Source organism: Nocardia sp. NPDC051756 (assembly GCF_040681495.1).
Lineage (GTDB): Bacteria > Actinomycetota > Actinomycetes > Mycobacteriales > Mycobacteriaceae > Nocardia.
This window is the reverse complement of sequence record NZ_JBFAYV010000021.1, coordinates 1-54,748: the sequence shown is the minus strand read 5'-3', so window position 1 is coordinate 54,748 and position 54,748 is coordinate 1. Positions and strand designations below refer to the sequence as shown.

The 54,748-nt window shown below is 66.4% G+C and carries 61 protein-coding genes; 37 read left to right on the top strand and 24 right to left on the bottom strand.

The genetic code is table 11. From position 1 onward, the window contains the following. The first annotated feature begins 348 nt into the window (after positions 1-348). The 4 genes from AB0M22_RS44680 (at position 349) to AB0M22_RS44665 (ending at position 3,116) form a co-directional block, all read left to right on the top strand. Positions 349-927 carry a TetR/AcrR family transcriptional regulator gene (locus AB0M22_RS44680; RefSeq protein WP_364739837.1) on the top strand — a complete coding sequence of 193 codons (579 nt, stop codon included), beginning with the start codon at positions 349-351 and terminating at the stop codon, positions 925-927. A gap of 135 nt (positions 928-1,062) precedes the next feature. Beyond that, positions 1,063-1,896, top strand: a complete 834-nt coding sequence (locus AB0M22_RS44675; RefSeq protein ID WP_364739835.1) for an alpha/beta fold hydrolase — start codon at positions 1,063-1,065, stop codon at positions 1,894-1,896. Positions 1,897-2,209: 313 nt separating this feature from the next. Then, positions 2,210-2,512 carry a muconolactone Delta-isomerase family protein gene (locus tag AB0M22_RS44670; RefSeq protein ID WP_364739833.1) on the top strand — a complete coding sequence of 101 codons (303 nt, stop codon included), beginning with the start codon at positions 2,210-2,212 and terminating at the stop codon, positions 2,510-2,512. Between the two features lie 13 nt (positions 2,513-2,525). Further along, complete coding sequence (locus AB0M22_RS44665; protein ID WP_364739832.1) at positions 2,526-3,116, top strand: DUF1877 family protein; 591 nt, start codon at positions 2,526-2,528, stop codon at positions 3,114-3,116. A gap of 300 nt (positions 3,117-3,416) precedes the next feature. Here the strand turns inward: AB0M22_RS44665 and AB0M22_RS44660 are convergent, their stop codons facing one another. Further along, a complete protein-coding gene (locus AB0M22_RS44660; protein ID WP_364739829.1) occupies positions 3,417-4,001 on the bottom strand; it encodes a CGNR zinc finger domain-containing protein in 585 nt (194 codons plus the stop codon). An 80-nt stretch (positions 4,002-4,081) separates the two neighbouring features. Here AB0M22_RS44660 and AB0M22_RS44655 point away from each other — a divergent pair, with 80 nt between their 5' ends. Together AB0M22_RS44655 and AB0M22_RS44650 are read left to right on the top strand one after the other, a co-directional pair. After that, positions 4,082-5,500 carry an MFS transporter gene (locus AB0M22_RS44655; protein ID WP_364739826.1) on the top strand — a complete coding sequence of 473 codons (1,419 nt, stop codon included), beginning with the start codon at positions 4,082-4,084 and terminating at the stop codon, positions 5,498-5,500. Positions 5,501-5,574: 74 nt separating this feature from the next. Then, positions 5,575-6,696, top strand: coding sequence for an epoxide hydrolase (locus AB0M22_RS44650; protein ID WP_364739839.1), 1,122 nt, complete (start codon positions 5,575-5,577; stop codon positions 6,694-6,696). A gap of 49 nt (positions 6,697-6,745) precedes the next feature. Here the strand turns inward: AB0M22_RS44650 and AB0M22_RS44645 are convergent, their stop codons facing one another. Next, complete coding sequence (locus AB0M22_RS44645; RefSeq protein ID WP_364739823.1) at positions 6,746-7,648, bottom strand: LysR family transcriptional regulator; 903 nt, start codon at positions 7,646-7,648, stop codon at positions 6,746-6,748. A 152-nt stretch (positions 7,649-7,800) separates the two neighbouring features. Between AB0M22_RS44645 and AB0M22_RS44640 the strand changes: the two genes are divergently transcribed. From AB0M22_RS44640 to AB0M22_RS44625, 4 genes are all read left to right on the top strand, one after another. Further along, on the top strand, positions 7,801-8,112 hold the full coding sequence (locus tag AB0M22_RS44640; RefSeq protein WP_364739820.1) for an EthD family reductase: 312 nt from the start codon (positions 7,801-7,803) through the stop codon (positions 8,110-8,112). A gap of 218 nt (positions 8,113-8,330) precedes the next feature. Beyond that, the gene (locus AB0M22_RS44635; protein ID WP_364739818.1) at positions 8,331-8,612 is read left to right on the top strand and encodes a hypothetical protein; all 282 of its coding nucleotides are present in this window, start codon (positions 8,331-8,333) and stop codon (positions 8,610-8,612) included. Continuing rightward, positions 8,609-10,369, top strand: a complete 1,761-nt coding sequence (locus AB0M22_RS44630) for an alpha/beta hydrolase (protein WP_364739815.1) — start codon at positions 8,609-8,611, stop codon at positions 10,367-10,369. Before AB0M22_RS44635 ends, AB0M22_RS44630 begins: the two co-directional genes overlap by 4 nt. Next, positions 10,366-10,731: a hypothetical protein gene (locus AB0M22_RS44625; protein WP_364739812.1), complete on the top strand. Its 366-nt coding sequence runs from the start codon at positions 10,366-10,368 to the stop codon at positions 10,729-10,731. Before AB0M22_RS44630 ends, AB0M22_RS44625 begins: the two co-directional genes overlap by 4 nt. Before the next feature lie 75 nt (positions 10,732-10,806). Here AB0M22_RS44625 and AB0M22_RS44620 read toward each other — a convergent pair whose 3' ends face one another. Continuing rightward, positions 10,807-11,469: a helix-turn-helix domain-containing protein gene (locus AB0M22_RS44620; RefSeq protein ID WP_364739809.1), complete on the bottom strand. Its 663-nt coding sequence runs from the start codon at positions 11,467-11,469 to the stop codon at positions 10,807-10,809. 117 nt (positions 11,470-11,586) lie between these two features. Here AB0M22_RS44620 and AB0M22_RS44615 point away from each other — a divergent pair, with 117 nt between their 5' ends. The 3 genes from AB0M22_RS44615 to AB0M22_RS44605 all read left to right on the top strand — a co-directional run bounded on the left by AB0M22_RS44615 (position 11,587) and on the right by AB0M22_RS44605 (position 14,892). Next, on the top strand, positions 11,587-12,528 hold the full coding sequence (locus tag AB0M22_RS44615) for a cysteine synthase family protein (protein WP_364739807.1): 942 nt from the start codon (positions 11,587-11,589) through the stop codon (positions 12,526-12,528). A gap of 197 nt (positions 12,529-12,725) precedes the next feature. Then, positions 12,726-14,174 (top strand): FAD-binding oxidoreductase, encoded by a 1,449-nt coding sequence (locus AB0M22_RS44610; RefSeq protein ID WP_364739804.1) that lies wholly within the window; start codon positions 12,726-12,728, stop codon positions 14,172-14,174. A gap of 124 nt (positions 14,175-14,298) precedes the next feature. Then, positions 14,299-14,892, top strand: a complete 594-nt coding sequence (locus AB0M22_RS44605; RefSeq protein WP_364739801.1) for a hypothetical protein — start codon at positions 14,299-14,301, stop codon at positions 14,890-14,892. A 196-nt stretch (positions 14,893-15,088) separates the two neighbouring features. On the opposite strand, the gene AB0M22_RS44600 is transcribed toward AB0M22_RS44605, so the two are convergent. Next, a complete protein-coding gene (locus AB0M22_RS44600; protein WP_364739798.1) occupies positions 15,089-15,748 on the bottom strand; it encodes a TetR/AcrR family transcriptional regulator in 660 nt (219 codons plus the stop codon). Between the two features lie 273 nt (positions 15,749-16,021). On the opposite strand from AB0M22_RS44600, the gene AB0M22_RS44595 reads away from it, so the two are divergent. Beyond that, complete coding sequence (locus tag AB0M22_RS44595) at positions 16,022-16,957, top strand: LysR family transcriptional regulator (RefSeq protein ID WP_364739796.1); 936 nt, start codon at positions 16,022-16,024, stop codon at positions 16,955-16,957. A 406-nt stretch (positions 16,958-17,363) separates the two neighbouring features. On the opposite strand, the gene AB0M22_RS44590 is transcribed toward AB0M22_RS44595, so the two are convergent. From AB0M22_RS44590 to AB0M22_RS44555, 8 genes are all read right to left on the bottom strand, one after another. Further along, positions 17,364-17,975: a LemA family protein gene (locus AB0M22_RS44590; protein WP_364739793.1), complete on the bottom strand. Its 612-nt coding sequence runs from the start codon at positions 17,973-17,975 to the stop codon at positions 17,364-17,366. After that, positions 17,972-18,721 carry a DUF3137 domain-containing protein gene (locus AB0M22_RS44585; protein WP_364739791.1) on the bottom strand — a complete coding sequence of 250 codons (750 nt, stop codon included), beginning with the start codon at positions 18,719-18,721 and terminating at the stop codon, positions 17,972-17,974. The genes AB0M22_RS44590 and AB0M22_RS44585 overlap by 4 nt, the downstream gene beginning before the upstream one ends. A 182-nt stretch (positions 18,722-18,903) precedes the next feature. Next, the gene (locus tag AB0M22_RS44580) at positions 18,904-20,250 is read right to left on the bottom strand and encodes a carotenoid oxygenase family protein (protein WP_364739789.1); all 1,347 of its coding nucleotides are present in this window, start codon (positions 20,248-20,250) and stop codon (positions 18,904-18,906) included. A 42-nt stretch (positions 20,251-20,292) separates the two neighbouring features. Further along, positions 20,293-21,675: an MFS transporter gene (locus AB0M22_RS44575; RefSeq protein WP_364739788.1), complete on the bottom strand. Its 1,383-nt coding sequence runs from the start codon at positions 21,673-21,675 to the stop codon at positions 20,293-20,295. After that, positions 21,672-22,184 (bottom strand): SRPBCC family protein, encoded by a 513-nt coding sequence (locus tag AB0M22_RS44570; RefSeq protein WP_364739785.1) that lies wholly within the window; start codon positions 22,182-22,184, stop codon positions 21,672-21,674. Before AB0M22_RS44570 ends, AB0M22_RS44575 begins: the two co-directional genes overlap by 4 nt. A 36-nt stretch (positions 22,185-22,220) precedes the next feature. Beyond that, a complete protein-coding gene (locus AB0M22_RS44565; RefSeq protein WP_364739782.1) occupies positions 22,221-23,144 on the bottom strand; it encodes a VOC family protein in 924 nt (307 codons plus the stop codon). Between the two features lie 26 nt (positions 23,145-23,170). Beyond that, entirely contained in the window at positions 23,171-24,016 is an 846-nt protein-coding gene (locus AB0M22_RS44560) for a fumarylacetoacetate hydrolase family protein (protein WP_364739778.1), read from the bottom strand. Between the two features lie 28 nt (positions 24,017-24,044). Beyond that, positions 24,045-25,493, bottom strand: coding sequence for an amidohydrolase family protein (locus AB0M22_RS44555; RefSeq protein WP_364739775.1), 1,449 nt, complete (start codon positions 25,491-25,493; stop codon positions 24,045-24,047). A gap of 130 nt (positions 25,494-25,623) precedes the next feature. Here AB0M22_RS44555 and AB0M22_RS44550 point away from each other — a divergent pair, with 130 nt between their 5' ends. Next, positions 25,624-26,313 (top strand): FCD domain-containing protein, encoded by a 690-nt coding sequence (locus AB0M22_RS44550; RefSeq protein WP_364739772.1) that lies wholly within the window; start codon positions 25,624-25,626, stop codon positions 26,311-26,313. A 343-nt stretch (positions 26,314-26,656) separates the two neighbouring features. On the opposite strand, the gene AB0M22_RS44545 is transcribed toward AB0M22_RS44550, so the two are convergent. After that, positions 26,657-27,562, bottom strand: coding sequence for a LysR family transcriptional regulator (locus AB0M22_RS44545; RefSeq protein WP_364739770.1), 906 nt, complete (start codon positions 27,560-27,562; stop codon positions 26,657-26,659). Positions 27,563-27,651: 89 nt separating this feature from the next. Here AB0M22_RS44545 and AB0M22_RS44540 point away from each other — a divergent pair, with 89 nt between their 5' ends. Then, positions 27,652-28,386, top strand: a complete 735-nt coding sequence (locus AB0M22_RS44540; protein ID WP_364739767.1) for an SDR family oxidoreductase — start codon at positions 27,652-27,654, stop codon at positions 28,384-28,386. Positions 28,387-28,483: 97 nt separating this feature from the next. Here AB0M22_RS44540 and AB0M22_RS44535 read toward each other — a convergent pair whose 3' ends face one another. Beyond that, positions 28,484-28,936 carry a MarR family transcriptional regulator gene (locus AB0M22_RS44535; RefSeq protein ID WP_364739766.1) on the bottom strand — a complete coding sequence of 151 codons (453 nt, stop codon included), beginning with the start codon at positions 28,934-28,936 and terminating at the stop codon, positions 28,484-28,486. Positions 28,937-29,093: 157 nt separating this feature from the next. Between AB0M22_RS44535 and AB0M22_RS44530 the strand changes: the two genes are divergently transcribed. Next, complete coding sequence (locus AB0M22_RS44530; protein ID WP_364739764.1) at positions 29,094-29,663, top strand: NADPH-dependent FMN reductase; 570 nt, start codon at positions 29,094-29,096, stop codon at positions 29,661-29,663. 32 nt (positions 29,664-29,695) lie between these two features. After that, a complete protein-coding gene (locus AB0M22_RS44525) occupies positions 29,696-30,574 on the top strand; it encodes an NAD(P)-dependent oxidoreductase (protein WP_364739762.1) in 879 nt (292 codons plus the stop codon). 318 nt (positions 30,575-30,892) lie between these two features. On the opposite strand, the gene AB0M22_RS44520 is transcribed toward AB0M22_RS44525, so the two are convergent. Continuing rightward, positions 30,893-31,483 carry a hypothetical protein gene (locus AB0M22_RS44520; protein ID WP_364739760.1) on the bottom strand — a complete coding sequence of 197 codons (591 nt, stop codon included), beginning with the start codon at positions 31,481-31,483 and terminating at the stop codon, positions 30,893-30,895. Positions 31,484-31,735: 252 nt separating this feature from the next. Between AB0M22_RS44520 and AB0M22_RS44515 the strand changes: the two genes are divergently transcribed. Further along, positions 31,736-32,560 (top strand): DUF1206 domain-containing protein, encoded by an 825-nt coding sequence (locus AB0M22_RS44515; protein ID WP_364739757.1) that lies wholly within the window; start codon positions 31,736-31,738, stop codon positions 32,558-32,560. 113 nt (positions 32,561-32,673) lie between these two features. Here AB0M22_RS44515 and AB0M22_RS44510 read toward each other — a convergent pair whose 3' ends face one another. Further along, positions 32,674-33,627: an NAD(P)-dependent alcohol dehydrogenase gene (locus tag AB0M22_RS44510; protein WP_364739754.1), complete on the bottom strand. Its 954-nt coding sequence runs from the start codon at positions 33,625-33,627 to the stop codon at positions 32,674-32,676. Between the two features lie 291 nt (positions 33,628-33,918). Between AB0M22_RS44510 and AB0M22_RS44505 the strand changes: the two genes are divergently transcribed. Beyond that, positions 33,919-34,764 (top strand): class I SAM-dependent methyltransferase, encoded by an 846-nt coding sequence (locus tag AB0M22_RS44505; protein ID WP_364739752.1) that lies wholly within the window; start codon positions 33,919-33,921, stop codon positions 34,762-34,764. Positions 34,765-34,845: 81 nt separating this feature from the next. Here AB0M22_RS44505 and AB0M22_RS44500 read toward each other — a convergent pair whose 3' ends face one another. From AB0M22_RS44500 to AB0M22_RS44485, 4 genes are all read right to left on the bottom strand, one after another. After that, positions 34,846-35,082 (bottom strand): hypothetical protein, encoded by a 237-nt coding sequence (locus AB0M22_RS44500; protein WP_364739749.1) that lies wholly within the window; start codon positions 35,080-35,082, stop codon positions 34,846-34,848. 280 nt (positions 35,083-35,362) lie between these two features. Continuing rightward, entirely contained in the window at positions 35,363-35,929 is a 567-nt protein-coding gene (locus tag AB0M22_RS44495) for a TetR family transcriptional regulator (protein WP_364739746.1), read from the bottom strand. A 168-nt stretch (positions 35,930-36,097) separates the two neighbouring features. Continuing rightward, complete coding sequence (locus AB0M22_RS44490; RefSeq protein ID WP_364739743.1) at positions 36,098-36,631, bottom strand: GNAT family N-acetyltransferase; 534 nt, start codon at positions 36,629-36,631, stop codon at positions 36,098-36,100. Between the two features lie 40 nt (positions 36,632-36,671). Beyond that, positions 36,672-37,208, bottom strand: a complete 537-nt coding sequence (locus tag AB0M22_RS44485) for a GNAT family N-acetyltransferase (protein WP_364739740.1) — start codon at positions 37,206-37,208, stop codon at positions 36,672-36,674. A 387-nt stretch (positions 37,209-37,595) separates the two neighbouring features. Between AB0M22_RS44485 and AB0M22_RS44480 the strand changes: the two genes are divergently transcribed. From AB0M22_RS44480 to AB0M22_RS44440, 9 genes are all read left to right on the top strand, one after another. After that, complete coding sequence (locus AB0M22_RS44480; protein WP_364739738.1) at positions 37,596-38,732, top strand: LLM class flavin-dependent oxidoreductase; 1,137 nt, start codon at positions 37,596-37,598, stop codon at positions 38,730-38,732. Between the two features lie 181 nt (positions 38,733-38,913). Beyond that, on the top strand, positions 38,914-39,798 hold the full coding sequence (locus AB0M22_RS44475) for a 2-dehydropantoate 2-reductase N-terminal domain-containing protein (RefSeq protein ID WP_364739735.1): 885 nt from the start codon (positions 38,914-38,916) through the stop codon (positions 39,796-39,798). Positions 39,799-39,900: 102 nt separating this feature from the next. Then, the gene (locus AB0M22_RS44470) at positions 39,901-40,728 is read left to right on the top strand and encodes a hypothetical protein (RefSeq protein ID WP_364739732.1); all 828 of its coding nucleotides are present in this window, start codon (positions 39,901-39,903) and stop codon (positions 40,726-40,728) included. A 154-nt stretch (positions 40,729-40,882) separates the two neighbouring features. Beyond that, the gene (locus AB0M22_RS44465) at positions 40,883-41,047 is read left to right on the top strand and encodes a hypothetical protein (RefSeq protein WP_364739730.1); all 165 of its coding nucleotides are present in this window, start codon (positions 40,883-40,885) and stop codon (positions 41,045-41,047) included. A 171-nt stretch (positions 41,048-41,218) separates the two neighbouring features. Then, positions 41,219-42,418, top strand: coding sequence for an MFS transporter (locus AB0M22_RS44460; protein ID WP_364739727.1), 1,200 nt, complete (start codon positions 41,219-41,221; stop codon positions 42,416-42,418). Positions 42,419-42,449: 31 nt separating this feature from the next. Continuing rightward, positions 42,450-42,878, top strand: coding sequence for a Dabb family protein (locus AB0M22_RS44455; protein WP_364739725.1), 429 nt, complete (start codon positions 42,450-42,452; stop codon positions 42,876-42,878). 706 nt (positions 42,879-43,584) lie between these two features. After that, complete coding sequence (locus tag AB0M22_RS44450; RefSeq protein ID WP_364739722.1) at positions 43,585-44,031, top strand: hypothetical protein; 447 nt, start codon at positions 43,585-43,587, stop codon at positions 44,029-44,031. Between the two features lie 290 nt (positions 44,032-44,321). Further along, the gene (locus AB0M22_RS44445; protein ID WP_364739720.1) at positions 44,322-44,609 is read left to right on the top strand and encodes a hypothetical protein; all 288 of its coding nucleotides are present in this window, start codon (positions 44,322-44,324) and stop codon (positions 44,607-44,609) included. Continuing rightward, positions 44,606-46,006: a hypothetical protein gene (locus AB0M22_RS44440; RefSeq protein WP_364739717.1), complete on the top strand. Its 1,401-nt coding sequence runs from the start codon at positions 44,606-44,608 to the stop codon at positions 46,004-46,006. Before AB0M22_RS44445 ends, AB0M22_RS44440 begins: the two co-directional genes overlap by 4 nt. A 129-nt stretch (positions 46,007-46,135) precedes the next feature. On the opposite strand, the gene AB0M22_RS44435 is transcribed toward AB0M22_RS44440, so the two are convergent. Beyond that, entirely contained in the window at positions 46,136-47,245 is a 1,110-nt protein-coding gene (locus AB0M22_RS44435) for an FAD-dependent monooxygenase (protein ID WP_364739715.1), read from the bottom strand. A gap of 69 nt (positions 47,246-47,314) precedes the next feature. Here AB0M22_RS44435 and AB0M22_RS44430 point away from each other — a divergent pair, with 69 nt between their 5' ends. From AB0M22_RS44430 to AB0M22_RS44400, 7 genes are all read left to right on the top strand, one after another. Further along, positions 47,315-47,995 (top strand): TetR/AcrR family transcriptional regulator C-terminal domain-containing protein, encoded by a 681-nt coding sequence (locus tag AB0M22_RS44430; RefSeq protein WP_364739712.1) that lies wholly within the window; start codon positions 47,315-47,317, stop codon positions 47,993-47,995. A 77-nt stretch (positions 47,996-48,072) separates the two neighbouring features. Further along, positions 48,073-48,516, top strand: coding sequence for a VOC family protein (locus tag AB0M22_RS44425; RefSeq protein WP_364739709.1), 444 nt, complete (start codon positions 48,073-48,075; stop codon positions 48,514-48,516). An 8-nt stretch (positions 48,517-48,524) separates the two neighbouring features. After that, complete coding sequence (locus AB0M22_RS44420) at positions 48,525-48,863, top strand: hypothetical protein (protein ID WP_364739707.1); 339 nt, start codon at positions 48,525-48,527, stop codon at positions 48,861-48,863. Between the two features lie 282 nt (positions 48,864-49,145). Continuing rightward, complete coding sequence (locus tag AB0M22_RS44415; protein ID WP_364739704.1) at positions 49,146-49,592, top strand: hypothetical protein; 447 nt, start codon at positions 49,146-49,148, stop codon at positions 49,590-49,592. A gap of 28 nt (positions 49,593-49,620) precedes the next feature. Next, positions 49,621-50,052, top strand: a complete 432-nt coding sequence (locus tag AB0M22_RS44410) for a hypothetical protein (RefSeq protein WP_364739701.1) — start codon at positions 49,621-49,623, stop codon at positions 50,050-50,052. 157 nt (positions 50,053-50,209) lie between these two features. Continuing rightward, positions 50,210-50,800 (top strand): DinB family protein, encoded by a 591-nt coding sequence (locus AB0M22_RS44405; RefSeq protein ID WP_364739698.1) that lies wholly within the window; start codon positions 50,210-50,212, stop codon positions 50,798-50,800. A gap of 222 nt (positions 50,801-51,022) precedes the next feature. Further along, positions 51,023-51,355, top strand: coding sequence for a hypothetical protein (locus AB0M22_RS44400; protein WP_364739696.1), 333 nt, complete (start codon positions 51,023-51,025; stop codon positions 51,353-51,355). A gap of 73 nt (positions 51,356-51,428) precedes the next feature. Here the strand turns inward: AB0M22_RS44400 and AB0M22_RS44395 are convergent, their stop codons facing one another. Both AB0M22_RS44395 and AB0M22_RS44390 read right to left on the bottom strand, forming a co-directional pair. Next, positions 51,429-52,352, bottom strand: coding sequence for an alpha/beta fold hydrolase (locus AB0M22_RS44395; protein ID WP_364739693.1), 924 nt, complete (start codon positions 52,350-52,352; stop codon positions 51,429-51,431). A gap of 109 nt (positions 52,353-52,461) precedes the next feature. Further along, positions 52,462-52,974, bottom strand: a complete 513-nt coding sequence (locus AB0M22_RS44390; protein ID WP_364739690.1) for a nitroreductase/quinone reductase family protein — start codon at positions 52,972-52,974, stop codon at positions 52,462-52,464. A gap of 444 nt (positions 52,975-53,418) precedes the next feature. Here AB0M22_RS44390 and AB0M22_RS44385 point away from each other — a divergent pair, with 444 nt between their 5' ends. Then, on the top strand, positions 53,419-53,973 hold the full coding sequence (locus tag AB0M22_RS44385) for a hypothetical protein (RefSeq protein WP_364739687.1): 555 nt from the start codon (positions 53,419-53,421) through the stop codon (positions 53,971-53,973). A 25-nt stretch (positions 53,974-53,998) separates the two neighbouring features. Here the strand turns inward: AB0M22_RS44385 and AB0M22_RS44380 are convergent, their stop codons facing one another. Then, entirely contained in the window at positions 53,999-54,505 is a 507-nt protein-coding gene (locus tag AB0M22_RS44380) for a DinB family protein (protein WP_364739685.1), read from the bottom strand. Between the last annotated feature and the right edge of the window lie 243 nt (positions 54,506-54,748).

The window sequence follows — 54,748 nt, the reverse complement described above, 5'->3', positions numbered from 1 at the left end:
GAGCGTGGATCCGTCCGAGATCGAGCACATGGCCCTGGCCGAAGCGCTGTTCCTGCTGAACTACGCCGACCAAGCCGGCTAGCGGACCGAGCCGGAAGACCTAGAACTCGCGCTGGTCTTCCGGCTCCACCACGGTGAATTCCGTACCCGCCGGACCCATTTCGGCCAGCCGGCCGAAGTAGATGTCTTGCGCCGCACAGGCGGCAACCACAGCGAGGCGCCGGGATGTACCAGTTGGGCTGGATCGTCGGAGGTGCCGAGCCGGCAACGGCACCTAGCCCGGCAGGCGACGAAGTCGGGCCGTAGCCCTTTCTTGAGCGAACGATCCAGATAAGCTACGGTTGCTCCATGGCGAGGACCCGGGAGTTCGACACCGAGGCGGCGGTGGGCCGCGCGATGGAGCTGTTCTGGTCGCGTGGCTATGAGGCGACCTCGGTGCGTGACCTGACCGAACACTTGGGGATCGGGCAGGGGTCGTTGTATGCCGCGTTCGGCGACAAGGACGGTCTGTACCGGGCGGCGCTGGAGCACTACCGCAGCACCCTCGCGGCGGCCGCGCTGCGCAGCCTCGAGCAGGGGGCGGATGCCCGTTCGGCGATCCGCACGATGCTGATCGAGCGAATCCGCATCGCCGTCGAACACGACGGCCGGGGCTGCCTGGTGGTCAATGCCGCCTGCGAGCGCCTGCCCGCGGATCCGTCGATCCGGCGCATGGTGCGCGACGTGCAGGAGGCCAGCCGAGATGCGCTCGCAGAGGTGCTGCGGGTCGCGATAGCACGGGGTGAGATTGCGGCGCAGCATGATCCACACACCCTCGCCGCCTTCCTCGTCACTTTTCTCAACGGACTGCTGGTCTCCTCGAAGATCACGCCGGACACCCACGCCCTCGAACCCCTCGTGGAGGTCGCCCTGGTCGCCCTCGGCTGACTTTTCCATGCCCGCAATCTGTATCAGATGATCCAGAAAAGGCGTCGGAGCTCAGGCCGACGCGATGTCACCAGGAAGTTGGAAAACATGATGTTCGACCATGCCGGAACGCCCGTCCGCACAGGCCGAGCCACCGTGAACGGAACGAGTCTGCACTACCGCACAGCCGGTTCCGGCCCCGCGGTGGTACTCCTGCACGGCGTGCCCAAGACCGGCTACCACTGGCGCCACCTCGTCCCGAAGCTGACGCCCCACTACACCGTCGTCGTGCCGGACCTGCGCGGTCTCGGCGACTCCGCCCGCCCGCCGGACGGCTACGATTCCGCGACGATGAGCGACGACATCGCCGAACTGATGGCCTACCTCGGACACGAGACCTACGCCGTCGCGGGCGAGGATTGGGGAGCGGTGATCGGCTACCAGCTCGCCGCCCGCCACCGCGACCACGTCACCGCCCTCGTATTCGCCGAGGCGCTGTTCCCCGGATTCGGCTTCGAGGACCACACCGCCCTCACCCCCGAAAACGTCTCCAGCGGAATGCATCTGTGGCATCTCGGCTTCTACTTCCAGCCCGACGTACCCGAAATGCTGATCGCCGGACACGAGCGCGAGCTGATCACCTACATGATCAAGTTCGAGCGCAGCCACCCCGATACCGCCACCACCGACGCGGTCGAGGAATACGTGCGCTGCTACTCCATGCCCGGCGGCATCCGCGCGATGCTCTCGATCTACCGGGCGATGCTCGTCGACGCCGAACAGAACCGGCAAGCCGCACAGAAGAAACTGGATATCCCGGTCCTGGCGCTCGGCGGATCCGCGTTCATCGGCGACCGCAACGAATCCCAGATGCGGCTCATGGCCCACGACGTCACCGGCCACGTTTTCGACGCAGGACACGACCTCGCCGAGGAAGTGCCCGCCCAGATGGCCGACGTCGTCCTGCCGTTCCTGGCCGCGCACCGGTAACCGACGCCCAGCCCGTCGAGATCGTCGATCCGAAACGGCCGTGGGCAAGCCGAGGAACCTCGTGGCTGCGTAGAACGGTCCAGTTCCGCGCCGCCATGAGGTCTGCCGGTGAACGAACAGATCAGGCTGTGCACATTGCCGCCTACCAGCATCGCCTCGTTTACCGACGCGGTCTTCGCTGCCGGACTTCCGTTATCGGATTCGTAGTAGGGTTCGAGGGGAATTCGAGGACCGCTGACCAGCGCGCACATAAACATTCGGCAGGCCTAATTCTCTCACCCAGATATCTCGCCCAGATATTAGGAGGAAGCACATGGCTTTGTTTGCCGTTTTGACGACGCAGAACCCGACTGGGATCAGCGCGGACGAGTTCCGCAGGCGGCTGCCCCAGGGCTTCGCATACTTCAAGGCTTTGGTGGACAAGGGCGTCATCAAGCACAGCTGGGCCCGGGTCGGCGCGCAAGGCGGCCTGAATATTTTTCAGGTGGACTCGCATGAAGAGTTGGCTGTCGCGCTGTACGACAATCCGATCAGCCCGCACCTGACATTCGAGGTTTTCCCGCTGGCCGAGGTAAGCAGCATCGACCCGGTGGCGTTCGAGCAGGACGCCGGGTAACTACGATCCCGGGATGGCCATCGACGCCCGGTACCAGGCAATGCCTTACGAACCGCTGCTGGAGCGCGCTATGCGGGATCGCGAGGCCGCCGAGGACGCTATCCAGTTCTTCGACAGCTTGGCCACTGACGACGTCGCGAACTCGCGGTACCGGGATGACCCGATCTGGCTCGAGCTGGCGCCGGTCGCTCGTCGGATCGTCGGGGAGCGCCCCGGCCTTCTCGGGCGGACCTTCAGCACGCGGGCGTGGGACGCCGTGTACTGGTTGCTTGCGCCCAACCGCCGGAATCAAGAGGGAAGAAATCCCCACGGGCTAGCCGAGATCGCTGTGTTCGGAGAGGAGCCCTTGGCTTCAGGCGCGACTGCGACACAAGGGATTCCGCTCCGGTTCGTCAGACCGGATACTGCGCGGGCGGTAGCGGCGTTCGTTGCGAGCAATCGAGAAATCGCGGCACGGCAGCTCGACACCGAAGCGATGGAAGCCGCCGGTGTGTACAAAGGCCCGCGAGATCGCGATTACTTACTCGATCTGCTGGGCCAGTATGCGGACCTGTACCGGACCGCGGCCGACCTGGACGAATGCGTACTGGTGAAGCTCGACTGAAACAGTGGCCCACCTGATTCATGCTCGCAACTGGTCGAACCGGCCAACGCTGTTCCCCGGCGAACCGTTCCCGGTCGCCAAGCGCTGGCCGAACACCGCTACCACTACCTGATCAGCTGGAACGAGATGGAGTACGGCGGGCACTTCGCGGGTTGGGAGCAACCCGACGTGCTGGTCAGCGAGCTGCGAAACGCGTTCCGCCAGGCCCGCATTCGCTAGACGGGTCAGCGATCGCCTGCGCAGCAGCCGTGAGTGCCGCGATGGTTGCCGACGGCGTCGCGGCCGATCCGGCGCCGATGCTCAACGCGGGCTGCGCCGGCTCCGGTAGGCCGCGACGCTGGCCCGGTGTGCGCAGGTTCGGGTGCAGAACTGCTTCGAGCCGTTGCGCGAGAGGTCCACGAAGGTGCCTCGGCAGTTCTGTCCGGCACAGACGCCGAGCCGGGTCGGGCCGAGCGTGGCGATCACGGAGGCCAGCGCGCTGAGCGTGGTCGCGGCCAGGTGTGCCGCGCAGCGGTCGGTGTCGGCGGTGACCTCGGTCCACCAGCGGTCGTGGTCGTGGCGCAGCGCCGGGGTGGCGTGGCTGCGACGCAGGCCGTCGTTGATCAGCACCGCGATTCCCGCCGCGTCGGTGTTCGCTCGTTCGAGCACGGCACGCACCGTCTCGCGCAACGCGCGGACCTCTGCCAAGTCGGCGCGGGTGAGCCGCAGTGGACCGCTCCCCTGGTCCGCGGCCGAACTCGCAGGTCCGGCCGATCGATGGTGGTCGAGGAAGTCCCGGAGTTGCTCCACCGTCGCGAGCGCGTCCTCACCCTTGACCGGCTTCAAGGTGTTGGCGAGGTCGACGGCCGTCTGGACCGCCGACTCGGTGTAACACGCATCTAGCATTTGACGTGTCTCCTTCGCATTCCCTATGGTGACATTCATAGTAGCTGTCACGTGTCACCACGGGCAGGGAGGAGACGACGATGGCGCAGACGATCCCCTCGGGTGCAGCCCTCAGCACCGGATCGGACCATGCCCCGGACGGACGCCGGCTGGGGCTGGCGCTCGGAATGCTGGTGCTGCCGCAGTATGTGGCGCTGGGCGCACCGTCGGTGGCGCTGCCTGCCGTCGGGCGCGCGCTCGCGGTGCCGTTCGGGGCCACGGCCTGGATTCTCACCGCGTGGTCGCTGACCTCCGCGCTCGCGATGCCGGTCGCGGGCAGGCTGATGACCCGGTGGAGCCCCTTCCGGGTGCTCGTCGGCGGGGTCGTGGCACTTGCCGCGGGCTCGGCGCTCGCGGGCGCCGGCCCCACGCTGCCGGTCGTGATCATCGGCCGATTGATCGGTGGGGCCGGGGCGGGTGCCACCGTGATCGCCGTCTTCGCCGCGGTCACCGCCCTTCCCGGGCGGGAACGGATCCGCGCGCTGGGAATCATCGCGGCCGCCAGCGCGACGGCGTCGGCGTGCGGAACCCTGTTGGGCGGGGCGCTGACCGCATGGTTGGGGTGGCGTGCCGTGCTCGCGTTCCCGGTCGTCGCGCTGCCCATCCTGCTCGCGGTATTGGCGGGTGGGCGCTCGTTCACGCGGATCGGTGGCGGTGCGGGGGACGGCTCGCCCGAGCAGCTCGACATCGTCGGCGCGGTCGTGCTGTCGGTACTCGCCGGCTCGTTGATCACGTTGTTGCAGGCGCACTCGATCGGCCTGTCCACTCCGGTCACACTCGTCGTGGCCGCCGCCGGGGTGCTTGCCGCCGTGGGACTGTGGTGGCGCGTGCGGCGCACGCCCGACGGGTTCGTGCCCCGGCGGGTGGTCGCGGCCCGCGGGTTCCTGGCGGCCGGACTCGTCGGCGCGACGATCTTCGCCGGCTACTACGGGGTGCTGTTCCTCGCTCCGTCCCTGATCGAGCAGGCCACGGGCGGCGGCGCCCTCGTGGCCGGTGCACTCTTGGTCCCGGCCGCCGCCTGCTCGGTGCTGGCCGGGCGGGTGGTCAGCACCACAACCGACCGGTTCACCGGTTGGCAGGTGTCGGCCGGGCTCGCGGCGCTCACGGTCGTCGGCGTACTCGTGGTCGCGGTCTTCCACGGGCCGATTCCGGTTGTCGTCGGCGCGGCGCTGACGGTGTGTGGCTTCACCGGCGCACAGGCCGTATTGGTAAGCCTCGCACCGGAATTGGTCGCCGCGCGCGACCGCGATACCGCACAGGGCCTGCTCAACTTCATGATATTCCTGGGTGGCGGGATCGGTCCGGCTGCGGTCGCGGGCCTGTCCGGAATCGTGTCGGTACCGGTTGCCCTCGCCGTGCTCGCCGCACTCCCGCTGGCCGGACTCGTCGTCAGCCTGACCCGGCGTCCTGGCGCGGGCCGTCGACCCGAACCTGACCACACGCGTGGGAACCGACGATGACGGGCCATACCTGCGAGCCGGTCGACGGCTGCACCCACATCTGTTCCGACAACTACCGAGGAAGCGAGTCCGCCATGTCCGCCGAGCCGTTCGAAGTCAGCATCACCGAAGCCGAGATCGCGGACCTGCGCGCACGATTGAGTCGCACGCGGTGGCCCGAGCCCGAGCCGGTGGACGACTGGTCGCAGGGCTTGCCGCTGGCCTATGCGCAGGAGCTCTGCCGCAGTTGGGTCGAGGACTACGACTTCGGGTTCGCCGCGCGGCTGAACGCCTTCCCGCAGTACCGCGACACCGTCGACGGGTTGGGCATCCACTTCCTGCACGTCCGCTCGCCGGAGCCGGACGCGTTTCCGCTGGTGCTCACGCACGGTTGGCCGGGTTCGGTGCTCGAGTTCCTGGAGGTGCTCGGCCCGCTGACCGACCCGCGCGCGCACGGCGGGGACCCGGCGGACGCGTTCCACGTGGTCGCGCCGTCGTTGCCCGGGTACGGCTGGAGCGACAAGCCGTCGACGACCGGATGGGGCGTCACGCGCATCGCGCGCGCCTGGGACGCGTTGATGGTTTCGCTGGGTTACCCGCGATACGGCGCGCAGGGCGGCGACTGGGGTTCGGCGGTGTCCGGCGCGCTGGGCGAGGTGGCACCCGAGCGGGTCGCCGGCGTGCACCTGAACATGGGGTCCGTGGCGCTGGGCACGTTCGACGACCCGACGCCTGCGGAGTTGGCGAGCATCGAGGTCGCGAAGGAGTTCCAGCGGACCGGCCGAGGGTACTCGGCGCAGCAGTCGACCCGGCCGCAGACGCTCGGTTACGGCCTCACCGACTCCCCGGCGGGCCAGGCCGCCTGGATCGCCGAGAAGTTCTGGGCCTGGACGGACCACAACGGCGACCTCGAGGACGCGGTGTCGCGGCAGCAGCTCCTCGACGAGATCTCGGTCTACTGGTTCACCGCGTCGGCCACGTCGTCGGCACGCCTGTACTGGGAGAGCTTCGCCCACTTCCGCGACAAGGTCACCGCGCCGTCCGGGCTGTCGATCTACCCGCGCGACCTGACCCGCCCGTCGCGGCGGGAGGCCGAGCGGCGGTTCACCGACCTGCGCTGGTTCGAGGAACTGCCGCGGGGTGGCCACTTCGCCGCGCTGGAGCAGCCGGAGTCGCTGGTCGAGCAGGTGCGCGGGTTCTTCCGCCTCGTCCGCTGACTGCCCGTCCCATTCCCCGGGAAGCCCCGTCCAAGGAACCTGCTGCGCGTCAGTCCGGCAGCCAATGCAGCTCGTGTGCCAGGGTTTTCGCGGCGGTGCGGATGCGGCGGTGTAGTGGTGACTGCACGCGCGGGAGGACCAGGTGGATCGTCAACGGGGGTGCGCCCCGCAGCGGTCGCCACGTGAGACCGGCCGGTTGCGTGGTCACCGCGGCTTCACCGGCCGGCGCGAGGGTGAGCCCGTCGCGTAGATCACGCTGAGACAGGTCGAAAGAGACTGGGGGCGTGTGGAATCGGAGGTTCGGCCGGGTCTCGCGGAACAGCGCGGCCAGCTGATCGTGGATCACGGGGTTGGCCGTACGGTCGGGCAGTCGCAGCGGATACGCTGCCGCATCGGCGATTTCGATCTCCGGATGTTCGGCCAGTGGATGATGCTGTGCCAGTTGGACTCCGACGCGCATCCGCCGCAGCAGGAACCGGCGCACGCCACGACCCGGCTGTTCACCGCGGGTGATCCCTGCATCGATGCGGCCGTCGGCGACCGCGGAACAGATCTCCGGTGTCGCCATCGGGACTGCGCCGACCTCGAGTCCCGGACTACTGCGAATGAGCCTGTCCACCAGGGCCGGTGCCGTCTCAGCCCCCGCGCTGAGGCTGTATCCGAGGCGCAGCGTGCCCAGTTCACCGGCCCCCGCATTCCGGGCTGTGTTCCATGCCCGGTCCAGCGCCGCCAGCGCGGGCGGCGCGGATTCCGCCAAAGCCGCACCGGCCGTGGTCAATCCGACGCTCCGCGTGTTGCGAACCAGCAGGCTCGTACCGAGTTCCGCCTCCAATCGGCGCATCCGGGCGCTGAGTGCGGGCTGCGCGATGCCGATCCGTGCGGCCGCGCGGGTGAAGTTCAACTCCTGTGCCAGCACCAGAAAGTACCGCAGGCTCACCGTATCCGGCGCCACATGCCCTCCCCCGCGATTGATAACGATCCGTTCTGAGTCTATCCCGTCCCGGTCTTTCCCTCGACCGCATATCAAGCCCTAACCTGCGCATATGACGATTCAACCGACCGCGGTAGCGATCACCGCACGCATACACGCTGCAGGAGGCAGGCATGCATAAGCTGGTGGTCCTGTATCCCGAGCCCGCCGACCCTGACCACTTCCGCGACTACTACGTGACCAACCACCTTCCCCTGGTCATGAATTGGCCAGGTCTGCTTGCGTGGCGCTACAGCTTCGACGTGGCGACGACCAAGGGACAGCCACCGTATTTCGCGGTCTTCGAAGCCGACTTCGCCGACGCCGCCGCCCTGGCCGCGGCGCAGGCGTCGGAGTACGGGCGGCGGGCGGCCGCCGATGTCTTCAACTACGCCACCGGCGGCGTGGTCGTGATCGACTATCCGGTGCGAGACGGCACCAGCTGAGGCTGGACGTAACGCTCCGTGGCGTGTTCGGCCGCCCGTTGCGGGCAGGCATGAGATGTGTTGAAGGACAACCAATCCGGGTGGTCGACCGTGTGCGGGGCGGAGGTTTTGGGGGGTCGCGACCGCCGAACCGGGGATGCTACCGTCGGTGAAATTGTCCGAACCGACAATGTGGGGGTGCAATGGCGAATGGAGCGCCAGAGGAGCGTGGCGACAGCGTGCTGCAGGTCGATGCGGACGCTTTACGCCGGCTCGGCGGCAAGCTCGGTGGGCACGCCGCCGAGATCGGGCAGATCAGGATCGGGGCGCGGGTGGTCATGGCCGAGGACTCACCGGTGCGCGCGGCGTCCGACCGAGTTCCCGACGCCGTGCGGCACGCATTCGGGTTGATCGGCGGCAATATCGACCAGATGGCCGTTCGGATGACCGCGGGCGCCGCCACGTATTCGGAGCTCGAGCAGGCCAATACGGAGCAGCTGCGACGTTACGCCGGCGCATGACGACCATCGGCCACGTCAAGGACTGCGTGCCGGAAACCATGGTGTCGCTCGCCGAAATCCTGTCGACGCAGACCAATACGTTCACCGACCGGGTCGGGCAGATGGCTCGCGACGTCGACCAGGAGCTGGGCCAATGGCGGGGCGCGGGCGCCGCGGCGACCTCGGCGCGCAAGCTGGCGCATCAGCTCGACGCCAATCATCTCGCCGAGACCGTGGTCGGACTCGCCGACCACTACAACGCCTTCGGCACCGAACTGGCCGGCTATCGCGACGTGCTGTTGACCACCCTCGTGCACGCGACCGAAGACGACGGCATGTCGGTCGACGACGCGGGCAAGGTCACCGCACCGAAAGTGCCTCCGGGCAACGAACATCCGAGCGTGCCGGGTCTCGTCCAGCACTACCTCGACACGCAGGCTGCCGACTACCAGACCAAGATCCAGCAGTTGCTGGCCCAGTTCGGTGACGCCGAGGCCAGGGCCGCCAAGGCCATCACCGACTCGCTGCAACTGCTGGACACCTACGAGAAACACCCCGCCCCTGACATTGGTCAGCGAGTCCAGGACATCGTGGCCGGCCACGCGCAGTTGCCCGACGATCCACAACAACTGCACGACTTCTGGGCGACGTTGACCCCCGCGGAGAAGGATGCGTTGTGGAAGCACGACCCGTATATCGGGAACCGGGACGGCATCCCGGTCGTCGACCGCGACCACTACAACCGGATGACACTGAGCAACGAACTCGCCCGCGCCCGGGCCGGTGACCCTGCGTTGCAAGGCAAACGCGACGATCTGGAAAGAATCAGCAAGGAGTTGCAGCAGCCCGATCGCTATCTCATGCTGCTGGACACCAAGTCCGGCGGCACCACCCACGCCGCGATCGCCGCCGGTAACCCCGACCTCGCCGACCATGTCGCCACCTTCGTGCCCGGCACCGGTTCCCGGCCGTCCAAGAGCATGTATATGGACTGGGTGGACCGGATGCGTGACCAGGCCAGGACCGCCGGAGCCAAGAATCCCGCGGTGATCTCGTGGCTCGGCTACGACGCACCACCCGAGCTTCTCGATGCCACGCACCGTGGCTACGCCGACGCCGGGGCGGGTGCGCTGGATCGGTTCCAGAACGGTTTGCGCGCTTCACATATCGGCGCACCGTCGTACAACACTGTGGTGGGCCACAGCTACGGCACCACCTTGGTCGGTGACGCGGCCAGCAATGGACGGACCCTCAATGCCGATGCGGTGGTGTTCGTGGCCAGCCCCGGGACCATGGTCGAGCATGCGAGCGACCTCAGACTGACCGGCGTCCCGACCGAGGAGGTGGGCAACCGGGTATACGCGACGGCCGCCATCCACGATCCGACGCCCCTGTATGCGGCCAACCGCGCGGGCAAGGTCGACGATGCCCTCTTCGGCGTCGGCTCCGGGCCGGACATTCATGATCCGTACAACCCGACCGACACCGGCCCGACGCTGCCGAAAGTCTCTGGGCAACTGGATGATTACGGTATGGATCCCACCGATCCCGACTTCCGGGGGCGCACCTTTCCCTCCGATCCCGGACCGAGTTCAGAGCTGGGATTGAACGGTGACGCGCACAACAAGTACTGGGAGCCCGGAAACAGATCACTGGAGGGCATGGGCCACATCATCGCGGGCCAAGGCGACCGGGCGACGAAGATCCCGCCCGCGCCACCAGAAGTTGCACAGACCCAACCGGTACCGACCCCGCCACCACCGCCAGGTAACCGATGAGCATGCAGCACAACGACTTCGACTCACTCGGCCTGAAGGTGAGACGCGCCCAGGCCGCGCTGGAACAGGTGCGCGGCGTAGGTGACGTCGACGGCGTCCAGGTGATCATCGACGCCAACAATCGACTGGTGCAGGCGTCGATACCCGGCGCGCCGGCCCTCCTGGCCGCCTACCAGGCGGCGTTGCAGGACCTCCAGTCCCAGCTCGACGAGGCCATGCGCGAGGTCCACGCCGACCCCCGCTTCGACGCCATCTCCACCTTCGCCCAGGCGAACGCGGCACGACTGGACGACGAACGCTCGCAATCCCCCGACGGCGACCCCGGTCCCTCCAACCCGACGGGAGTGGAAACGGCCTGGTAGCCGCTCGCCGATTCCGCGCGCCATGACGACAGCTGCCTGAACGCTGCCGAGCCGCGAGTGCGGTGACCGGCGCGTTCAGGTCGCGGTCGTGCCGAGGGAGTCGGGGGTGAACACGTAACGAGTGAACCAGCGCGGCATCTCGCGTTGCAGTGCGCGATCACCGTGCACCCGGACTCCGGATTGTTGGAGCAGTTGCGGCCAGGACAGATTCCCGAGCCACCATTCGGTGGCCGCTCGGGTCGGTGTGGTGAGCCAGAGGTCGACGGGTGCGCCGGTGTCGTCTCGGCACAGGTCCACGCTGGTCCGGGACAGATGTAACCAAAACCTGCGGTCGGAGGGCGGCCGGTCGGTGAATTCGATGGCGAGCACGACCGGGCGGTCGGGCAGCGCGGCGGCATCGACGCGTCGGCGCATGTCCCAGGTGAGGGCGGCGGTATCGAGATCGTCCTCGCCCAGGGCGGCGCTGTCGGTGGTGATGGCCCATCGGGCCAGTTCCCGGACCACCGGGGCGAGCGCGGCGCCGGCCTCGGTGAGGCGATAGCCGTCGACGACGCCGGCGGCGCGCAGCGTCCGCAGCCGCGCCGACAGAGTTGCCCGAGGGATCCGCGGCAGTCCTCGACACAGGTCACCGAAGCTCGACGCGCCGAGCAGCAGTTCCCGAACGATCAACAGCGTCCACCGCTCGCCGAGCACATCCAGCGCCCGCGCCACGCCGCAGAACTGTCCGTAACCACCCACACCGGCAGCGTACGTACCGCATGACCGCAAGCGCGGTTCAAGGATTGAACTTCCAGCTCCGACGCGATGTCCCGATGATCGACAACGTCGATGTATGCGTCGGAAAGGCGAGTAGTCATGGAAATCGGTAGCAGCGTGCTGACGGCGATCGGCCACACACCGCTTGTGCGATTGCGCAGGGTGGTGCCCGCCGACTGCGCGACCATCCTGGTCAAGGTCGAGGGCCACAATCCGACCGGCAGCATGAAAGACCGGATGGCACAGGCCATGCTGGCCGCCGCCGAGGCCGACGGGCGGCTCCGGCCCGGCGATACCGTCGTCGAATACACCGGCGGCAGCACCGGTGCCGCGCTGGCCCTGGTCTGCGCGGCGAGAGGGTACCGGCTGCGGATCGTCAGCTCGGATGCGTTCAGCGCGGACAAGCTGACCCAGATGACCGCGCTCGGCGCCGAACTCACCCTGATTCCGAGTGCGAACGGGCAGATCACCAAGCAGCTGATCCTCGACATGATCGACACCGCAGCCGAATTCGGCCGCCGACCTAACACTTACTGGACCGACCAGCTCACCAACACCGCCGGCATCACCGGCTACCACGCCATGGGCGAAGAGATCTGGGCACAAACAGGTGGCCGCGTCGACGGCTTCGTGCAAGCGGTCGGCACGGCGGCATCGCTGCGCGGGGCGACCACACCGTTGAAGCGGTACAACCCGCGACTGCGGGTGGTAGCGGTCGAACCGGCCGAGTCCGCGGTGCTTTCCGGCGGCCGCCCCGGCGCGCACCTCATCGAAGGCATCGGGATCGGCTACCCACCGCCGATGTGGGACCCCGACCTCCCCGACGAGATCATCCCTGTGCCGACCGCCGATGCCGAAGCCATGGCGCGGCGACTCGCAACGGACGAAGGGCTGTTCAGCGGGACCTCATCCGGCGCCAACGTCATTGCGGCCATCGAACTCGGCCGACGACTCGGCCCCGACGCGACCATCGCCACCATCCTGGTGGACTCCGGCCTGAAATACCTCAGCACCAACGTGTTCCGCGCAAGTCGGGTCTGACACCGACCCGAGTTTGCGTTACCGCCAGCGCGTGCGTCGATCATGCTGCGGAGCGGATGTTGGGCCAGCCGCGCCGAAACGGTGTCTTGCAGTGGGAGCGCGACGGGCCGTCGCGGTTCGGGCTGAATTCGCCGCGGCCGGTTTAGGGTTCGGGTCGAAAAACTCAGCGGATCGACTAGGCGCGGGAGGCTGGTTTCATGGGTGATGTGGCGGCGCGGCTGCGGGCGGCACTTCCCGATGTCCCGATGAGTTTCCAGGGCGATCTCGACTACGACCGGGCGCGAGCGACCTGGAATGTACGCACCCGGGCCCGTCCGCTCGGGCTGGTGCGGCCGAGCAATACCACGCAGGTCCAAGCGGTCGTGCGGGCCGCACGCGCGGCGGGGGTGACCCAGCTGGCGATCCGTTCGGGCGGGCATTCGATCGAGGGCAACGGACTGGGCGGACCCGACAGCGAAGCACTGGTGATCGACCTGGTGAACATGCGCGCCATCAGCGTCGACCCCGAGGCGAAGGTCGTCACCGCCGAACCCGGGGTGCTGACCGGAATCCTCCATTCGACAGCCTTCGAACACCAGTTATCGGTACCCACGGGCGACTGCCTCAATGTCGGACTCGGCGGCCAAGTCACCGCCGGTGGCTACGGACGTTGCCTGCGCACCTACGGCAACCTCACCGACCAGGCCCTCGAGTTCGAGGTCGTGACCGTCGACGGCGAGGTACGCACCGCCAACACCGTCGAGCACCCCGATCTGTTCTGGGCACTGCGCGGTTCGGGAACCGGGTCGTTCGGGATCATCACCCGGATGCGCCTGCGGGCCTTCGACGCGCCGAAAGCACCGGCCAACTTCACCTTTCGCTGGCACTTCGATCAGGTCGATATCGCCCGAACCCTCATCGACGTGCAACGCTACTGCCTGGACTCACCGGTCACGTTCAGCCCGATCCTGGTCGCCTGGCGCGGCATGATCGAACTGTCGGGCGGACTGTTCACCGACACCCCCGACGAACGCGACGCGCACATCGCCGACATGCGGGCGAACCTGCCGGCGCCGACCGAACCACCCGAGATCGAACCGATGAACTTCCTGCAGGTGCTCGAGCGTCAAAGCGAGGAGCAGACCTCCGCGCACTGGCTGGTCGATGCGAGCGCGGTCACCCGCGAAACCGACGCCAATCCCCGCTATCAGAAGATCCGTGCCGGTTTCCTACCGAACCCGTTGCCGGAGAGTCTGATTCATGAATTCGCCGATCTGCTGAAGCGCCAGCAGCCCGGCAACCGGGTGCAGTTCTGCCTGCTCAACCCCGACGTCGAACGCCCCGTCGACGACTGCGCGATCAAAAACCGTGGCTGCACCTGGCTTTCGGGTTTCGGCACCGATATCGACCTCGGCGACCTGACCGTCGAGGAGCTGCGCGCCGAGGGTGATCGTCGCTATCGCGAATGGGAGGACGACGCCTACGAGCTATTCCATCCCTACTCCGTGGGCCCCTACATCGGCGACGACGACCTCATGGAAGGCGACCGCGGCCGCGACTTGTTCGACGCCTATTACGGGGAACATCTCCCCCGACTCAAACAAATCAAACGCAAATACGACCCGGACAACCTGCTGCACCACAAGATGAGCATTCCGCTCGAGTAATGCGCTCGTAGTTCGCGAACCGCGGCCGGCCATGCGTTGGGCTGATATCCGCATGTGTGTCATGGAGTTTGGGGCGGACCGAGCGCGGCCGGTAGAAAACGATCATCCGTGCGATGCTGCCGATGTGGAGATCTGGGAGCACGACGGCAATCTATACGAGGTCAGCTCGAACTACTGCCTGCCCGACGAGGCCTGGACCTATGAGCTGCAAGGGATTACCGGCCCGCCCGGCACCGGACCGCACCTCGATGTCAGCATTCCGGACCAGACTCCCGAGGGCCCGTTCACCCCGAGATCTCAACGCCACGTGATAGTCAGCTTCGGGCCGGGGTCGATCCCTTGGCTGATCCTGCGCCGGTTCCGCGACCATGTGCAGAGTTCCGGAGACATCGTCACGAAGGACCAACCAGCCGAGGTGGTCGGCGATCTCCGATGGTCCTACAACACCTGGCACTTCGGCGACCAACGATGCGAGGTCAACTCGTTCTACTTCAGCGACCGCGACGCCTGGTGCTACGAACTCTGCATTCCCGACCCCGATCCCGACGCCAACAACTACCTGGAAGTACTGGTCCCGGACATCACACCGAACGGCCCTTACACTCAGGCCACGATCGACCAGGTGATCGCCACCCCGCACGGCAAGCTGAACCTCCACTGGCCCATATTCACCCACTTCCTCACGGTCCTGGAGTCCTCCGGCGCCCTCACGCCCTAGCCGAACAACACCTTCTCGGTGGCAGTCGCATCGTGGGCACACCACAACGTCAGATGCGACAACGAGCACGGTCCGCACACTCACCGAGCTGATGCGAATCGAACTGTCTGCCTACGAGATTGAGGTTTCAGCGGTATGTCCCGGCCGCGTCCACCCCGCGCTGCCCGGTCGGGGGAAGCTCGGCATCCGGCCGGGTTCACCGGTGTTCGGTGGCGCCGAATAGGTCGAGAGTGGCGGCGTTGAGCAGCGGGAGCAGGGTCAGCAGTTGCGCAGCGCCGCGGGTTTGCAGGCAGTGGCGCACTCGGTCGTCGATGCCGCCGATGATGAAGTCGAAGACCTCCTCGGAGCGCGGCGGGAGGGCGGGGTCTTGCTGGCGGGCCAGGCGGTGTGCTCGGTGCATTCGGTCGGCGAGGATCGCTTGGACTTGGGTCCGTTGTTCGGCGAGTTCCCTTCCGGCGACGAGTGTTTCGACGTGCAGCGCCTGGGCGGCCGCCGGGTTGTCGGCCAGTGCGGCCAAGTACAACTCGAGGGAGTCGTGGATCAGGGTGCGCCAGTGGCGGGCGTCCAGTGCGGTTGCGCGCTCGCGCAGGTCGGTGTCGAATGCGGCGACGAAGTAGTCGCAGGCGGCGCGGAAGCAGTCCTGCTTGTTGGTGAAGAACTCGTAGAAGGTGCGCCGCGAGACGCCGGCGGCGGCGACGATCGCGGCGACGGAGGTGCCGTGGTAGCCGTGCGCGGCGATCTGCTCGAACGCGGCGCGGTGCAGTCGTTGTATCTGGGATGTGGTGACGGTGTCGCGCGCCAGCTTGTGCCGTCCCGGGGGCAGCCGGGTGGCCGAGCCAGCGTCGGGCGTAGTCATTGAAAGCAGCGTATCCGAGATCGCACCGGGAGGCCGGACACCTATTGCGTCCTGATGTGAGTGCCGCTAAAGTCGCCCCGTGGTTTAGGTACGCTAATGTTTTCGTTGCGTTTGGCCGGTGTGATCAGGACAAACCTGAGATCGGCTTGGCCGGCGAGGCAAGAGCCGGCGCCCGGGCTTCGGCGCGCCATGACGGCGCAACGCTGAGTGCAGGTGTCGAAGACCACGCGGATGTACTGCGGATGAGCCGACGGCTCTGGACAGAGGTTGCCGATGTCTGAATGCGCTCTACCGAGTTCCAGTGCGATCACGTTGCGCCAGTTCGACTACTTTGTCACCGCGGTGCAACTCGGCTCGCTCTCGGCGGCTGCGAAGCGGTTCGGCATAACGCCGTCGGCGATGTCGCAGCAGATCGACACGTTGGAGTCCACCCTCGGCCAGAAGGTCTTCGATCCGCGCTCCCGCAGGTCGAGGCTGACCAAGTTCGGTCGGGAGTTCTTCGCCCAGGCCTCACTCGTCGTCGAGTCCGCCGGCCAGGCAATCGCCCTGGGGCAAACATTCGGCGAGGGCGTGATGACCGTCGGCACGACCCCGACCATCGCCCAGAAGCTGCTGGCGCCGGTCATCTATCGGATGCGCCACGAACAACACATCGACAGCATCGAGGTCAGGACGTTCACCGATCTCCGCGAACTCAACGCGACCTTGGCCGAGGGCGCCCTCGACGTCGCCCTCGGACCGCTCGAACAGTTCAGCTCGCGGCTCGTGCACTACCTGGGCAAGGAAGAACTCGTCGTCATCTGCCATCCCAGTCAGCGCGGCAGCTTCGACGGTTCTTGGACCCAGTTGGCCGAGGCGCCGTGGATTCGCTGCGGCACGAATTCCGATCTCACCGAGATCGTTTCGCAGGAAGCGGGCCGGGCGGGTGTCCGCGTCCGGTTCGCCGTGCGCGCACCGGATGTCCCGACCGCACTGAGCCTGGTCGAATATGGCGTCGGTGTCGCATTGGTGCCGAAGATGGCCCTGCACGGACCCGCGCGGAGGCTGTCCATCATCGAGCTGTCTCGCCCGATCCGCCGGGAATTGACGGTGCACGCACGAGACAAATCGCTACAGGTCGAGAAGTTCCTCGAGGTCATCACCGACTCGGACCTGGCCGGACAGTTCGCGACCGCAGCCAGGCCCGAGATCCGGCAGCACGAACCCTGAGTGCTGCGCACGACGGGCATCTCGGACAAACTGTCACTCATGAGTTCTGATGGCACAGGCGTGAAGTTCTTGCTCGACAGTCTGTGCGTCGAACTGGGTTTCTGCCTGCCAGTGGACGAACAGATCAGGCTGTGCGCATCACTGCCTACCAGCGTTGACTCGTTTACCGACGCAGTTTTCGCCGCCGAGGGCATGGACCCGCATGCGGACAAACGCCTTCGTGAGTCGGTCCGTCAGCACGTGTCGCGCGCGTTCCGAAATGGATAGGTCGGGGCAGCGCGCCGACCGATAAGTTCCGCACACTCCCCCGCACGGGACAGTCGCAAATGTTCTGCGCCGCATCACCTCTCGCACCGCTATCGGTCGTGGTGATCAGTTCGGTCGGACCCCCGATCGCGGCCGAGGCTCAGGACGCGCCGAACAGTCGGCGGATGTCGGCTACCTTCCCTGCTTCGGGGCCGCTGATCTCGAAATATTCGGCGGGCGAAACATGGTGGACAGAAGCGATGACGGCGGCGGGCACGGATTCGATCTTTGTGTTCAAGGCCCGCACATTGCCGTTGTACAACCGCCGCGCCGCGGCGATCCGATCTTCGATATCGGCCAGGTCGCTTTGCAACGCTCGGTAGTTCTGCACGGTGCCCATGGTGGGGTACTGCTCGGCGATGGCCCGCAGGCTGCCCAATGCCGTGGTGAGAGCGTTTTCCGCAGTCGCAACTTCCGAGACATCTACGGCTCGGTGTCCCGCAGCGGGCACCGATGTGCCGGCGACGTAGGCACGATTGCGAGCCTCGACCACAGCGGTCAAACTTCCGCGTTCGAAGTCCGCCGCCTGCTCGACGGTTGCGACCAGATTCGGCACCAGGTCGTGGCGGCGCTGCAATTCGACGCCGACCTGCTGCCAAGATTCGGCCACCAGGTTCCGCAACCGCACAAAATCGTTGTACACCGCGAAGTACCAGAGGATCACGATCAACGTTCCCGCCACGGCGACGAGGATGACGACGGTGCTGCTCATGCCACATTCCTTTCCGGAGCGGTCGCTGCCGCAGTGCTGTCGGACCACACAAACCGCGGGATGCCGTCGGCGATCACCCGCATCACGTCGAAGACCGCGGCGATCTCCCAGGGACGATTGCCGAGCGTGGTGACGCCGACCAACCGATTCCCGGTGATCTCGAATTTGGTCAACAGCACCGCTGATTCGCGTCGGCCGAGGTCGATCAGCCGGTCGATGGTGCGCGGGGTGAAAACCGCATGTGCGAAAGCAGGATTCGCGGAGTACACCGCGAATTTGTCGTTGAAGTCGGCGGATTCGAATTCCACCCGGGTGCCGACGGTGGTGTCGAAGTTCGGGCCCATCGTCAACCGGGGCAGTGCCGTGGGCAGTTCCAGCACGAAAACATTCCGGTAATGGGTGCTCACGTTGATTCTATTGTTGTTGAGCCAGGTCAGGTGAAAGAAGCTTGCCGGGTAGGCGCCGACGCTGCCTTGCATAGCGTCCCGGACCCGCATGCGCCGCGCCCGGCGGATGGTGAACGGCGGGAAGTTCCACTCCGGTACCGCCCAATCCGCAGCACGGTGATAAGTGAACCCGTGCTGCTCGGCCCACCACGCGGTCCACCGTTTCCGGAACGACTTGACGATCAGCCCCGAGGGCAGGAAGGCCAGAAACGGCGTGGCGGGCAACAGAACCCACGACAACGGTCTCCCATGATCGCGCCACCAGATGCCCTGCACGATCACCAAGACCAAGAACGTCATGAACGTCATCGTGTTGAGCAACCGAGGCCGCGCCCAGATCGGACCCCTCGCACTCTGCTCATCGGCCATGCCACCCACTGCTTCTCCTCGTGTCACACCGCGGGCGCGGATGCCTCAATGATCTTCACGAGCCTTGTGATGTCCTTACAAACGGCTGATGGTCGTCCGCTCTTACCGGACGCCTACCGCGTGAGCGCTTCGGCCGGGACCCAGGAGCCGTGGATGCCGCTGGGGACCCGGCGGGGCAATTCGACGGCAGCGACGGTGCTCAGGTCGTGGGCGTCGAGGACGAGGAGTTCGGATGCGTCCGCGGTCAGATCGCTGACGATGGTCAACAGGTAGCCGTCGTCCTCGGCCGTCGCGCCGGTCGCGGGAACGAAGACGGCCTCGCCGGCATGCCTGCCGGGCCCGGGACGATGCAGACGCCGCCGGCCCGTGGCGGTATCCAATTTCACGATGGCGAACTCGTCGAGTCCGGAGCCGGGGAACGCGACGGAGTAGCTGATCGTCGAGGGCCGGCCGGTGCGAGTGTCGTTGATGGTGGGGAAATCGGTCACGAGATCGTCCAGCATGTGCTCGGTCGCGGTGCCCGTGGCCGGGTCGAGCAGCCATCGGGTCGCGAGGGCGCCGGAGACCGGAGCGACGGGGTAGCCGGGGGCGCCGACCCACCATTTCCACGAGGTCTCCCACGAGGCCTGGTCATACGCGGGTCCTTCGAGAACGATCTTGCCGTCGGGCGTGTCGTAGGCGTTGGTGACGTGCAGCAGGGCCTTCTGGCTGACCGGGATCCAGGTGACTTGCGGCGACCCGAAGCGATTGAGGATGCCGATTCGAGCCGGGTAGTCGTCGTGCCACCGGTAGGGGATGCCGGAGGTCTCGGCCATGTCGAAAACCACCGGCATATCGAGGAATACGGCCTTGGTCTCGGTGATCGCGAAGTCGTGCATCAGGCTCGGGCCCGCGCCGTCGATCACCAGGCTGCGGATGATGTGGCCGTCGGGCGAGGCGACGAAGTAGGTCAGGTGCGGTGCGAACGGTGAGTAGCTGTAGAAATGCAGTTCGCCGGTGTCGGGCTCTTCCTTCGGATGGGCGGTCATCGCGGAGGTGAGTTTGCCGTGGAAATCGAACGGGCCGACGGTATCCAGTTCGGGGGTGACCTCGAAGGGCAGATTGACCTCTTGCAGAGCCAGCAGTCGGCCACCGTGTTCGATGATGTGGGTGCCGGCGACGCTCGCGGTGAGATCCACGGTGCCGTCCTCGCGAATGAGCGGCGCGCCGTCCAGGGCGGGAGTCTTGACCCAGCGGTTGCGGTACCACGCGGCGCGCCCGTGCTCGAGCCGAATGCCGTGCAGCATGCCCGAACCCTTGAACCAATGGCTGGGCGTGATGCCGGGCTTCGGGTTGTGCCCGTTGCGGATGTACTGGCCGGTCAGTTCCGGGGGCAGCGTGCCGCGGATCGGGAGGTCGACCGCGGAGATCTCGTCGGGGACCGGAGTGTAGTGCCCGCTCAGGTACGGCTTAGTGGTCATGATGCTTCTCCTGGTGCGATAAAGGTTGTGTGGTAAGGGTTTTCAGCGTTCGCGCAGAGCGGGTGTTAGAGCCAGCAGCAACGCGAGGCCGGTGATTGCGGCCGTAGTGGCGAAGGCCGCGGAGAAGTGCGGAGTAGCGGTGGCACCGGTCGCGACGGCGATCAACGTGGCCAGCCCGAGCGCGCCACCCATCTGCCGGGTGGTGTTGACCAGGCCACTGACCAGTCCCGCCTCGCCGGGAAGCGAGTCGGCGACGGCGAGTGAGGTGACGTACACGAAGCTCACGCCGATGCCCGCGCCGATCAACAGGAACGGCCCGACCAAGCCGGCGAAGGTGGTGCTCGCGCGCACCGCCAGCCAGAGCACTCCCGCGACCAGCAACGCGAGACCGCCGGCCAGGGCCGGGCGGATCCCGACGGCCCGAGCGATTCTCGGGGCCAGCAGGCCGCCACCGGTGATCGTGACCGCGATCGGCAACTGGGCCAGGCTGGTCTGAATCGGACTCATACCCAGCACGAGTTGCTGGTACTGCGGCAGGAAGTAGAACAATCCGACGGTGACCGCGCCGACGAGCAGCATGATCATGTTCGCCGTGGCCAGCCGGGCCCGAGCGAGAACGCGTAGCGGGACGAGCGGATCGGCGGCGCGGCGCTCGACGCCGAGGAAAGCGATCAGCGCAATGAGACCGATCACCAACGCGCCCAGCGTCATTCGGCTGCCCCATCCCTCCTGCGGCCCGCTGACCAGACCGTAGGTGAGCGCCGCCATCGCGAGGGTGACGGTGACGGCGCCGGCGAGGTCGAACGTCCCGCCCGCGGCGGGCAACGACCGCACCGAGCGCACCGCGACCAGCGCGACCAGCACCCCCACCGGCACGTTGATCAGGAAAATCCATGGCCAGCCCAGTGTTTGGCTGAGTACGCCGCCGAGCAGCACACCGGCGATCCCGCCCGCCCCGGACACCCCACCCCAAACCCCCAGCGCCCGAGCACGATCCGGGCCGTCCGGAAACAGGGACATCACGATGGACAGCGCGGCCGGCGCCATGACCGCGCCGCCCGCGCCCTGCACGACCCGCGCGCCGATCAGGACGAGTCCGGTCGGGGCGAGCGCACAGGCGACCGAGGAAGCCACGAAAATCGCCAGGCCCGCGAGGAACACCGCGCGGCGGCGAAACACGTCCGCCAGCCGGCCGCCGAGCAACAGCAAACCCCCGAAGGCGACCAGATAGCCGTCCACCACCCAGGACAGCGACGCTGGATTCAGGCCGAGGCCGTCGCGAATCGAGGACAGCGCGACATTCACGATCGAGGAATTCAGCACGACCATGAATTGCGCGGCAGCCAGGGCGATCAGCACCACGCCCCGCCGGGTTCCCGCGTCGGCCCCGACCGCGCCAACGCCGCTGGGCAATTGGGCGGTCACTCGATCCTGCCCTCGATGTGCGCCTTCAGCAGTTCCAGTCCGGGCTGGACCTGTGCCGGGTCTTCGACGGGGTGCGGTCCGGGCGGCTCGGTGTCGGGGATCAGCCGCTCGAACAGCCTGCAGAACAAGGTGGTTCCGTCGCCGAGGTCGAAGGTGGTGAAGGTGGCGATCGCGTGCATACCCGGTGCGGGTTCCCCGTCGTCGGGCACATCCCGGCCGACCACCGTCCACAGCTTGCCGGGCACCCGCGCGACCACGGTGTATTCCTTCGGCTTCTCGTTCAGCTCCGGAAAGATGTACTCGAGCAGGACATCGCCGAGTTCGGCGGGGACGCCCTCCTTGCCGCGCCGCACCTCGGTGCCCGACGCGAAAGGCAGCCACTTCGGCAGATTCGACCAGGTGGTCGCCCAGTCGTAGACGTCCTGCGCCGGGCGCTCGACGACGATGCGGTTCTCGACGAACCGGACGTTCAGGTTGTCCGGGATCTGCGGTACGTAAAGGTCAGACATGTTCTCTCCCTTGTCGATCGGATCTTGTGTCGGCCGCTATCCGGCGTGATGTGCGCCGGTCATCAGCGCGGCGAGGTCTTCGGGGTGCAGGAACGACGGAGGTGGTGGCGGGCCCCAGCTGAACAGGCCCTGGGCGCCGGTGAAGACCTCCGGGGTCCAGAGTTGGTCGTCGATGATCGAGTCCATGTCGGAGTAGTACTCGGAGAAGTTGCCCGCTGGATCCTTGAGGTACCAGAAGAAGTTCGAGCCGGCGTGGTGGCGGCCGAGGCCCCAGATGTGCCGCTGCGGGTTGCCTTCGAGCATTGCGGTGGCGCCGCGGCCGACGTCGTCGATATCGTCGAGCTGCCACGAGGTGTGGTGCAGGAAGTTGACCGGCGCGTTGAGCACCAGCACGTTGTGGTGGTCGGTGGAACAGCGCAGGAACGCGCCTTCGCCCTTGATCTCGTCGGAGAGCTTGAAACCCAGGCCGTCGACGAAGAAGCGGCGGGTGGCCGCGTAGTCCACCGAGCCAAGGACCGCGTGGCCCAGCTTGCGCGGCCGGATCGGATCCTCGCGCAGCACACCGGGGGCGCGGGTGCCGCTGCGTTCGATGCGGCCGGGCCCGTTGTACGGGGTCGGCGGCGTGACGGGCTGGCTGAGGCGGTCGGAAATCCGCACCACGGCACGGAAATTGGCGATCGGTTCCGTGGTGGCGACCGAGTCTGCGGTGCGCGCTAGCGGTAGGCCGAGCGTGCGCAGGCGGGCTGCCACCGCATCGAGGTCGTCAAAATCGTCTGCGCCGATGACGATTTCGGCCAGTCGCCGGGAAGGTGTGCGGATGAGCCGGAGTTGGTCGCCGCCGTCGCGGGTGGCCAGCCAGCCGTCCGGTCGGGGTGTGAGCCCGAATTCGGTGTAGTAGTCGCGGGTCGCGACCGGTTCGGGTACGCCGATGGTGACCGACGACAGTCGGTGTAATGCCATTGTGTCTCCAAGGAATTCGGGACGGTTCAGTAACCCGCGACCATCAGGTGACGCATCTCGCCGACGCCACGCACGTAGCTGACCAGTTCGTCGCCGGGGGCGAGATACCGCTGCGGGGTGCGGCCGAACCCGACCCCGGCGGGGGTTCCGGTGAAGATGACGTCGCCGGGCAGCAACGGCGTGATCGCCGAGAGCCGCGCGATCAGCTCGGGCACCGGGAAGATCATGTCGGAGGTCCGGCCCTTCTGCATCTGCTCGCCGTTGATCAGGCAGCCCAGTTCCAGATCGTCGGGGTCGTCGAACTCGTCCGGGGTCACCAGCACCGGCCCGATCGGGCCGAAGCCCGGATAGGACTTGCCCAGGCTGAACTGGGGCACCGGGCCCACCCGCTGCCGGACACGCTCCGAAATGTCTTGGCCCACAGAGACACCCGCGACGTAACTCCACGCGTCCGTGGCGGCGACGCGATGCGCCCGGCGGCCGACTACGACGACCAGCTCGACCTCCCAGTCCACCTTGCCCGGCACCAGCGTGATCGTCCCGGACGGATCGGCCAGCGAGGTCACGAACTTGGTGAACACCGGCGGCTCCTCGGGCGGCGGGAACGACGACTCCGCGGCGTGCTCGGCATAGTTGAGGCCGATCGCGAACAGCTGCCGGGGCTGCGGGGCGGGATTGCCGAATTCCGTTGCCGGAATGTCAGATAGCGGTGTACCCGGCTCGGTGATGGTCTTGCTGAACTCGAGCAGTTCGTCCCAACGCTCGTAGGCGTCCTGGATATTCGGGCCGAACCATCCGTGGCCGGCGAGGTCGATGACGGTGTCGGACGCGGTGATCAGCGATATCCGGCCCGAGATAGTGGCTAAACGCATGGTGTGAACTCCTGACGGGGGTGAAAGGTCAGCGGTGCGACACGGAGTTGCCGTGGGTGGCCGCGGACCGGTATTCGGTGTAGGTGTAAGGGTTGTCGAGGACCTTGGTCTCGGGGATCTCCGGGTTCATGCCCTCGCGCCAGGCCTGCTCCCCGATCTCGGCGCGCAGATAGTCGACCGTTGCCTGTACCGCGCGACGGGCGCCCGCCAGGTCGGCACCGACCAGCCGGTGGTCGCGTTTCACGATCCGGCCGTCGACCAGGACCGTGTCGACATCGGCGCGCTGGGCCTGTAGGACCACGTGTCCGTGCGGGTTCAGCAGCGGCGTCATGGCCGGCGAATCGTCGTTGCGGACGAGTACGAGGTCTGCTTTCTTGCCGACTTCCACACTGCCGATCTCGCGGTCGAGCCCAAGCGCTCGCGCTCCGCCCCGCGTGGCCCACTCGACGACCTGGTCGGCGTGCAGGGAGGCATGGGTGACGGTCTCCCCGCGGGCGTGCGCCGCCTGATGCTCGGCCGCGCGGTCGGCGCCCAACGTCGTACGCATGGCGGAGAACAGATCCCCGCTGCTGAGCACACAGCTGTCCGGCGACAGCGATACGGGAATTCCGTGCGCGCGCAGGGCCGCCGTCGCGGGATAACCCTGCCCGGCGCTCTGCTCGCTCTCGGTGGACACAGATACCGATCCACCGCTGGCCGCGATCCGGTCGTAGGAGTCCGCCGAGAGCGTCGAAGCGTGCACGTACACCGTCCTGGCCTCGGCGTAGCCGTGCTCATGGATCAGCCGCACGGCGTCGTCACCGGTCGCGCCCCAGACTCCGGCATGCGTGGTCACCGCCAGGTCCAGCTCTCGGGCCACCTCGAACGCCCGCCGCTCGGGAAAGCTCGGATCGCCGGTGACGTCGAAGGCGATCTGGAAGCCCTCGACATCGCCGGAGCGACGGTCGAAGAACCTGCGGAACTCGGGCGTGCCCGTCCAGTTCGCGGGCGCGTCCTGAATGTTGCCGTAGGCCAGCACAAACCTGCCCGGCACCGCGGCGAGCGCGTCGACCGCGGCGTCGGCGTGGTCGATCGTCCGCAGGCCGTGGGACCAGTCCACGCAGGTGGTGACCCCGGCGTCGAGCGCCTCCAGCGCGCCGAGGAGGTTCCCGGCGTGGATGTCCTCGGGCCGAAACTTCTTGCCCCAGTTCAGGTAGTACCAGACGAAGTACTGCGTGAGCGTCCAGTCGGCGCCGTAGCCACGGGTTGTGGTCTGCCACATGTGCCGATGGGTGTCGACCATCCCGGGCAGGACGATGCCGCCGCGGGCGTCGATCTCGTCGGCGCCGTCGGGAACGACGAGGTCGACACCGATGGCCGCGATCCGGCCGTCGGCCACGAGCACATCGTGCCCTTCGAGAACGGCATGGGCGGAATCCATGGTGAGGACGGTCCCACCACGGAACACGGACGGACGGTCAAGGGTGCGCGAGCGCATGGTTACTCCTCGAATGACGTTGCCCGGCAAGGGTTCCAACTCCCGAACCGCCGAGCCTGTGGTCTAAATCGAAAGTAGACCCGAACTTTCGAAAGTTCAAGCCTTATTCGTAAACTGCTAGAGTGGGTGCATGACGAAGACCGGCGGGACGACCCGCACCGACGGCATCCACCAGGCGTTGCGCGCCGATATCCTCGGCGGGCGGCTGGTGCCGGGCGAACGGCTCAAGTTCCCGGACCTGGCCGATCGCTACCAGGTGAGCGTCGGCGCCACCCGCGAGGTGCTGACCCGGCTGGTCGCCGAGGGATTGGTGGTGGCGAAGGCGCATCAGGGCTACCAGGTCCGGCCGCTGTCCCACCGAGACCTGGCCGAGCTGACGCAGGCCCGGGTGGAAATCGAATCCCTGGTCCTGCGGCTATCCGTGCTGGAGGGCGATATGCGCTGGGAGGCCGATGCCGTTGCGGCACACCACCTTATGGAACGCACGCAATACCGGTCCCCCACGGATCCGGACCGCCTGACCGACGAATGGTCTCGAGCCCACGCCGCCTTTCATCACGCGCTGCTGGCGGGCTGCGCAAACCAGCGGCTGCTCGACATAGCGGGGTCGCTGCGACAGGAGGCCGAGCTGTACCGGCAGTGGTCGGTATCCCTCGGCAACGAACCCGGCCGCGACGTCGCCGCCGAACACCGAGCACTACTCGACGCCGTGCTCGCCCGCGACGCCGACCACGCACAGCACCTACTGCGCGACCACATCGCGCACACCACCCGGCTACTGATCAGTTGCGCACCCGACCAACCGAATCGGGACGCCTGATGGAATCGCCGGAATGCGAACACGGAACTCGCGTTACCGCCGTGACGTTCAGCGGGATCGCGGCGAAAGGGGATACCGGAAGTCCCGTCGAGCTGCACCATATCGACGGGAAGCTGACGCGAGTGGTCGAATGAACACGACAGCGCGCGCGTCGGCGGTCGCCTAGATCTGTTGGGTAGAGCACGACTTCACATCGCGCGCTCCTGCCGCCGTGCGGGCGTTGTGCGCGGCGAGATTGACTGCGGCGCAGGACATCCGATATTGCCGATGAGCGTGTGTGCGGGCGGTAATGAACCTGTGGCGCCAGCCTGTTCGTTACGACACTGAGCGGGTGATCACCTGCTCAACGACCCTGGGGCGCGGCGGCGTCGGAACGCCAGGCGTTCAGGAAATCGTTGATCAGAGGATTCGTATCGGCCGTTCGAGTCGCCAGGACGATGCGGACCGGGTCGATGCCCTCGATGGGCACGGTGGTCAGGTCGGGGCGCAGTTGGGGGCGCCGGTCGCCGGCGGCCAGGATCAGGATCGTCCGTGCCTCGGCGACGAGGTCGAGCTTGTCTTCGAACGATTCGTAGTCGACCGGCGCGCTGCGCGCCGGAACTCCATCCGGGCGGGGCTCCAGGCGGGCGAAGTCGCTCCACTGCGGGACCGCGTTCGGGCACTGCGGAAATGCTTCGTCGCCGAGGTCGTCGACGGTCACCGACTCCTTTCGGGCCAGGTGGTGGCCTATAGGGACGACCAGGACCCGTGGCTCGGTCCACAACTCGGTGAGGCGCAGGCGGTCGACGGGGAAGGGCAGCGGGGCGCGGGCGACCATCGCGTCCACGCGGCGGTCGGTGAGGGCGTTGGCGTCGTTCCAGGCTAGGTGGCGAGTGCGGATGCGGGCCTTGGGGTTTCGGTGCCGCAGCTGGCGCACGGCGGGCGTGATCACCAGGTCCTCGACGTAGCCGATGGTGAACTCGGGTGGGGTGGCGGCGTCACGGGCGGTGCGCTCGGCGTGATGAGCGGCCTGGAGCAGCGCCTGAGCCTGCGGCAGAAAAGCGCGACCGGCTTCGGTGAGCCGGCTGCCCTGAGGGGTGCGGTCGAACAGGCGCACGCCCAAATGTTGCTCGAGGCGCTGGATTTGGCGGCTCAGGGATGGCTGCGCGACGTGCAGCACCGCGGCGGCGCGACCGAAGTTGGCGTGCTCCGCGACGACCGTGAAGTAGCCGACAAGCCGCATATCGAGGTCCGATCCGGGAACGCGCACACTTCGAGCGTACCGACATGCAGTGCGTGCATGACGGGTTGCGTTTCAGGTCTTGGACGCGGGTAGCCGGTCCGGGATTTGATCGAGGCATGGGAAATTTTGACGGAAAGCGCGCCCTCGTGACCGGCGGCAGCAACGGAATCGGCCTGTCGATCGCACGTCTGCTGGCCGCCGATGGCGCTCGGGTGATGGTCACGGGACGCCAGGAAGCCGCGCTCGAAACGGCGAGCAAAGAGGGGCTGATCGCGGTTCGCAGCGACGCCACCGCAAAAGCTGACATCGACGTCCTGGCGGGGCAGGTCGAGGAGACGTTCGGTCAACTGGACGCGGTGTTCCTGAATGCGGGCATCACCGGCCATGCGTCGTTCGAGGCGACGACCGAGCAGATGTACGACGCCATCTTCGCGACCAACACCAAAGGGCCCTACTTCACCTTGCAGCGGCTGGTTCCGCTGCTGGCCGAGGGCAGCGGCGTGGTGCTGACCACCTCGGTCTCGGACGAACTCGGGCAGCTGGACCACAGTGTCTACTCGGCGAGCAAGGCGGCCCTGCGGTCGATGGCGCGAAGCTGGGCTCGCGAACTGCTGCCGCGCGGCGTGCGCGTCAACGCGGTGAGCCCGGGGCCGATCGACACCGGCATTCTGCACAAGACCCTGCCCGCCGAAGTAGCGGATGAGATGGCCGCGGGTTTCGCCGCCCAGATTCCGATGCAGCGCATAGGAAATCCCGAGGAGGTCGCGCGGGCCGCCATTTTCCTCGCCTTCGACGCGACCTACACCACCGGCGCCGAGCTCGCGGTGGACGGTGGCGGCACCCAGTTGTGACACCGCCAACTCGAACACTGGTCAGGACGCTGCACCAATGCCGGAGCTCGCGACGTGACGATCGTGGTGCGGCTGCGCCGCTCGGCATCGAGGACGTTCACACAGGGATCGCGTGCTGGGTGACGTAATGCAGGATCAGCGTTTCGATCGATCGACGGAACGAGCCCTGCTGCCGCTCGCTCAAAGTGCTTGCCAGATCCCCGATCTCGTCTCGGACCGCGTCGCGCACCAGATGCACGACGGCGCGGCCGGCGGCGGTGACGGTGACATGGACGGCGCGCCGGTTTCCGGGGACGGCGATCCGCCTGACCAGGCCGCGCCGCTCGGCTCGATCGACCAAGCCGCTGACGCTGGACTTCTCCAGTTCCAGAATGCCGGCCAGCTGTTGCATGCCGATCTCACGATCGTCGAGTACCGCGAGCATTCGCAACTGGGTGACCGATAACCCTTGCTGGCCGGCGAGGCGGCCCAGGACCGCCTGCAGGATGAACGACAGCTGGATCAGCCCGTCGACCAGGTCCGGCGCTGGATCGGGTGCGTCAGTGGTCACAGTAGGTCAGGTTAGCTTGATTCGGTTCGCGATACCAACTATTTTGGTTCGTGACACGAACAGTATTTGAGGCGAACAATGAGCAGGCCTGAGCGGGAACGGCCACACACGGTGCCGCCGGGCTCGACCCGACTGAAATAGGGAAAGAAGCAGTCCTATGACGGATCAGAAACGCATCGCCGTCGTCATCGGCAGCACCCGCCCCGCCCGTATCTGCGCAGGCATAGCCGCCTGGGCACGCGACACTCTGCGGGAGGACAGCGATCTCACCTATGACCTGCTCGATCTCGCGGAGGTCGGCCTGCCGTTCCTGGACGAACCCCGTCAGGCCGCGCTACAGCAGTACGAGCATGAACACACCCGGGCCTGGAGCCGACTCGTGCAGAGCTACCACGGCTTCTTTTTCGTCTTCCCGCAATACAACTGGGGCTACCCGGGGGTGCTGAAGAACGCGCTGGACTACCTCTACTGGGAATGGCGCGACCGGCCCGCGAGCCTGCTGACCTACGGCACCCACGGCGGCAGCAGGGGCGCCGAACAGCTCATCGGTGTCCTGCACGGACTGCACATGCGACTGCTCGATACGCACGTCGAAGCCGTCATCACCGAGCAGGACGTGGACGAGAACTGGCAGCTGCGCGACCTCGACGCCACGCTCCACCCGAATCGGGAACCGCTGCGCAAGATCGGGGCCGAAATGGCCCGCGCACTCGAAAACAACTCATGACCGCAGTCCTTGCGGAGAACGGAGAAATAATCATGACAACTCGCCAGGTGGGTTTCATCGGGCTCGGGAAGATGGGCGCTGCCCTCGCAGGCCGACTGCTCGACGCCGGTTACGACGTCACCGTGTGGAGCCGGACTGCGGCCAAGGCGGACGAGTTGCTGGCGCGCGGCGCGCGGCTCGCCGACCGCCCCGAGGACGCGATCGCCACCGGGACGGTCTTCTCGATGCTGAGCAACGAAGAGGCGGTGCGGCAGGTCTTCACCGCGGACCGGATACGTTCCGCGCCGGAGGGTTTCGTGCACGTCAACCACGCGACCATCAGTCCGGCCGCGGCTCGCGAGTTCGCCGCGGCCGGCGGGGGTTACCTCAGCGCCCCGGTCATCGGCCGACCCGAGGCGGTGGTGGCCGGTAAGCTCGCCGTGCTGATCTCGGGCGACGCAGACGTCCGAGCCGCGGCGGCACCGATGCTCGCCACACTCGGCCGACAGGTGTGGGACTTCGGTGCCGCCGTGGACGCCGCACCGACGGTGAAGATCGCGGTCAACTACCTGATCCTGCACGCGTTGCAGGCCCTGTCCGAATCGATCACCCTGCTGCAGCACGCCGAGCTGAACGCGGGGCGGTTCGTCGAAATGATCAACGATTCGGTCTTTCCAGGCCCGGTGTACAGCGGCTACGGCGACGCCATCGCGACGAGCACCTACACGCCGCCAGGGTTCACCACCACGCTGGGATTGAAAGACCTGAACCTCGCACTGGGCGCCGCCGATGAACTCGGCGTCGCACTACCGACCGGACCGATCCTGCACGACGTGTTCGCCACCGCGGTCGAGCAGATCGGCGCGGATCTCGACTGGGCGAGCGTCGCCGAAGTCACCCGGCAACGGTCCCTCGGTAACGGTATCGCCTGATCACCGAATCGACCGCCGATGACTGCCGCTTGCGCAGCTTCCAGCGACGAACCTGCGGGCAACTGCCCTATGCGGTCAGTTCTTGCAGGCGCCCCGGCAACGCACTCATATGCCGCGACCCGCGCTGGGGGACCTGGCTCCGCCGCACCTCCCCTACTGCGCACGAGAAAGACAAATCCGGCCGGTCGTGAGTAAGCCAGACATCAAAAGCCACACCGAAATTGGCGGCTGAGGTAGGCGCGTTCAGTGCAGATGCGCTGCGCACGGTTCCGGGATCTCACAAACGCTGACCGTCGGGTTTCGTTACCCCACATACACCTAGGGCTCCCAGGGATCTGCCCCCGCCTCATATGCGGCGATCTCGTCCTTCGTGTGCTGGAAGCGCGGGTCCACCATGTCTTCGAACGCGTCGACGCTGATCGGGTTTTGCGGCCACTCGTTGCGCAGCAGCTTGACCAGGAATTCGGCCATGCCGCAGTGATACACCGACCACTCGAGCCTTCCCCGCGCGTATACCGCGACCGGCCATCGGTCCGGGTCCGGGTCGGTGGTGGCCCAACACAGCGTGTCACCGGCACACGTTCCTCCCCAGATGAGCAGGTCCTCTCGCCGATACCGGCCTCGGTCCCCCGGAGCCCACTTGTACTCCCAGTCGAGCGGGTCCTCCCAATCGGCCATCACCATCCCGGCGAGCGTGGGTGCATGGGGCTGGGCCGCGGTGCCGCAAGGGACGAGAATGCCGATAATGTCCTCGATCGAGCCGGCGCCGAAGGCCGCCACGAACGCCCGGTAGTCGGCTGGGAACGAGATTGCGCAGGCGCTCCAGTCGACAGTGTCCCCGCACGTCGGCCCCATGCACGACAGTACTTCCGCGAGGCCGGCCATGGGCGCGGGCCGATTCGCGCTCATGCCACGCTCCTACCTGATCGCGTCATGGTCCATCCTTCGGATCGGCGCGGCCGCCTGTCCAACACTAGATAAGCCGTCGTGCAGAGCGCAGCCGGAAACGCTACCAACACAGGGTTTTTCGACGAAAGCCACCTGCTTTCCCCCAGCGCAACCGGGCGCGGCGCCTCTGGAACATCCAGATCTGCCGATGGGCGTGCGCATTACGGGCGCCAACGAGGCCTCGCGCGGTTACGGTTTTCTCGTGTTGTGCTTATGAGGAAGTCGTTTCGGATCCATCACGAGGTGGCCGGCAGCGCGCCGTTTCAGTTGGCGGCGCGGGTGGGTCTGGTGGCGTACGGCGTAGTTCACCTCCTCGTGGCGTGGGTATGCGTTCAGGTCGCGCTCGGCGACCTCGATGGCGGCGGGGTCGGGAAAGCGGACAAGACCGGTGCGCTGCAGAACCTCGCGGAGAACTCCGGTGGCGGGTTCGTGCTCTGGCTCATCACTGTCGGGCTCGGGTTCGCCGTGCTATGGCAGTTACTCGGGGCCTGCACCGGCGCGCGGCGCAGCCGGAAGCAGAAGCTGCTGCGCGCGATGAACTTCGGCGAGGCGGTTCTGTTCGGTTACCTCGCCTACAGCGCGGCCAAGCTCGCGAACGGCGCGCCGGCCTCGTCGACCGACCAGGCGCAGCTCGGTCTCATCGGCGGCCTGCTCAGCAAGGAGTGGGGCAAGCCGGCGGTGGTCGTCATCGGGCTCGCGATCGTCGTCGCGGGGCTGTTCGTCGCCCGCCACGGCTGGTCGAAGCGGTTCCGCGAGGAGCAAGACTTCGGTAAGGCGAGCCGGTCGACGGAACGGGTCGTGATCCGGCTCGGTCAGCTCGGGTACGCGGCACTCGGTGGGGTGTACGCCGGTGCGGGGGCGCTCGTCATCGTGGCCGCCGTGCAGAGCCAGCCGCAGAAGGCGACCGGGCTGGACGTGGCGCTCAGGACCCTGGCGGCCGAGCCGCACGGGACCGTGCTGCTGCTCATCGTCGCGGTCGGCCTGGCCGCGTTCGCGATCTTCACCTTTCTCGACGCCCGGTTCCGCAAGGTCCACTAGACCCACCGCCCGACGCGCGTGGAAGATCAACAGCCTGAGGGCTTTACGCGCGGTTCGAAACGGCCGGCCACCGGATCAGACCCGTTGTGGCGCACAACATCCGGTGGTGCCGATCAGCGGATCTCGACCACCACTTTGCCCAGGGCGCGTCCCGCACCGACGTAGGCCAGCGCGTCCACGGTCTCGTCGAGGGAGAAACTGCGGTCGATGTGGATTCCGATCCGTCCCGCGACACACGCCTCCGCGAGGGGCGTGAAGTGCGCGGGCCCTTCCTTCACCGCGAGGACCCCGAGCCCGCGGCCGGTCACCATTCCGGCGAGCACGCCGACCGTGGTCATCCGCAGCAACGCGCCTGTGGTGCCGCCGACGCAGCGGTACCGGCCACCGCGGGCGACCGACCTGCGGTAGGCGAAGACCGACCGGTGGGCGACGAGGTCGAGTACTCGGTCGTATGGTCCGGTTCGGGTGAAGTTCTCGACGCGATAGTCGATGACCTCGTCGGCGCCGAGCGTGCGCATGAACGCCAGCTTGTCGGCGTTGTCGACCGCGGTCACGTGTGCCCCGGCGTGCTTGGCCAACTGGATCGCGAACGCTCCGGATCCGCCGCCCGCTCCGTTGATCAACACCGACATTCCGGCCGCGATATCGGCCGTGCCCTGTAGGGCGATCGCCCCGGCTTGGGGCAGGGTCGACGCTTCGGCGAAGCTCAGCGACGCCGGTTTGTGAGCCAGCGCCGATTCAGGAGCCACGGCATATTCAGCGAATCCGCCCTTGAGCTTCAGATTGTCACCGTAGACCTCGTCACCGGGCGCGAACAAGGTCACCTCGGAGCCGACGGCTTCGACCCGTCCGGCGATATCGGATCCGAGAACCGGGCGACCGGGAGTCCAGAGCCCGCCGATGCGCGAATACAGCGGCCGCCCCCGCATCGTCTCCCAGTCGGAGAGATTGATCGACGTCGAATGCACCTGTACCAGCACCTGTTTCGGCGCAGGGGACGGCGTTGGGATATCCGCGATCGACAGCACCTCTAGGCCGCCGTAGCGGTCGTACACGACAGCCCTCATGCGATTCCAGCACCGAGGATCGAGCGACAGCCTGACACAGGACAAACTCTAGCCGAACATCGCAGCTCGGCTGTTGCCCTGAGTATCAGTGCAGCTGGCGAGGATTCGCGACCTGCCACAGATCTCGCATGGCAGGTCCATTGCCGCACTATGGCATTCGTCGGTCAGCTGTGTCGGCGGCATGGGGCGATCCGGCTATGGCCGTCAGTGCGCTTCAGGCGCATCCTGTGAAGTACGCAAAGTGGGCGAGCGTGGTCGGCATGCCGGGTGCCGGCCTGCGAGGAGGAATGCATGGAAAGCGCGCCGAGCAGGACGGCGATGTTTGCGGCCGTGTCGCGTGGATTGTTTCGCTTGGAGACGGCGTCGCCGTGGGTACTGGACGATGCGCTGGCCCTGGTGCTTGTCGGCCCGGTATGGCAGCAGCTGCGAGACCAGTTCGATCCGCTGTTCCCCGACCCGGTGCGTCGCGAATCCCGCGTGGCTGTCTGCACCCGCAGCCGGTACGCCGAGGACCGGCTGGCGGCCGGCGCGTTCACGCAGTACGTGATTCTCGGCGCGGGGCTCGACTCGTTCGCGTGGCGGCGGCCGGATCTGCTCGGCGCGCTGACGGTGTTCGAGGTCGATCACCCGGCCTCCCAGGCCTGGAAGCTCGAGCGGGTCAGCGAGCTCGGCCTGCCGCTCAGCGACTCCCAGGTATTCGTGCCGGCCGATTTCGAGGCCGGACCGGTTCAGGATGCCCTGGGCCCGGCCGGGTTCGACTGGACGCAGCCGGCGATGTTCAGCTGGACGGGCGTCGCCCCGTATCTGACGGCACCGGCGATCGAGTCGGGGTTGCGCACGATCGCGGCGGCTGCTCCCGGGTCCGAGGTGGTGTTCTCCTACCGGGCCGAGGACTGCGCGCTCGACGACGTGGGAACGGAATTCGCCCGTATCTACACGCCGATCGCGGCTTCTGTCGGCGAGCCGCTTCAGCCCGGCTGGCCGGTATCCGAGATCGAGCGGCTGATCAGCCGGTGCGGGCTGAAGGTCGTGGACCATCCCACACATGCAGACCTCCAGCAACGGTACTTCGCCGGCCGTACCGATGGCGTGCGGCCCTATACCTTCGAGACGCTGGTTGCCGCACAGGTCATCTGAGCGAGCAGGCCACGTCCGGCAACTTCACCCCTCGGCGAGAGCCAGGCGATGACCGCCTGAACCCGCACCGATTACCGTGCGTTAGTCGACAGGTCCTCGGGCGGTCAGGACCGTCCTGAGCACATGCTCGACCGCGGACGCGAACAATGCTCCCCGTAGCTCATTTCGCGCAGCCAGGTTGCGGGTAGCCAGCTCGAGCACCTGATCGGGAGTCAGGCGGCGCACCACCAGGGCGGCAACGTCTTCCAGATCGAGATCGCTGTTCGCGTTATCCAACCTGATCAGGGCGAACGAAACGACGATTTCCTCGTCGGTCATTCTTCGCCTCCACCGTTCACTCGTCCGGCCGCGCCGTGATGGCCAGACCAATACTACGGCGATGGTCGCTTCCGATCGGGGCTACAGCGCCGGCCTGCGGTCCCGCCACGGCGCCGCGGTTTCCAGTTGTGTGGCTCCACATCCGCCTCAGTGACTTCGAGGCCTGGTGCCAGTCCGCCCGCACCGCCACACGTCAGCAATGGGAGTGGCGAATCGTGTCCATCGGAGTCGCACAACTCAAAAACGTTGCGACAGGCTTGTGCCTGGACAGCGGTGCCGGCTAACGCACGACTTCGACCGCGCGTACTTCGGCGAGCGCTTGCCGGGCCAGCGGGCCGAAATCCGCACTGCCGGCATCGATCCACTGGTCGTAGGCGATCCCCCAGGCGAGGGTGCCCAGTTGCGCGGCCACGCGCGCGGTCAGGCTCGGGACTCCGCGGCGGCCGAGGGCCTCGATCATCGAGGCGGTGAGGTCGATTCGTTTCAGTGCTTCGCGTTCGCGCAGTTCGGTATTCGCGTTCAGCACGGCCTGACGCCGGGCGCTGAATTCGCGACGGTCGGCGGTGAAAACCGTCCGGCCGAGCGCGTCGAGCGCGTCTGCCACCGCGTCGAGTGGTCCGGCGGCCGGCGGCGCCGAGACGATCGCTTCGACGAGCAGATCGGACACCGTGCCCCCGCCGAAGAGCACCTCGCGCTTGTCCGGGAAGTACCGGAAGAACGTGCTCTTGGTGAGCCCCGCGCGTTCGGCGATCTCGATCACGGTCGTGTTCTCGTAGCCGTGCTCCTCGAACAGGTCGAGGGCGGCGTTGGCGAGTCGTCCTTGGGCGTCGGGTTGCCAGCGGGCCATGCGAGCAGTGTACGAGACTTCGTCCCATCACCCGCTTCCCCGGCTGGATCCGCATCGTGGCCGACTCCAGCGCCGCTCGGACCCCTCGCCGCGACCAAATCATGACACCTGGACTCAGCCATCAGCGCGGCGCAGCCGACGCGTACGGTGCTGATCGGTGAGCACTGATCAGAGTCGGGGCTTCACCATGTGGACGGCACCGCGAATGTGGTTGGGCGGGAGTGGATCCGGCGTAGGCAGGAGTCGGTAGCCCGCGTTCTGGTACATGCGAATGTTGCGTTCGCTGCGAGCACCGGTGAACAGGACGAATTGTTCGATGTGCGCGGGGGCGAGAGTTTCGATCAGGCGCAGCAGACGGGAACCGACTCCCCGCCCGGCCAGGTCGGGAGCGACCATGAGCCGGCCGACGTGCCAGTCACTGCCTTCGACCTGGCCGCGTACCGCAGCGACCAGACGTCCGCGTTGCCGCACAACCAGAGTCATCGATGTGGTCGCCCACGCCAGTACCTCGTCATGGGTTTCGTGCAGTGGCGGAAGATCGAACAAGTTGTTGAGCGCTGCCTCCGGGACCCAGCAGCATCGTTGCAGGACAACGAGTTCGGCGAGATCGTCTGCGGTGAAGGTGGACAGTGTGGAGTCGGCGAGCACGTCCGACAGGGCGTCGCTGGGTAGGTCTACTTGAAACGGCAACTGCGCGGTCATGATTGGTTCCTATTCGGCTTGGGGCAGGTCCATCGAGACATCAGTGCATCGGCTTGTGGAAGATGAGGAAATCGCACGGAGTGGCGAGCAGCGGCACCAGGTGCGGGTAGCCCTCCTCCAGCTCACTTTTACGCTCGAGGACGTACCCGAGCCGCAGATACCAGCCGCGCAAGAACTCCTTCACCGGATGCGCCCAGTTGCGCGGCACCAGTAGCTCCAGCTGCACCGTCCGCGCGCCCCGATCGACACAGTGGCGCTCGGCGAAATCGACCAGGGCCCGGCCGATTCCGGTGCCACGCCGCTCGGGCGCGGACACCAGCATGCCGAATTCCCCTATACCGTCCGCCAATTGCCGGATGCAGGCGGCGCCGGCGACTCGGCGATCCGCGTCGCGCGCCACGGCGAGCTGACCGGCACTGATCAACCCCGCTAGCTCGAATGTCGTTGTGCGACTGGCACCGTCCCGCCACAGCCCTTCTTCGGCGACCTCGTACACCTGATTCACCAGATCGGTCAACTCCGCGACCAGCGCGGTATCCCCCGCCGCCTCCGCAGGCACCATCTCGATGGACACCATCGGCACTCCTTCGCACATCGTGAAGCTTCTCGCGTCCGCTCCCATGATCACATCCATACTCCAGCGCGGTCACGCTCGCGAATGAGCGCTGGCTCCCCTGAACCACTCGATAAACGACCCCCGCCGACAACATCAGCGATATCCCAGTTCACCGCATGAAAATAGGACGCGTTCCCGCACAGCGGAAGGACCGGCCGAGTAATTCAGCCAACTGGCCGACCCGATCCAGCTCATCGACGGAGGCCGAACGAGTGTCGCCGGCACCACGTTCGCCCGTTTCCCGGTCAGGACTCCTAGCTTCTTGCTATAAATCGAGCAGGATTCCTCTCGGGGGTGGCGATGGACCGGCGTCGAAGTCCGTACCAGGTTCGGCCGCAGGGTGACCGGGTGCGAATCGGGTCCCTGATCGAACCTGTTGCGCCCGTGTGGGCGATCAAGCTGAACATGCGGACCGCGCGTCTGCTCGGGGTCGATGACGTGTGGTTTTCCGACCACACCAAGTCGGCGTTTCCCGCCGCCGCATGGAACGTCCGGTTCTCGCCGATGGCGCGCTTCGTCTCCTCGCTGGACGCGTACCTGGATCCGACGGTCGCGCTGGCCCGATGGGCGCGGCCGCGCGGGCCGGTGATGGGGGTCGCGGTCACCGATGTGGTGCGGCGCAGTCCGGCCGATCTGGCGCGGGCGTGGATGTCGTTGCATCATCTGTCGCGCGGCAAGGTCGTGCTGGGGATCGGGTCGGGCGAATTCGAGAACACCGTCCCCTACGGGTTGACGCTCGAGCCGCGCGCCGGTCGTCTGGCCGATTTCTTGACCGCGTTGCGCGCCGCGTGGGCCTCCCCGGACGAACTGCTCACGCACGCAGGGCCGTTCCACGACTGGCGCACAGCCAGATTCGGACTGCCGCCGCTCCATGGCACGACTCCCCCGGTGTGGGTGGCCGCGCAAGGCCCGCGCGCATGCCGGATCGCCGGGCAGCACGGCGACGGCTGGATGTTCATCCTCAACGACACCACCACCTCCTGGCACACCGCCGCGACCCACTTCGCGCGGGGCGCCCTGGACGCCGGGCGCGACCCGGAAGCCTTGCACCGCAGCGTGTTACTGGCGCCACTGCTCGCGCCCGACCAACGCGTCCTCGACGAACTGTGCCGCGCGCCCTTCATCCAGGCCATGGCGCTGGTCATGCCGGGAGCGACCTGGACTGCGGCCGGAGCGACGCACCCGCTCGGCGCGGACAACCCCGGTTACTCGCAGGTGGATCCCGCCGTCTTCGAGGGTGAGCGCTTCGCCGAATACAGCAAGCACGTCACACCCGAGTTGGTGCGCGCGCTGATGCCCTCCGGTACCGCCGCCGACGTCGAGCGCTGGCTGGACCCCTACCTCGACGCCGGACTGAACCACATCCTCTTCTACGCCTTCGCCTCCGCGGTCAAACCGACGTTGGCCGCGGCAGGCCTCCGGGAACAACGCCGGCTGATCAGCAACCTGAAGCGACGGCGACCAGGCCCGCTCGCGGTGGGCTGACGTGCCGATAGATCGGTCCCCCGCAGCGCGCATTTGGCTGCCCTGGTCCACTGACCCCGCCCTGGTCTAGATGCGCCGATGAACGACCTCAGGGTTCACCGGCGCCTGACATGGTCTATCTGGACGGACCAATTCCTCTCCAGGGCAAGCTAATTCCGCAGGCCGGTGGTAGTACGTAAGGATGTCCCAACCTGTTGACCCGCAGGGCCTGCGTGTCGCTGTCATCGGTCCCGGCGGAATCGGCAGCGCCTTCGCCTTTCAGCTCGCCCGCGCAGGCCACGACGTCACCGTCATCGCTCGCGGCACTCGACTACGGGACCTGCGCCGAGACGAGGCGATCGTCACCACCACCGGTGAACGGGCCGCCGTGCAGGTCGCCGACGAGTTGAACACGACCACACCATGGGATCTCGTGCTGGTCACGGTGCTCGCTTCGCAGGCGGACGTGCTGCTGCCGCGCCTCGCGGACTGCGCCGCGCACACGATCATGTTCATGTTCAATACATTTCAGCCCCTCGACCGCCTAAGCGACGCAGTAGGCGTGCAGCGCACAGTGTTCGGCTTTCCGGCGATAATGGCCGGCCTCGAAGACGGCCGACTGTCATCGACCATTTTCCGCCGAGGCGCAGTCACAACCGTCTCCGATGATCGTTGGGTGAAGGTCTTCTCCGCCGCCGGAATCCCCTCGTCCGCACACCCCGACATGCAGAGTTGGCTGCGCACCCACGCAGCCGTCGCCGTGCCGATGATGCTGGCCGGAAACAGCGTGCACCAGCACGGCCGAGGCATGAACCGACGCGATTCGCTGGAACTCGCTCGCGCCCTGCACGAAGGACTGAACCTGGTCCGCCAACTGGGAAACACCCTCACGCCCAGCCCAATTGCCGCACTCCCCCACCTCCCCACCCCGATACTCGCCTCGCTGCTGTGGGCCCTCACCCGCCTCCCGGCGTTCATCAAAGCAACGTCGACGGCCCCGGACGGCGAGGCGGCAGCACTGATCGACGAAATGAATTACGCTGCACCGCAAGGCACTCCAGCACTACTGGCAGTCCGGCCAGGGTGAACCTGGTTACTCGAGGTCCCGGACCGCACCCGGGCCGCGCAGTTCGGGTGTGGGCGCTGGATCGCGGAGGAGGTCGAGGGCGACCCGCATAGGCTGACGTTCATGACACGACCAGACCGGAGCTCTCCGCCGACCTATGCGGAAGCGCTGCGGATCGCGCGCGAGCGGGAGCGGGATTCCGGCACGCTCGCCTATTACGCCCATCAGGGGCTGGAGAATGCCCGCTACGGCCGCGGTTTCGCCTTCTCGCACACGGTCGGGACCGACCGTGGCCCGATGGACGGCTATGTCCTGGTGACCGCGGCCGGTTATGCCGGCGGAGTGCTGTGGGCGGAGGGACAGACCATCGACACGGTGATCGCCGAGCATCTGGCCCGGGCCGAGCACGCCAACCGCGACATCCCCGACAGCGAACTCTCGGCGGCGCACCGACTGGCGCTCGCGGCCTACGATGCCGGGCACACGCGAATAAGCGAGATGCCCGGGCCAGCGATCGATGCCGAGACAGCCGACTACGCCGAGTTCGTTCTCCTGAACCTGCGACGCGGCCGCAACCAGGAAGGCACGGGACGAAACATCCTCGCGCGCAACGACTTCCTGCTGCAAGCTCCGGCCCCTGGGCGGCGATACACCCAAGCCTGCCCACACTGCGCGAGCCCGACGATTTACACCGAACGCTACCCCCGCGCGGTCTGCGACGATTGTCTGAGCCGAACCACCGATCGTGCTGGACGCCAGATCACCGGCTACAACACCAGTTTCAGTGGCGGCATGATCGCCTACACCGACACCATCGATCGGTCGGACTCCCCCGGCGAAGAATGCGTCGAGGTCACCCGAACCGGAATGTGTTTCATCGACGGACATCCTGCGACCATGCAGGAGGCCCGCTTCGGCGGAATCGTCGTCCAAATATCCTCCGCCGACTAGGAATCGAGTCGGCCGCCGAATGCGACAGTCCTACGGTCGAGCTCGAGCAGGCTTATCCACAATGAGGATCAGCAGTGAGCCAACCCATGCCGTTTGCGTGAACAGCTGCCCCACCGGGTCTTCCCACACCGTGCCCGTACGAACGATCGACGTGATGACGCCGGCAACGATCAGCACGTCGGCCGCACCGCTGCTCAATCACGTCGCCGCCGAGGCAGGCGCCGCGCTGATGGGATTCCGCATCGCCCGCGGCCCGACCACATCCGCCTGTGCGCCGCCCACGACTGCCACCGCTTCTACGCCGACACCGCCTGCGTAACGGGTAACCGTCCCCGGTCGAGACCGAGATCACCCGCGGCACGTAGGCCACTACGTAACCGCCGAATCGATTACGTATCTAGGTAGAAATCACCGACGCGAATGCCGCCGCGCGGATGGAAATCTCGATGTCAGCAAGCGAACACGACTTGCCGGACACGAGGAGGAACCCATGAGCGCGGCACCTGACGAGGCGGTGGAGCGAGAGCTGGCCACGCCGGCGCGCATCGCCCGCGCCACAGTGCTGGCCGCCGCGACGCTGACCGTGATGGGTCCGGCCGTCATCGCGCCGAGCCTGCCCGCCATGCGCGAGACGTTCTCGGCGGTGGCCGGCGCGGATGTGCTGGTGCGGCTGGTACTGACGGTCACGTCGCTGGCGATCGGCCTCAGCGCGCCGCTGGCCGGCATGGCCGCCGACCGGATCGGGCGTAAACCGCTGCTGGTGGGCAGCCTCGCGCTGTACGCCGTGGCGGGAGCGGCCGGCTTCTTCGTCGACAGCATCAGCGTCCTGCTGGTGACCAGGGCCCTGGTGGGCGTCGCGGTCGGCGGCATCATGACGGCGGTCAGCGCCATCATCACCGACTGGTTCGAGGGCCCGAAACGGGCGACTTTCCTTGGGCTGCAACAGGCTTCCGCCAGCATCGGCGGCGTCGTCTTCTTGCCGCTGGCGGGCCTGCTGGCCGCGTCGAACTGGAAGTTGCCGTTCTGGATCTACGGCGTCTCCGCGATAATCTTGCCGTTCGCACTGTTTGCGCTGCGAGAACAGCGGCGGGACAAGGTGTCCGGGCCGATTGGTGTCGACACCGCAGGTTCGCGGTCCGGGATCTTCCGCCCGATCGCCGGGCTCTACCTGCTCGCCTTCTTGGTGACGCTCGCCTTCTACATGGCCCCCACCCAATTGCCCTTCCTACTGGCGGAACTGCACATCGGCCCGGCCTTGGTCGGTGCGGTGATCGCCGCAACCACGCTCAGCAGTGTCGGTGGCGCACTTGCCTTTCCGTCACTCAGGAGCCGCTGGTCACCGAGTGTCCTCACCGCCGCCAGCATCGGATTGCTCGGTATCGGGTGGGTGCTCGTCGGCACCGCGGGCACCGTGGTGCAGGTGGTCGCCGGGCTGCTCGTCGGTGGCTTCGGCGTCGGCCTCGCCGTCCCCAACCTGAATATGCGATTGAGCGACCTCGCACCGGCCGCCACTCGCGGCCGGATCCTCAGCGGCCTGGTCACCGGAATCTTCCTCGGCCAGTTCGTCTCTCCCCTGATCGTCGCGCCGCTCATCCAGCTCACCAGCATCGGCGGCGCGTTCCTCTGGACCGGAATCGCCATGACCCTAGGCGCGGTGATCGCGCTGCCCCTGCTCCGTAATGCCAAGTAACACCTCTGAATTCACCACCAACCATCAAAGGATGAAAGAAATGATCTACCACGGCAACCGCTTCACCCTCCGCGCCGACGCCTCCCCCGAGGCGATCGAAGAAGCCCTCGAGAGCCTGCGCAACCAGGGACGGACCATCCCCTCGGTGAAGTCCTTCGTCGTCGGCCCCGACTTCGGCGGCGAATACCAGTGGGGCGCAGTGTTCGTCATCGAGGACCTGGCCGGCTACTGGGAGTACCTGATCCACCCGGCCCACCGCAATACCGACCGGGTCGGTCTGCCCCTGGTCGACAAGTTCGCCTCCTTCGACATCACCGACGACCCGGACCCGGCGATGGCCGAGAAGATCGCCGAACTGCACCAGCGTCGCTACGACAGCGACCCGGAACTGACCAAGCTGGTCTCAGATCTCGGCGAATACAGCGGTAGCGCCGCACCGGGACACCACGGCGAGAAGTAAGCACACCCGAGCCCCCTGCCGGACAGACTGTCCGACAGGGGGTTTCGCGTTGTCCGGGTTGAGGGTTCAGTGGCCAGACGCCTGTCTTATGGCTTGTCGTCTTGGACGTCTTCGTTGTCGGCCGCGCCGTCTGGCCCGGGTTCGGGTTGTGATGTCATTCGATAGTTCCTTCCTGTCGAGCGGTTTACGGGATCCGGAAGGATGTAGCCGCGATCAGCGGGTGAGCGGGCGGGCACCGACCAGGACTGGGAGAGAATGGGATTCGCTCGATCGCCTGAGCAAGGCGACTGGACCCCGCCACGCGGGAAACCACATCGGATCATCGAACGCCGTCCGGCAAAGTCGGCGAGCAGCGTCACAGCGATCAAGAAGAGACAAACTCAACTCCAGAGTCGGACATCCATACGGAGACGAGCCGCACTTCGGGACCCGGAGAAAGCGCTTCGAACTCTACGCCGGGAACCACACCGGACACCCACCCTGACATCGATATGTCCGGTCCTTCGCGCCAGAACAAACTGAGCCGTCGGCCGCGAATCCGGTTGGTCGCTTCCCGCCCCGCCATTGCGACTTCGGCATGAACTATGTTGCCGATGAGTGAGTGTCGTCGGGTAGCGTGGCCCATTCGTTGGTCGGTGTGGCCGACCGGCAGTTCGCGATGTGCCCGAATTGTCGGTCCACCGCGAGCTGAGGCGGGAGTAAGGAAATGACCGTCGTCCGCGGCGAGATCGCAGTAATGCTCGGGGTTCTCGGGCTTCCACTAGGTGACGACCGCATTCTCGCCGCCATCGCACTCGTCGGCCCCGAGATGAAGGTCGAGGAGTTCGACTGGGACGAGGTCCAATCCATGTATTACGTCTTCCACCCGGCGGGCACCGACCTCCTTTTCGAGGACAAGGTGCTCGTATCGGCGATGGTGCGAACCCAGCCGGACAGTGCCGATGAGGCCTACGGGCTGTACCCGCGCCCCCACGATCTACTGGAAGGCCTGTCCCCCACCGCAACCCGCGCCGAAGTGACGGCCCGACTGGGAAAGCCGGAGCGCACCGGCCCGAACTTCGACAGATACGCGGTAAACGGGCACTATCTGCATTTCGAATTCGACACCGCCGGACGCGCCGCCAAACTCACGGCGATGCTCGAACCCATCTGACCCTCGACGACCTGCCGAACCAGCCCGCGACCGCCGGAATCGATCGGCGAATCCTCCTGCGGTGGTGCGGATTTGCGCGTATTCTTCAGCATCAGTGAGGTATCGGCCGGCGGCGAATCTTGCTGAGCGACAACATTGATGGCTACGCGCTACGCCAATTGATTGACAGCGCGTCAGGGGGAACATTCGATGCCAGAAGAAACGATCCAGGCCGGCAACGAAGCAATTCGGCGTCTCGCCGACCATCTCGGCTCTCGCGAAATCGACTGCAAGGGCGGAGGTCTCGGGCGATGAGCGGGTTCGAGGTCGAGATCGGTCAGCTGCGGAGTGCGGCCACGGCGGCGGGATCCGCCGCGACCCAGACCAGGGCGGTGGACCCGGGCACCGGCTTGGACACGATCGCGACCGCATTGCCAGGGGGAGACGCGGCAAAGAACGCACCCGCACTGGCGTCGACGTTCAACGAACGCGCGAAGGGGTGGGCAGACGAGATCGACCGGTGGAGTGTCTTGGTCACCTCGGCCGCGACGCTGTACTCCGACAACGAGGACGAGGCGAAGAAGGCTTTTCGGCTATGACCATCAGCTACGACGACGTCCGCAAATGGGACGCCGGGGCACTCGACACATCGGCGACCAATCTGCGTGGACGGCGAGACAAACTCATCGGGTTGCAGGATGAACTCGACGACGCCAGGCGACTGCCCGACTGGCACGGCTACGGGGGCGAGCGCGCACGCGGCTCGCTCGGAGATACGCGCAACCACGCCGAGCTCCTGGTCGCGGAGCTGACCGCGGTCGAACGCGCCATGCAGGGCGCCTCGGACGACGTGTCCGCCCTGAAGACCCGGGTTCTCAACAACGACGCCCTCGCCGACACCTACCAGTTCCACATCGTCGGCGAAGGCGCGATCGTGGACAACAAACCCCCCGACCCGCCGCTGACGTCGCGGGTCGAGGCCGAAGCCCGGGCCGATGCCCGACGACACCGGGAAACCATCAGACAGCAGCTGGACAACGAGACGGAGTCGATACTCGCCGCGGCGTTCAAGATCGACGCCGGCATCGCCAAGGTGATGCAACTGGTGCAGGACCGCAAGATCAGCGACCACGGCGCGACCACCCTGGACGGCGCCAGGAAGGAGGTGGAGATCGACGCCGCGGTGGCCGAGATGGAGCAGGCGCTGCGCGACGCCCGGCTGCTGACCGGGCCGCCCGTGTCCGGCTACTACCGGCAGTGGCTCGAGAACGCCGTGCGCCGAGGCGTGTCGATCGACACGATCAAGCAGATCGCCGCCGAATTCCATATCACGCCAGAGGATTTCAAGATCCTCGGAAAAATGGAGGAGATTCGCGAGGACAAGGACGGCGACGGGATCTTCAAGTCGTTCTTCCTGATGCCGACCAACATCAGCGGGGACGACGCCGCCAAGGCGGTGCGGATGACCTACATCTTGAACGCGGGCACCGACTACGGCGCCCAAGGCGAAAAGACCGACTACGCACCGACCCCGTACGGGCCTGAAGAACTGCGGCGAATCATCAAGCGGCAGGGGAAGAACGACTGGAGCTACGACGACGATGTTCGATTCGTGCACGGCAACGGAGGACGGTTGATGACCACCCCGAACGGCATGATGATGGGCTTGGGCGGGAACATCATCCAGGACCAGTTCAGCCGAAACGGCGGAACGACCTGGGGCGACACGTTCATGCTGAACATCGACGACCCCAAGAATCCGGCGCAACAGCTTCGAGACGTGGCCAGGTCGGGTAGCGCGTGGTACGAGGACGATGATGGTCCGTACCAGGGCAGACTCGACCTGGACCGACTGCTACACCACGAGGAGCGCCACTCCCAGCAGTGGGCGCGCGAAGGCTACACCCGCTTCATCGCCTCCTACGCGTGGGAACGGCTCACCGGCGGCAACGGAACCGAGAAAGGCGCAGGGCTTTCCGATGGCGGATATTCCTAGGCCCGAAGTGATTGCGGCACAGGTCGGCCCACCGGATGCCGCGATCCGATAGCCCCGTCGCCGACTTCGCCACTTCCCGAGGAAAGCGAAACCGTCCGACACGCAAACCCTTTCATGATCGTCGCCCTTTCAGCCAGGTTGGAAGAAGGCAAGCAGTCTCTGGGCCGCATCCGGCGACATCAGCAATTCCTGCATGTCCGCGGACATGCGGGCGGCAGCGCCGGTGCGTTCGAACATCTCGTGTTCGTATTCCTTTACGGCAGTGGGAAAGTCGTTCGGATGCGCGGCCAGGGCAAGGCCGAGGACAGCGCCGTCGAGCAATGCCATGTTGGCACCCTCCCCCACAGGCGGCATCAGGTGCGCGGCGTCGCCGAGCAGCGTGACGCCCGGCGTCGACGGCCAGGTCAGGCCGACGGGCAGGGTGGTAAGCGACCGCAGCACGATGGCGTCGTCGCAGGCCGCGATCAGCGCGGCGAACCGCGCGTCCCAGCCAGCGAGCAGATCGATCAGCCGCGCGCGGGCGGCGGCCGGGTCGTCGAACGGGATCCCGGCGGTGGCGAACCAATCCTCGGCGGTGTTGTAGAAGCTGATACCGATGCGCACGCGACCGTCACCATTTCGCTGCGCGCCCAACGATATTCCGTTGCCGATGACCCAGTAGTTGCCGCGCCCGACCATCGCCGCGAGGTCGGGATGCGTGCGGTCGATGTCGGGAATGCCGAGCTCGACGACGTTCTGGCCGATATGTGCCGGGCGAGCATCGGTGAGCAGCGGGCGGACCCGGGACTGCGCGCCGTCCGCGCCGACCAGTAGGTCATAGGTCGCGGTGCTGCCGTCGGCGAAGTGCAGCAGGCCGTGGCCGGCGGACGTGCACGCGTGCCCCCAGCGCACCATGTTGTCGGGAAGGGAATCCAGCAGCAGGTTGCGCAGATCGACGCGGTCGACCTCGGGTCGATCGAGCGGGGCGTCGTCGGGTGTGTCCTCCTGGAGCAGCAGGGTGCCATCCGGTTCGAGCAGCCGCATGTCCTGACCTTCGCCTCGGGCAATCGCATGGAACCCGTCGATCAGACCGGCCTCGCGCAGCGCCCGCTGACCGGAGTGGATGTCGAGCATGCCGCCCTGACCGCGCGCATCGCGTGCCGGTTCGCGTTCGTACACGACCGAGTCGATGCCGTTGACGTGCAGGACCCGCGCGAGGGCCAGGCCGCCGAGGCCCGCTCCGACGATGGCGATGGTCATAGTCGCTCTCCTTCGATACACCGCATTGATCAATACACTGTATCGACGAAACCGATGTATTGTCACTCCATGCTGGTATGGGAAAGGCCGGAGCCACCGAATCGACCCGTGCCGGCCCCGCTGAGCCGGGACCAGATCGTGCGAGCGGCGATCCAGCTGGCCGACGCGGACGGCTTGGACGCGGTGTCGTTTCGCAAGATCGCCGCCGCGCTGGGCGTCGGCCCGATGCGGCTGTACGGCTACATCGCCGACAAGGCGGAGTTGCTCGACCTGATGGTCGACGCCGTCCAAGCCGAGATCCAGCCGGTCGGAGCCGGGTGGCGGGAGATGCTGCAATCGCTGGCCGAAGCCACGCGGGCCGCCGCGCACCGGCACGAATGGCTCGCCGAATTACTAGGTGGCCGACCGCAACTCGGACCGCACGCACTCGCCAACGGCGAGACGGTGGCGGCCGCATTGAGCGATCTCGACGTGCACGCCGTCATGCCGGTGGTCGCCGCGGTCAACGCGTACGTGATCGGCGCGGTGCGCCGGGAGATCGCCGAGCGGCGGGCCGAACGGGCCACCGGCCTGGACGAGCGGGGCTGGCAGGCCGCGCGCGGGCCATACCTGATGCGCGCCTTCGCCACCGGACGATTCCCCGCGCTGTCCGCGGTGGTGCACGATGCCGCGCACCTGGACGCCGACCAGACCTTCCGCGCCGGCCTCGGCTTCCTCCTCGACGGCATCCAGGCCGCCGTCGCCAGCTGAATTCACGAATAGGGTTCCCTTAAGGAACTTCAAGATGCTACGGTCCTCAGCGTCTTGAAAACAGCGAAAGGTATCCCATGGGCTTCGCAGAGCGCTTCGACCACATCGGCATCACCGTTGCCGACATCGACACCGCGACAGCGTTTTTCGTCGGTCTCGGGCTGGAGGCCGATCCGAAGATGACCGTCGAAGGCGAGTTCCTGGACACCGTGATCGGCATGACCGGCGCGGTCACCGAGATCGTCATGCTGCGGCTGCCCGGCGGCGGAACGACGCTGGAACTGTCGAGCTTCGTCCGGCCGGATCACCTCCCCGGTTCGCCCGCCGCCCCCGCCAACGAACTGGGCCTGCGCAACGTCGCTTTCGTAGTCACCGACCTGAAGGCCGCGGTCGATCAGGTCGCCGCCGACGGCTACGGCCTGGTGGGCGGCATCGGCGAATACGAAGGCGCCTGGCGGATGGCCTACATCCGCGGACCCGAGGGAATCATCGTTTCGCTGGCCGAGCAGATCCAGAATTGAGACACACCATGACCACGACAGTCACCGACGAGCAGATCCAAGCCCTCGCCGCGACCGCGAAACCGTTCAGCCTCGCGCTCCTTCAGTGGGGCCCGAAGCGGACCATGGACGGCGCGGACGCCATCGAACTCGAACACCAGCGCCGCATGGTCTCGCTGCGCGCCGACGGAATCATCGCCGTCCTGTGCCCCGTCGCCTCCGACACCGTCGCCGGCGTCGCGATCATGACCGTACCGGCCGAGGAGGCCGCGAAGATCATGGCCGAGGACCCCTGCGTGCAAGCCGACATGATCCGCTGCGAGGTCCACCCCTGCCACGGTTTCCCCGGAGACACCCTCCCCGCCTGAGCTGTCACGGATGCGGCGCGCCGCAGTGCACGATCGAATCGTCCGGCGCGTTCGCTTCGTCATAGGGCCCGTGCGGATTCGGGACGATCGGACCCAGCTGATCGGTCACCCCACAAGGCTATCCACCAGGGCGTTACCGCAGTAGCCGCCAGAGCCACCGGCACCGACTTCCGATTTCGCCGGACCGGCGGATCGGGACGGAAAGGGGCACAAACGGATCGGGTAGCGTGTTGCGAGGTGGATCGGTGAGGGGGCACCGCGGTGCGAGTGGGTGTTTGGTGTGTGGTGGGTGGGCTCGTGCTCGCGGCGGCGGCTGTCGCTGGGTGTAGCGACGAGTCGGTGCGGTATCACCGCCAAGCCTGTGAATTGGCGGAGACGATCAAAGTCGATGGTTTGCAGCGGCATTCGGTGCGCAGCGGGGAGTTCGTCGATCGGATCGACTGCTCGTTGGCCTTCTTCTTCGGCCCGCCGCCGGACGATCTGCGCGCCGCGGTGATCGCGCCGCGGTTCGAATTGCGGGTGCCCAAACGTGCGCTGTTCACCGTTGATCCGGGCTCGACGTATGTGCTGAGCGGTACCGGGCCGGAGGCGTGCTCGATGACCGTGGAGCGCTACGAGCAGACGGCGATGCTCGACCCATGGCTCGGGCTGTCCGATGATCAGCGTCAAGCGATCAGGGCCGGCACGTCGATTCTCTTCGAATTCCGGGTGAACTGTGCACCCGGCTAACCGATCTCGACGCTGGATGGTGGCGGCCTTGGTATCACTGGTGCTCATCACCGCGGGCGTCTGGTGGTGGCGCGAGCACAAGCCCGGGCCCAATCCCGCACTGACCCTGGCAGATCAGGTGACCATCGATGGCTTCACCAGACTCACCACCGGCGTCATCTTCGACAACCCACCCTCCGCCTACGCCACCTACATCGGCGACACCAACGACCACATACTCGACCAATTCCACGCCCCGGGAATCCGGATCATCCCAAGGTCCGACCCCACCCGCGACCCACCACCGGACTCCATCGTCCTCGCCGTCGGCGACGCACCCCACGGATGTTCCCTGACCCTAGAACGATTCCTCCCAACCGCCGCCCCCTACGCCCGCCACGGCGTCACCCGAGTACAGGCGGCGAACCTCGAAAACGGTACGCAGACAAAACTTCAGCTGAAGATTCTGTGCCCCGGTTAGGCAGTGCGTCGCCCAGTCGGCGCGAACATCAGCACCTGGATCTTCTGTTGGGGCATCGGGCCCCACCACCAGACACTGACCACGTCTGTCGAGTGAATGTTGTTGGTGGAGACAGAAATCAGCCAGGTATGGCGGGTGCCCTGGCAGAGTGCTCGGCATGACTGCCTCCGACCCTAAAACGGATCTGCATCGTTACCTGCGCTACGCCCGCGAAGCCGTGTTGTGGAAGCTCGATGGTCTGTCCGAGTATGACGTTCGGCGGCCCATGACGCCCACCGGCACCAATCTGCTGGGTCTCGTCAAGCATCTCGGCACCATCGAATTCGGCTATTTCGGCGACACCTTCGGCCGCCCGACCGACGAGCCCCTCACCAAACACGATTTCGTCGCCGATCCCACAGCCGACATGTGGGCGACCGCCGACGAATCGCGGGAAGATATTGTCGACTTCTACCACCGGGCCTGGGCGCACGCCGACGCCACCATCGACAGCCTCGACCTGAACTCCGAGGGGTCGGTTCCGTGGTGGACGAAGGACCGAGTCGTCACGCTGCACCGAATCTTGGTGCACGTCACCACCGAAACCAATCGGCATGCCGGACACGCCGACATCATTCGCGAACTCATCGACGGTGCCGCCGGCCTGCTCCCCCACAACGACAACATGCCCACCAGCGACCCAGCTTGGTGGCAGGGCTATCGATCCAAGCTGGAGGACGCCGCGAAGCAGGCCGCCGGACTCGACTGATCGAAAAGGCCTCGTGGCGGCCTTGATCCAGTCGGCCACCGGAGCTGGCCGGCTCCAGAGGTGGCGCGCGGGCCGCTCGGCCGGAATCATCGATCGGGTGACCGCTGCGGTTGCGGTTCGGGCGACGTCTGCCCGAACCGCCTGTTCGGAAGGTGCACGATGCGATTCGGGAAGGCGCGGTCCATGCGGCCAGGACTGCTTGGGCAGGAAGTACCTTCGGCAGTGAAACGCGTGAACGGTCTCGGCCTGCTCGAGCTCGGCGCGGCAGCTCATTCCCAGGGCTTCGCCGCCTACGGCAGACCACTGTGGACCAAAGCGTCTCTGACAGAGATAGTTTCGGTCGTGCTGATCCCGATCTGCGCCAAGACCAACGGCGCAGGCCGACTCCAAGCCTGGCGGTGTTACGCCGGAGTCACTTTGGACGGCCAAGGAACATTCAGTTTCACCGTCGACATCTCCCCCACGGACTTCGACAACTTGCCCACAGTGACCGACCCCTGGGAAGTGGCCGAGGCGCTCCTATACCACTCACCCCACCTGCCGGTAGAAGACTGAGCGAGCAGCGGACTCGAATAGAACAGCCCTTTGGAACCGGACGTACCCGCGACTGGTTGTTCAACGTGCTGGACTATCCAAAGGGGCAGGGCACCGGGCGCGGGTGTTGCGGATCGAGCGCGTTGAGTGCGTAGGCGGCTGCGCGTGGATCGGCGACGATGCCCAGGTGATCGGACATGTCTTGCGAACAGCCCTCTTGCAGAAGGATATTCGTCACCCCGTCGCCGGGCAGCAGGCCTGAGGTGTAAGGCAGGACGACCTGGTCGTGGCTGGTGACGATATTCGTATAGGTGATGCCGGGGACGTACATTCCGTCGGAATTCAGGTCGACCATGAGCGGTGAACCGGTCTGCGCTTCCTTACCGGTGGGCTGGGCCTCCAATATCGCTTCCAGGGCCGGCCCGACGCCTAGCTGAGCCGCGTACGCGCGTGCTGTGGCCAGCTGATCGCCGAAAGTGCCGCTCCACAAAGGAGCCAACGAGACGTAGTGGTCGATTCGGGACGCACCGCCGAATCGTTTCGCGTAATAGTTCGGCAGCAGCGTGCCCAGAGAATGGCCGACGATGTCGACCTTCTGGGTGCCGGTCGCGGCCAGTACCCGCTCGATGAAGCCGCCGACGGTGCGCGCGTTCTGCTCGGCGGTACCGGTCATCGCGCCGAGCGCCGAAATCGGCCAGGGCAGGTCGAGAGCGCCGTAGGTCAGGGAGAAGACGCAGTAACCTTCGTTGGCGAGCAGTGGAACGTATGTCCCCCAATTGGTTTGGGCACCCGCGCCGGCCCCGCCGTGCACCAGCACCACCGGATTCGGATGTGCCGCACTGGGTTTACAGTCCCAAGCATTGCTGCCCGGCATCGAGCCGCCGGGATTCATCAGCTCGGCGCGGATTCCGCTGAAAGTGCTGTATTCCACCGGCAGTTCCGCCCGCGCGGGCCCGCCACCCATGCCTACCACCACCGCGGCCGCGCACAGCAACGATCCGATTCGCCATTTCGACATGATGAAGCCCCCAGATTAGAACGTGTTCCAGTTCATCCCTCGGGGGCGACTCTAACTCGGAATCGGCTGTTCTGGACGAGTTTTCGGACATCCCGCCGTGAGAGCGCGCTCAGCCCTCGCCGTCGAGGGTCAGCACGACCAGCGGCATGGGCCGGTCGACCTTGGACTGGAAGTCCGCCAGCAGTGGGTTGTTGGCCAGCACCCAGGCCGCGAACTCGTCGTAGTCCGCGCCTTCGAGCACCTCGCCGGTCGCCTGGTGACTCTTGCCCCGAAACTCGATAGTGACCTGCGGATTCGCCTTGATGTTGTACCACCAGGCCGGGTACTTGTCCTCGATGAACGAACTCACGAACATGGTGTCGCCCCGGTACAACGGCCCCAGCGGAGTCGTGTGCCGCTTGCCGCTCTTGGCTCCCGTGGTGGTGAGCAGGATGAGGTCCCCGCCCGCGTAAGCACCGCCCACCTTGCCCGAGTTCTCCCGGAACTCTTTGATCACATCATCGTTCCAGTTGGCGATGCTGCCCTGCTGGTCCCAAGCCTGGTTCCACGGCGCGTTCGGGTCGTTATAGTCGGTGATCTCGGCCTGATCCGGCTGTCCCGCAGTCAATTCGGTTTCGCTCATGATTCAAGTATGTCGTGGAGATAGGACAGTTACAGTCCTAAGTTGACCAGAGATCACAACTTTCGCGGTAGAGGTTCCGATCCGTGGCCGGCCAAGCCTGATCCGACGTCTCGCATACACAAGAAGCGTTCGCGCACCGAATCCGATGAACATCGTCCCTGCCGATTTGTCTTCGTAGCACATCCCTTTCGCCTACATGGAGTGCGACAATCTGGCCGTGGTGCAACTCGACGATGGGATGAACGGCCAGGCCTTCTCCATCCTCGACGGCGAATGCCCACCGCCCCAAGGGAAGACCGAATGCTACCTGCGAGTGATATTCCACCCACCCGCCGTAGGCCAGTTCGACGCCACCCTGAAGATCAGGCAGATGCCCTGCTTGCTGTCGACCCCGGCGATCTCGAAGCAGTCGCCGGCTGGGCAGATGCCATCTTTGTCGGAACCGTGCAGAAGTACATCGGCACGAAGAAGGAGATTGATCCGCCGGAGTCTCAGTTCCAGGTATCGGTGGTGGACAAGCTCAAGGGCAACCTGCCTGCAACCGTAGTGGTTGAGCGGATCGACATAGCCGGCAAGCCGGTGATCTCCGTCGGGACGACGTATCTATTCGTTGCGCGCTATAACGCCGAGAAGAAGTGGCTCACCATCACTCCCGGGCTCGGCACTCGAGAACTGGTCGGTGCCGACGCTGAAGCCGCGAAGAAGGGCAGGCAGGGATCCGTCCGCTCGCAACGCCGAACCCGAGGCGGTCAAACGTATGCGCGGTGCCGTCGCGCATACGAAGCCGTTCGGGGACGAGGCTGTGCGCCCGAAGCTGCCCGATCCCGCCAGTCTTCCCTCGGACGTGACCGGGATACCTACACGAACGACCCCGCCTGCGACAACCGACCCGCAGCCGCGCTCGCAAACACCGACTCCATCTCCGACATCCTGACAGTCGGACTGACGTGCGAGCGTTCGACCGAACCCCTGAACCCGCACCGATTTCCGTACGGATGAATCGTCGGGCTGTGGTGATGCGGATCTATTTCCCGGTCGAGCCGTCGACCATCTCGCGCAGGATGTCCAGGTGGCCGTTGTGGCGGGCTGTTTCCTCGATGAGGTGCAGCAGAATCCAGCGGAGGTCGACGTGGAGGCCGTTGCGGATGGTTGCCTTGGCCTGGCTGTCGAGGCTGTTCGCGGCGACCAGTTCGCGGTAGCGGGTGCTCTGTTCGGCGTATTCGTCGAGCAATTGGGTGAGCGGGAAGTCGACGGCGATGCGCATCTCGCGGTCAGGGTCCTCGTCGGTCCAGGGGGCCTGGTCTTCCTCGCCGAGGAAGACCACCTGGAACCATTGGTACTCGACCCAGCGCAGGTGGTTGATCAGTCCGTTGATGGTCATCAGCGGTGAGCCCGGCAGGAGTGCCTTGCGGGCGTTCTCGGCGGACACACCATCGCACTTGGCGCGGGCGGTGTTGCGTGTGTAGTCGAGAAACGTGGCGAGCTGGGTGCGTTCGTCCCACGCGGGCGGGGTGTCGTTGATTCGGGTCATCGCGGGAAGCATCCTCGATCACCGCAACCGGTGTCGAGGTATTTATCGCCCGATGTCTCTACTCATGCGACGGAACGCACGTTCCGAGCGGCCGGTGGCCACATCGGACTGATCGGCCCCCAAACCTCCCGGAACGTCCACAAATGCCCTTGGTCTCAATAGGTCAGCGCAACACTGGGAATCTCCTGGTGAGGAAGGGATGTGATGCGTAATGGCCTCGAGCAGACCGCTGTCGGAGAAAAG

Bases quoted from the DNA above. Each gene is read 5' to 3' on its own strand.
- AB0M22_RS44655 (WP_364739826.1), top strand. From the start codon at position 4,082: ATGGCGCAGACGATCCCCTCGGGTGCAGCCCTCAGCACCGGATCGGAC.
- AB0M22_RS44595 (WP_364739796.1), top strand. From the start codon at position 16,022: ATGTCTGAATGCGCTCTACCGAGTTCCAGTGCGATCACGTTGCGCCAG.
- AB0M22_RS44625 (WP_364739812.1), top strand. From the start codon at position 10,366: ATGAGCATGCAGCACAACGACTTCGACTCACTCGGCCTGAAGGTGAGA.
- AB0M22_RS44660 (WP_364739829.1), bottom strand. From the start codon at position 4,001: ATGCTAGATGCGTGTTACACCGAGTCGGCGGTCCAGACGGCCGTCGAC.
- AB0M22_RS44485 (WP_364739740.1), bottom strand. From the start codon at position 37,208: ATGGTGTCCATCGAGATGGTGCCTGCGGAGGCGGCGGGGGATACCGCG.
- AB0M22_RS44440 (WP_364739717.1), top strand. From the start codon at position 44,606: ATGACCATCAGCTACGACGACGTCCGCAAATGGGACGCCGGGGCACTC.
- AB0M22_RS44540 (WP_364739767.1), top strand. From the start codon at position 27,652: ATGGGAAATTTTGACGGAAAGCGCGCCCTCGTGACCGGCGGCAGCAAC.
- AB0M22_RS44630 (WP_364739815.1), top strand. From the start codon at position 8,609: ATGACGACCATCGGCCACGTCAAGGACTGCGTGCCGGAAACCATGGTG.
- AB0M22_RS44460 (WP_364739727.1), top strand. From the start codon at position 41,219: ATGAGCGCGGCACCTGACGAGGCGGTGGAGCGAGAGCTGGCCACGCCG.
- AB0M22_RS44570 (WP_364739785.1), bottom strand. From the start codon at position 22,184: ATGTCTGACCTTTACGTACCGCAGATCCCGGACAACCTGAACGTCCGG.
- AB0M22_RS44455 (WP_364739725.1), top strand. From the start codon at position 42,450: ATGAAAGAAATGATCTACCACGGCAACCGCTTCACCCTCCGCGCCGAC.
- AB0M22_RS44490 (WP_364739743.1), bottom strand. From the start codon at position 36,631: ATGACCGCGCAGTTGCCGTTTCAAGTAGACCTACCCAGCGACGCCCTG.
- AB0M22_RS44515 (WP_364739757.1), top strand. From the start codon at position 31,736: ATGAGGAAGTCGTTTCGGATCCATCACGAGGTGGCCGGCAGCGCGCCG.
- AB0M22_RS44680 (WP_364739837.1), top strand. From the start codon at position 349: ATGGCGAGGACCCGGGAGTTCGACACCGAGGCGGCGGTGGGCCGCGCG.
- AB0M22_RS44380 (WP_364739685.1), bottom strand. From the start codon at position 54,505: ATGACCCGAATCAACGACACCCCGCCCGCGTGGGACGAACGCACCCAG.
- AB0M22_RS44585 (WP_364739791.1), bottom strand. From the start codon at position 18,721: ATGACGTTCTTGGTCTTGGTGATCGTGCAGGGCATCTGGTGGCGCGAT.
- AB0M22_RS44405 (WP_364739698.1), top strand. From the start codon at position 50,210: ATGACTGCCTCCGACCCTAAAACGGATCTGCATCGTTACCTGCGCTAC.
- AB0M22_RS44565 (WP_364739782.1), bottom strand. From the start codon at position 23,144: ATGGCATTACACCGACTGTCGTCGGTCACCATCGGCGTACCCGAACCG.
- AB0M22_RS44580 (WP_364739789.1), bottom strand. From the start codon at position 20,250: ATGACCACTAAGCCGTACCTGAGCGGGCACTACACTCCGGTCCCCGAC.
- AB0M22_RS44590 (WP_364739793.1), bottom strand. From the start codon at position 17,975: ATGAGCAGCACCGTCGTCATCCTCGTCGCCGTGGCGGGAACGTTGATC.
- AB0M22_RS44495 (WP_364739746.1), bottom strand. From the start codon at position 35,929: ATGGCCCGCTGGCAACCCGACGCCCAAGGACGACTCGCCAACGCCGCC.
- AB0M22_RS44600 (WP_364739798.1), bottom strand. From the start codon at position 15,748: ATGACTACGCCCGACGCTGGCTCGGCCACCCGGCTGCCCCCGGGACGG.
- AB0M22_RS44510 (WP_364739754.1), bottom strand. From the start codon at position 33,627: ATGAGGGCTGTCGTGTACGACCGCTACGGCGGCCTAGAGGTGCTGTCG.
- AB0M22_RS44640 (WP_364739820.1), top strand. From the start codon at position 7,801: ATGCATAAGCTGGTGGTCCTGTATCCCGAGCCCGCCGACCCTGACCAC.
- AB0M22_RS44650 (WP_364739839.1), top strand. From the start codon at position 5,575: ATGTCCGCCGAGCCGTTCGAAGTCAGCATCACCGAAGCCGAGATCGCG.
- AB0M22_RS44390 (WP_364739690.1), bottom strand. From the start codon at position 52,974: ATGAGCGAAACCGAATTGACTGCGGGACAGCCGGATCAGGCCGAGATC.
- AB0M22_RS44615 (WP_364739807.1), top strand. From the start codon at position 11,587: ATGGAAATCGGTAGCAGCGTGCTGACGGCGATCGGCCACACACCGCTT.
- AB0M22_RS44435 (WP_364739715.1), bottom strand. From the start codon at position 47,245: ATGACCATCGCCATCGTCGGAGCGGGCCTCGGCGGCCTGGCCCTCGCG.
- AB0M22_RS44425 (WP_364739709.1), top strand. From the start codon at position 48,073: ATGGGCTTCGCAGAGCGCTTCGACCACATCGGCATCACCGTTGCCGAC.
- AB0M22_RS44525 (WP_364739762.1), top strand. From the start codon at position 29,696: ATGACAACTCGCCAGGTGGGTTTCATCGGGCTCGGGAAGATGGGCGCT.
- AB0M22_RS44550 (WP_364739772.1), top strand. From the start codon at position 25,624: ATGACGAAGACCGGCGGGACGACCCGCACCGACGGCATCCACCAGGCG.
- AB0M22_RS44470 (WP_364739732.1), top strand. From the start codon at position 39,901: ATGACACGACCAGACCGGAGCTCTCCGCCGACCTATGCGGAAGCGCTG.
- AB0M22_RS44445 (WP_364739720.1), top strand. From the start codon at position 44,322: ATGAGCGGGTTCGAGGTCGAGATCGGTCAGCTGCGGAGTGCGGCCACG.
- AB0M22_RS44465 (WP_364739730.1), top strand. From the start codon at position 40,883: ATGACGCCGGCAACGATCAGCACGTCGGCCGCACCGCTGCTCAATCAC.
- AB0M22_RS44505 (WP_364739752.1), top strand. From the start codon at position 33,919: ATGGAAAGCGCGCCGAGCAGGACGGCGATGTTTGCGGCCGTGTCGCGT.
- AB0M22_RS44670 (WP_364739833.1), top strand. From the start codon at position 2,210: ATGGCTTTGTTTGCCGTTTTGACGACGCAGAACCCGACTGGGATCAGC.
- AB0M22_RS44610 (WP_364739804.1), top strand. From the start codon at position 12,726: ATGGGTGATGTGGCGGCGCGGCTGCGGGCGGCACTTCCCGATGTCCCG.
- AB0M22_RS44395 (WP_364739693.1), bottom strand. From the start codon at position 52,352: ATGTCGAAATGGCGAATCGGATCGTTGCTGTGCGCGGCCGCGGTGGTG.
- AB0M22_RS44430 (WP_364739712.1), top strand. From the start codon at position 47,315: ATGCTGGTATGGGAAAGGCCGGAGCCACCGAATCGACCCGTGCCGGCC.
- AB0M22_RS44555 (WP_364739775.1), bottom strand. From the start codon at position 25,493: ATGCGCTCGCGCACCCTTGACCGTCCGTCCGTGTTCCGTGGTGGGACC.
- AB0M22_RS44475 (WP_364739735.1), top strand. From the start codon at position 38,914: ATGTCCCAACCTGTTGACCCGCAGGGCCTGCGTGTCGCTGTCATCGGT.
- AB0M22_RS44520 (WP_364739760.1), bottom strand. From the start codon at position 31,483: ATGAGCGCGAATCGGCCCGCGCCCATGGCCGGCCTCGCGGAAGTACTG.
- AB0M22_RS44560 (WP_364739778.1), bottom strand. From the start codon at position 24,016: ATGCGTTTAGCCACTATCTCGGGCCGGATATCGCTGATCACCGCGTCC.
- AB0M22_RS44530 (WP_364739764.1), top strand. From the start codon at position 29,094: ATGACGGATCAGAAACGCATCGCCGTCGTCATCGGCAGCACCCGCCCC.
- AB0M22_RS44665 (WP_364739832.1), top strand. From the start codon at position 2,526: ATGGCCATCGACGCCCGGTACCAGGCAATGCCTTACGAACCGCTGCTG.
- AB0M22_RS44500 (WP_364739749.1), bottom strand. From the start codon at position 35,082: ATGACCGACGAGGAAATCGTCGTTTCGTTCGCCCTGATCAGGTTGGAT.
- AB0M22_RS44450 (WP_364739722.1), top strand. From the start codon at position 43,585: ATGACCGTCGTCCGCGGCGAGATCGCAGTAATGCTCGGGGTTCTCGGG.
- AB0M22_RS44420 (WP_364739707.1), top strand. From the start codon at position 48,525: ATGACCACGACAGTCACCGACGAGCAGATCCAAGCCCTCGCCGCGACC.